The sequence below is a fragment of the Levyella massiliensis genome (assembly GCF_000308275.2).
Taxonomy (GTDB): Bacteria; Bacillota; Clostridia; order Tissierellales; family Peptoniphilaceae; genus Murdochiella; species Murdochiella massiliensis_A.
This window is the reverse complement of sequence record NZ_HG529490.1, coordinates 230,687-288,357: the sequence shown is the minus strand read 5'-3', so window position 1 is coordinate 288,357 and position 57,671 is coordinate 230,687. Positions and strand designations below refer to the sequence as shown.

At 49.5% G+C, this 57,671-nt stretch carries 57 protein-coding genes, 2 tRNA genes and 1 pseudogene (2 of these 60 running past the window's edge); 3 read left to right on the top strand and 57 right to left on the bottom strand.

Going from position 1 to position 57,671, the window contains the following annotated elements; all coding sequences use genetic code 11:
- The 22 genes from BN98_RS01335 to BN98_RS01235 form a co-directional block, all read right to left on the bottom strand.
- Positions 1-194, bottom strand: the beginning of a protein-coding gene (locus tag BN98_RS01335) for a penicillin-binding transpeptidase domain-containing protein (RefSeq protein ID WP_019190123.1). It extends 3,181 nt beyond the left edge of the window; 194 of the gene's 3,375 nt are visible here — the first part of the coding sequence; its start codon is at positions 192-194; its stop codon lies off the left edge, out of view.
- Positions 195-222: 28 nt separating this feature from the next.
- Positions 223-723 carry a rod shape-determining protein MreD gene (gene mreD, locus BN98_RS01330; protein ID WP_019190124.1) on the bottom strand — a complete coding sequence of 167 codons (501 nt, stop codon included), beginning with the start codon at positions 721-723 and terminating at the stop codon, positions 223-225.
- Positions 716-1,621: a rod shape-determining protein MreC gene (mreC, locus tag BN98_RS01325; RefSeq protein ID WP_019190125.1), complete on the bottom strand. Its 906-nt coding sequence runs from the start codon at positions 1,619-1,621 to the stop codon at positions 716-718. Before mreC ends, mreD begins: the two co-directional genes overlap by 8 nt.
- A complete protein-coding gene (mreB, locus tag BN98_RS01320; RefSeq protein WP_019190126.1) occupies positions 1,599-2,636 on the bottom strand; it encodes a rod shape-determining protein in 1,038 nt (345 codons plus the stop codon). Before mreB ends, mreC begins: the two co-directional genes overlap by 23 nt.
- 91 nt (positions 2,637-2,727) lie before the next feature.
- On the bottom strand, positions 2,728-3,522 hold the full coding sequence (gene radC, locus BN98_RS01315) for a RadC family protein (RefSeq protein ID WP_019190127.1): 795 nt from the start codon (positions 3,520-3,522) through the stop codon (positions 2,728-2,730).
- Positions 3,491-4,057 carry a Gx transporter family protein gene (locus tag BN98_RS01310; RefSeq protein WP_195891107.1) on the bottom strand — a complete coding sequence of 189 codons (567 nt, stop codon included), beginning with the start codon at positions 4,055-4,057 and terminating at the stop codon, positions 3,491-3,493. The genes radC and BN98_RS01310 overlap by 32 nt, the downstream gene beginning before the upstream one ends.
- A 2-nt stretch (positions 4,058-4,059) precedes the next feature.
- Entirely contained in the window at positions 4,060-4,455 is a 396-nt protein-coding gene (locus BN98_RS01305) for a NusG domain II-containing protein (protein WP_019190129.1), read from the bottom strand.
- Between the two features lie 209 nt (positions 4,456-4,664).
- Complete coding sequence (locus tag BN98_RS01300; protein WP_019190130.1) at positions 4,665-4,955, bottom strand: hypothetical protein; 291 nt, start codon at positions 4,953-4,955, stop codon at positions 4,665-4,667.
- Between the two features lie 174 nt (positions 4,956-5,129).
- On the bottom strand, positions 5,130-6,338 hold the full coding sequence (locus BN98_RS01295) for a galactokinase (RefSeq protein ID WP_019190131.1): 1,209 nt from the start codon (positions 6,336-6,338) through the stop codon (positions 5,130-5,132).
- 12 nt (positions 6,339-6,350) lie between these two features.
- The gene (locus BN98_RS01290) at positions 6,351-7,211 is read right to left on the bottom strand and encodes an RnfABCDGE type electron transport complex subunit B (protein WP_019190132.1); all 861 of its coding nucleotides are present in this window, start codon (positions 7,209-7,211) and stop codon (positions 6,351-6,353) included.
- A 16-nt stretch (positions 7,212-7,227) separates the two neighbouring features.
- Positions 7,228-7,803 carry an electron transport complex protein RnfA gene (locus tag BN98_RS01285; RefSeq protein ID WP_019190133.1) on the bottom strand — a complete coding sequence of 192 codons (576 nt, stop codon included), beginning with the start codon at positions 7,801-7,803 and terminating at the stop codon, positions 7,228-7,230.
- A 74-nt stretch (positions 7,804-7,877) separates the two neighbouring features.
- Positions 7,878-8,459 carry an electron transport complex subunit RsxE gene (gene rsxE, locus BN98_RS07780; protein WP_242826668.1) on the bottom strand — a complete coding sequence of 194 codons (582 nt, stop codon included), beginning with the start codon at positions 8,457-8,459 and terminating at the stop codon, positions 7,878-7,880.
- A 10-nt stretch (positions 8,460-8,469) separates the two neighbouring features.
- A complete protein-coding gene (locus BN98_RS01275; RefSeq protein WP_019190135.1) occupies positions 8,470-9,063 on the bottom strand; it encodes an RnfABCDGE type electron transport complex subunit G in 594 nt (197 codons plus the stop codon).
- Entirely contained in the window at positions 9,060-10,037 is a 978-nt protein-coding gene (locus BN98_RS01270; RefSeq protein ID WP_019190136.1) for an RnfABCDGE type electron transport complex subunit D, read from the bottom strand. The genes BN98_RS01275 and BN98_RS01270 overlap by 4 nt, the downstream gene beginning before the upstream one ends.
- 8 nt (positions 10,038-10,045) lie before the next feature.
- Entirely contained in the window at positions 10,046-11,368 is a 1,323-nt protein-coding gene (gene rsxC, locus BN98_RS01265) for an electron transport complex subunit RsxC (protein ID WP_019190137.1), read from the bottom strand.
- 269 nt (positions 11,369-11,637) lie between these two features.
- Positions 11,638-11,722 (bottom strand) — tRNA-Leu (locus BN98_RS01260).
- Positions 11,723-11,760: 38 nt separating this feature from the next.
- Positions 11,761-12,432 carry a lytic transglycosylase domain-containing protein gene (locus BN98_RS07775; RefSeq protein WP_019190138.1) on the bottom strand — a complete coding sequence of 224 codons (672 nt, stop codon included), beginning with the start codon at positions 12,430-12,432 and terminating at the stop codon, positions 11,761-11,763.
- Complete coding sequence (gene coaE, locus BN98_RS01250; protein WP_052332287.1) at positions 12,425-12,967, bottom strand: dephospho-CoA kinase; 543 nt, start codon at positions 12,965-12,967, stop codon at positions 12,425-12,427. The genes BN98_RS07775 and coaE overlap by 8 nt, the downstream gene beginning before the upstream one ends.
- The gene (locus tag BN98_RS08645) at positions 12,957-13,079 is read right to left on the bottom strand and encodes a dephospho-CoA kinase (protein WP_084765220.1); all 123 of its coding nucleotides are present in this window, start codon (positions 13,077-13,079) and stop codon (positions 12,957-12,959) included. The genes coaE and BN98_RS08645 overlap by 11 nt, the downstream gene beginning before the upstream one ends.
- Positions 13,080-13,147: 68 nt before the next feature.
- Complete coding sequence (gene polA / locus BN98_RS01245) at positions 13,148-15,796, bottom strand: DNA polymerase I (protein ID WP_019190140.1); 2,649 nt, start codon at positions 15,794-15,796, stop codon at positions 13,148-13,150.
- 73 nt (positions 15,797-15,869) lie between these two features.
- Entirely contained in the window at positions 15,870-17,105 is a 1,236-nt protein-coding gene (locus BN98_RS01240) for an MFS transporter (protein WP_040942583.1), read from the bottom strand.
- A 57-nt stretch (positions 17,106-17,162) separates the two neighbouring features.
- Positions 17,163-17,245: transfer RNA gene (locus BN98_RS01235), tRNA-Leu, on the bottom strand.
- A gap of 197 nt (positions 17,246-17,442) precedes the next feature.
- Here BN98_RS01235 and BN98_RS01230 point away from each other — a divergent pair.
- Positions 17,443-19,323 carry an ATP-dependent helicase gene (locus BN98_RS01230; RefSeq protein WP_019190141.1) on the top strand — a complete coding sequence of 627 codons (1,881 nt, stop codon included), beginning with the start codon at positions 17,443-17,445 and terminating at the stop codon, positions 19,321-19,323.
- A gap of 6 nt (positions 19,324-19,329) precedes the next feature.
- On the opposite strand, the gene BN98_RS01225 is transcribed toward BN98_RS01230, so the two are convergent.
- From BN98_RS01225 to BN98_RS08715, 15 genes and pseudogenes are all read right to left on the bottom strand, one after another.
- A complete protein-coding gene (locus BN98_RS01225; protein WP_019190142.1) occupies positions 19,330-19,890 on the bottom strand; it encodes a hypothetical protein in 561 nt (186 codons plus the stop codon).
- A 13-nt stretch (positions 19,891-19,903) separates the two neighbouring features.
- On the bottom strand, positions 19,904-20,632 hold the full coding sequence (locus BN98_RS01220) for a pseudouridine synthase (RefSeq protein ID WP_019190143.1): 729 nt from the start codon (positions 20,630-20,632) through the stop codon (positions 19,904-19,906).
- Positions 20,633-20,634: 2 nt separating this feature from the next.
- The gene (locus tag BN98_RS01215; RefSeq protein WP_019190144.1) at positions 20,635-21,381 is read right to left on the bottom strand and encodes a response regulator transcription factor; all 747 of its coding nucleotides are present in this window, start codon (positions 21,379-21,381) and stop codon (positions 20,635-20,637) included.
- A 72-nt stretch (positions 21,382-21,453) separates the two neighbouring features.
- On the bottom strand, positions 21,454-21,981 hold the full coding sequence (locus tag BN98_RS01210; protein WP_019190145.1) for a hypothetical protein: 528 nt from the start codon (positions 21,979-21,981) through the stop codon (positions 21,454-21,456).
- 274 nt (positions 21,982-22,255) lie between these two features.
- Complete coding sequence (gene groL / locus BN98_RS01205) at positions 22,256-23,881, bottom strand: chaperonin GroEL (RefSeq protein WP_019190146.1); 1,626 nt, start codon at positions 23,879-23,881, stop codon at positions 22,256-22,258.
- Between the two features lie 49 nt (positions 23,882-23,930).
- The gene (locus BN98_RS01200; protein WP_019190147.1) at positions 23,931-24,215 is read right to left on the bottom strand and encodes a co-chaperone GroES; all 285 of its coding nucleotides are present in this window, start codon (positions 24,213-24,215) and stop codon (positions 23,931-23,933) included.
- 225 nt (positions 24,216-24,440) lie between these two features.
- On the bottom strand, positions 24,441-25,328 hold the full coding sequence (locus tag BN98_RS01195; RefSeq protein WP_019190148.1) for a class B sortase: 888 nt from the start codon (positions 25,326-25,328) through the stop codon (positions 24,441-24,443).
- Between the two features lie 21 nt (positions 25,329-25,349).
- Positions 25,350-26,192, bottom strand: a complete 843-nt coding sequence (locus tag BN98_RS01190) for a class B sortase (RefSeq protein ID WP_019190149.1) — start codon at positions 26,190-26,192, stop codon at positions 25,350-25,352.
- 15 nt (positions 26,193-26,207) lie between these two features.
- Positions 26,208-27,374, bottom strand: coding sequence for an NAD(P)/FAD-dependent oxidoreductase (locus BN98_RS01185; RefSeq protein ID WP_019190150.1), 1,167 nt, complete (start codon positions 27,372-27,374; stop codon positions 26,208-26,210).
- 20 nt (positions 27,375-27,394) lie between these two features.
- Complete coding sequence (gene pepF / locus BN98_RS01180; protein ID WP_019190151.1) at positions 27,395-29,161, bottom strand: oligoendopeptidase F; 1,767 nt, start codon at positions 29,159-29,161, stop codon at positions 27,395-27,397.
- 116 nt (positions 29,162-29,277) lie between these two features.
- Entirely contained in the window at positions 29,278-30,381 is a 1,104-nt protein-coding gene (gene mutY, locus BN98_RS01175; RefSeq protein WP_019190152.1) for an A/G-specific adenine glycosylase, read from the bottom strand.
- Between the two features lie 127 nt (positions 30,382-30,508).
- Positions 30,509-31,861, bottom strand: coding sequence for an FHA domain-containing protein (locus BN98_RS01170; protein ID WP_040942497.1), 1,353 nt, complete (start codon positions 31,859-31,861; stop codon positions 30,509-30,511).
- Complete coding sequence (locus tag BN98_RS01165) at positions 31,843-32,916, bottom strand: CpaE/TadZ family protein (RefSeq protein WP_019190154.1); 1,074 nt, start codon at positions 32,914-32,916, stop codon at positions 31,843-31,845. Before BN98_RS01165 ends, BN98_RS01170 begins: the two co-directional genes overlap by 19 nt.
- 150 nt (positions 32,917-33,066) lie before the next feature.
- The gene (gene gltA / locus BN98_RS08720; RefSeq protein WP_242826678.1) at positions 33,067-34,500 is read right to left on the bottom strand and encodes an NADPH-dependent glutamate synthase; all 1,434 of its coding nucleotides are present in this window, start codon (positions 34,498-34,500) and stop codon (positions 33,067-33,069) included.
- A 39-nt stretch (positions 34,501-34,539) separates the two neighbouring features.
- A pseudogene (locus tag BN98_RS08715) lies at positions 34,540-35,370 on the bottom strand (sulfide/dihydroorotate dehydrogenase-like FAD/NAD-binding protein); the annotation flags it as partial.
- A gap of 108 nt (positions 35,371-35,478) precedes the next feature.
- On the opposite strand from BN98_RS08715, the gene msrB reads away from it, so the two are divergent.
- A complete protein-coding gene (msrB, locus tag BN98_RS01155; protein ID WP_019190156.1) occupies positions 35,479-36,462 on the top strand; it encodes a peptide-methionine (R)-S-oxide reductase MsrB in 984 nt (327 codons plus the stop codon).
- 84 nt (positions 36,463-36,546) lie between these two features.
- Here msrB and BN98_RS01150 read toward each other — a convergent pair whose 3' ends face one another.
- The 15 genes from BN98_RS01150 to BN98_RS01080 all read right to left on the bottom strand — a co-directional run bounded on the left by BN98_RS01150 (position 36,547) and on the right by BN98_RS01080 (position 51,493).
- Positions 36,547-36,975 carry a GtrA family protein gene (locus BN98_RS01150; protein WP_019190157.1) on the bottom strand — a complete coding sequence of 143 codons (429 nt, stop codon included), beginning with the start codon at positions 36,973-36,975 and terminating at the stop codon, positions 36,547-36,549.
- Positions 36,972-37,436 (bottom strand): SsrA-binding protein SmpB, encoded by a 465-nt coding sequence (gene smpB, locus BN98_RS01145; protein ID WP_476703311.1) that lies wholly within the window; start codon positions 37,434-37,436, stop codon positions 36,972-36,974. The genes BN98_RS01150 and smpB overlap by 4 nt, the downstream gene beginning before the upstream one ends.
- A gap of 54 nt (positions 37,437-37,490) precedes the next feature.
- Positions 37,491-40,052, bottom strand: coding sequence for a ribonuclease R (rnr, locus tag BN98_RS01140; RefSeq protein ID WP_019190159.1), 2,562 nt, complete (start codon positions 40,050-40,052; stop codon positions 37,491-37,493).
- 110 nt (positions 40,053-40,162) lie between these two features.
- The gene (secG, locus tag BN98_RS01135) at positions 40,163-40,396 is read right to left on the bottom strand and encodes a preprotein translocase subunit SecG (protein ID WP_019190160.1); all 234 of its coding nucleotides are present in this window, start codon (positions 40,394-40,396) and stop codon (positions 40,163-40,165) included.
- Positions 40,397-40,476: 80 nt separating this feature from the next.
- Positions 40,477-41,181 carry a helix-hairpin-helix domain-containing protein gene (locus tag BN98_RS01130; protein WP_019190161.1) on the bottom strand — a complete coding sequence of 235 codons (705 nt, stop codon included), beginning with the start codon at positions 41,179-41,181 and terminating at the stop codon, positions 40,477-40,479.
- A 2-nt stretch (positions 41,182-41,183) separates the two neighbouring features.
- Positions 41,184-41,528: a ribosome silencing factor gene (gene rsfS / locus BN98_RS01125; RefSeq protein ID WP_052332286.1), complete on the bottom strand. Its 345-nt coding sequence runs from the start codon at positions 41,526-41,528 to the stop codon at positions 41,184-41,186.
- Positions 41,529-41,554: 26 nt separating this feature from the next.
- Positions 41,555-42,808: a nicotinate (nicotinamide) nucleotide adenylyltransferase gene (gene nadD / locus BN98_RS07770; protein ID WP_084765214.1), complete on the bottom strand. Its 1,254-nt coding sequence runs from the start codon at positions 42,806-42,808 to the stop codon at positions 41,555-41,557.
- A 49-nt stretch (positions 42,809-42,857) separates the two neighbouring features.
- Complete coding sequence (locus BN98_RS01115; protein WP_019190164.1) at positions 42,858-43,805, bottom strand: hypothetical protein; 948 nt, start codon at positions 43,803-43,805, stop codon at positions 42,858-42,860.
- Entirely contained in the window at positions 43,780-44,859 is a 1,080-nt protein-coding gene (locus BN98_RS01110) for a hypothetical protein (RefSeq protein ID WP_019190165.1), read from the bottom strand. Before BN98_RS01110 ends, BN98_RS01115 begins: the two co-directional genes overlap by 26 nt.
- Positions 44,856-47,897, bottom strand: coding sequence for a DUF5702 domain-containing protein (locus BN98_RS01105; RefSeq protein WP_019190166.1), 3,042 nt, complete (start codon positions 47,895-47,897; stop codon positions 44,856-44,858). Before BN98_RS01105 ends, BN98_RS01110 begins: the two co-directional genes overlap by 4 nt.
- A gap of 12 nt (positions 47,898-47,909) precedes the next feature.
- Positions 47,910-48,359, bottom strand: a complete 450-nt coding sequence (locus BN98_RS01100; protein WP_019190167.1) for a hypothetical protein — start codon at positions 48,357-48,359, stop codon at positions 47,910-47,912.
- Positions 48,356-48,565, bottom strand: a complete 210-nt coding sequence (locus BN98_RS01095; RefSeq protein WP_019190168.1) for a Flp1 family type IVb pilin — start codon at positions 48,563-48,565, stop codon at positions 48,356-48,358. Before BN98_RS01095 ends, BN98_RS01100 begins: the two co-directional genes overlap by 4 nt.
- Before the next feature lie 11 nt (positions 48,566-48,576).
- Positions 48,577-49,428, bottom strand: a complete 852-nt coding sequence (locus BN98_RS01090) for a type II secretion system F family protein (RefSeq protein ID WP_019190169.1) — start codon at positions 49,426-49,428, stop codon at positions 48,577-48,579.
- Positions 49,425-50,165 carry a type II secretion system F family protein gene (locus BN98_RS01085; RefSeq protein ID WP_019190170.1) on the bottom strand — a complete coding sequence of 247 codons (741 nt, stop codon included), beginning with the start codon at positions 50,163-50,165 and terminating at the stop codon, positions 49,425-49,427. The genes BN98_RS01090 and BN98_RS01085 overlap by 4 nt, the downstream gene beginning before the upstream one ends.
- Positions 50,162-51,493 (bottom strand): TadA family conjugal transfer-associated ATPase, encoded by a 1,332-nt coding sequence (locus tag BN98_RS01080; protein WP_019190171.1) that lies wholly within the window; start codon positions 51,491-51,493, stop codon positions 50,162-50,164. The genes BN98_RS01085 and BN98_RS01080 overlap by 4 nt, the downstream gene beginning before the upstream one ends.
- A gap of 328 nt (positions 51,494-51,821) precedes the next feature.
- Here BN98_RS01080 and BN98_RS01075 point away from each other — a divergent pair, with 328 nt between their 5' ends.
- Entirely contained in the window at positions 51,822-52,199 is a 378-nt protein-coding gene (locus tag BN98_RS01075; protein ID WP_019190172.1) for a helix-turn-helix transcriptional regulator, read from the top strand.
- Between the two features lie 180 nt (positions 52,200-52,379).
- Here BN98_RS01075 and BN98_RS01070 read toward each other — a convergent pair whose 3' ends face one another.
- The 5 genes from BN98_RS01070 to BN98_RS08290 form a co-directional block, all read right to left on the bottom strand.
- Positions 52,380-53,123 (bottom strand): hypothetical protein, encoded by a 744-nt coding sequence (locus BN98_RS01070; RefSeq protein ID WP_019190173.1) that lies wholly within the window; start codon positions 53,121-53,123, stop codon positions 52,380-52,382.
- Between the two features lie 31 nt (positions 53,124-53,154).
- Positions 53,155-53,808 carry an ATP-binding cassette domain-containing protein gene (locus BN98_RS07765; RefSeq protein WP_154654937.1) on the bottom strand — a complete coding sequence of 218 codons (654 nt, stop codon included), beginning with the start codon at positions 53,806-53,808 and terminating at the stop codon, positions 53,155-53,157.
- A complete protein-coding gene (locus tag BN98_RS07760) occupies positions 53,702-54,073 on the bottom strand; it encodes an ATP-binding cassette domain-containing protein (RefSeq protein ID WP_052332284.1) in 372 nt (123 codons plus the stop codon). The genes BN98_RS07765 and BN98_RS07760 overlap by 107 nt, the downstream gene beginning before the upstream one ends.
- 23 nt (positions 54,074-54,096) lie before the next feature.
- On the bottom strand, positions 54,097-54,462 hold the full coding sequence (locus BN98_RS01060; RefSeq protein WP_019190175.1) for a GntR family transcriptional regulator: 366 nt from the start codon (positions 54,460-54,462) through the stop codon (positions 54,097-54,099).
- A gap of 269 nt (positions 54,463-54,731) precedes the next feature.
- Positions 54,732-57,671 carry the 3' portion of a hypothetical protein gene (locus BN98_RS08290; RefSeq protein WP_019190176.1) on the bottom strand. It continues 198 nt past the right edge of the window, so only the last 2,940 of its 3,138 coding nucleotides appear in the window; the start codon falls outside the window, past its right edge; the stop codon is at positions 54,732-54,734.

Below are 57,671 nucleotides of genomic sequence, written 5' to 3'. Positions count from 1 at the left end.
ATGCCGTTACGATCATAGATATTGCCACGCGGTGCCGCAATTTGTATTTCCTTCGTACGCCGCGTTTGCGCCAATTGGCGATAATGATCCCCCTGCAGGATCGTCAGATCATACAGGCGCCACAAAAGCACACCGATGAGTGTGAGCATCACCGCAACAATCATGCCCCACCGCAGCAGAGACTGCTTTTTCATCTTGCTCTCTTTCTAATCGTTCGCACGGCTAAAACGTGCCAAAACGTCGTACGTTCTCCGGTTTTATCCATCGCTGCATGAGCCACATGACCGGAGTAAACAGTACTGCGTTCAAAATTGCATAGACCAACATGGGTCCTCCTAACATATAGGTGCCGGGCAATGGCATGCGTAATAAAAAGAATATCAACCATTGTCCCACCAATACGAATACGGAGAACAACGCCGTTGCCAGCGTGCCCGTCGCATAATTGCGATCGTTATGATACAAGGCATGTCCGAGCACCGTCGCACCGACAAAGAAGAGCAATGCCCGTACACCGAGCACGTCGGAAAAGATGATGTCCTGTAAAAGGCCCAAACCAAGACCCGTATAGCCGCCCCACATGGGACCGTACAAAAGCGTCAACCCCACCACATAGAGCAACGTCAGTGCAGGCGCCACGCCAAAAACAGTCCAGTTTGAAACCACCGCATTTTGCAAGACGATGACAAGGCATAGACTTAAAATATAGCGAGATTTATTCACCGGATGCCTCCTTCTGTGATTGAGAAGATGTCTGGTCAGAAGATGCGTTGGCGTCTTTTTGCACTTGGGGTACGATCAGCACACGATAGAGCTTCGAAAAATCCACCGCCGGCGTAATGCTGACTGTCTTCGTCAGCCCGTCCTGTGCCAGAGTAACCTCGCTCACGCTACCGATGTAAAGGCCACGCGGATACCGACCGCCCACACCGCTGGTGACGATTTCTTCGCCCACCGGTACATCCGTTTGCGCATCTAGTAAATAACCGTAGAAACGTTCTGCATCGCGGTTATTGATCACACCGTACTTTTTACTGGAGGGAAACAAGATCGATATATTATGCGACTGATCCAGAATCGTGGAAACTTTCGAATAATTGAATCCGACCTCCGTCACTTGTCCAATAAGGCCCGATACCACGGATTGATCCGCATTTTTCACGCCCTGCACAACGATGTCGCCCTTGCTCACGCCGTCCTTGGATCCCTTATTAATGGTAAAACGAACAAAGGTGGGCGACGGATCGGACATGGTAATTTCCGCAGAAATTAAGGCATGCCCGGCCACGTGCTGCATGGCATACTCATCCTTTAAATAGGGCGCATCACCAACGACACCCTTTAACGTACGCACTTCATCTTTCAGTGCTTGATTTTCCAACGTCAGACGATCCACTTCCGCTTGTGTGGCTTTTTTCCCAAATACATGATCGTAAAGATCCTGCAAGGAACGCGATGCCGAATAAAAGAGACGATTCACGGGAGAAACAGCCATGTTGAGGACATTGGATGGCAAACGACTGGTTTCCGGGTTGCGATGCGAGAATAAGATCAGAAGCACCAGAATCAGCACCGTAAGTAAGAAAGCTTTGCGCCCCTTAGTCTTTTTGGTCCGAATCATGCCGAGCCCCTTTCCCCGTCCATTCCTGAATATGTTCCATAATATAGCCGCATCCCAAGAGCGTATCCTGTGCCGGATGAGCGGATAAGGAAGCATGAATGTGCAATTCGCGCGTGATATATTCGCATAAGCCGTCAATTTGAGCGCCGCCGCCCGTGAGAATCACACCTTTTTCCATAATATCGCGTGAAAGCTCCGGCGGTGTTTTTTCCAATGTCAAACGCAGGCGATCCAGCAATTCACGAATATAGGGCAACATGGCTTCCGTTACATCGGAAGCATAGATATCAATGCTCTTCGGCATACCGCTCAAAATATCGCGGCCCCCGACTTCCATCGCATCGTTTTGTCGATCGTCACGCAACGAGCCAATCGTAATCTTAATCTTTTCGGCGGTATTTTCGCCGACCATCAGATTGTATTTGTCCCGAATGAGCTGAAGAATGGCCTGGTCCAAATACTGTCCGCCGCGTTTCATCGTTTCTGCGGTAATGACGCCATAGCTGTTGACAACGGCTACTTCTGTCGTGCCGGCACCGATATTGAGCATGAGTGCACCACGCGTTGCCGAACGAATCTGACGCGCCCCATAAGCGGCAGCCAAGGATTCTTCGACCAAAAACGCCTCTCGCACGCCGGATTGGAGGCAGGCATCCTGCAAAGCCCGCTGCTCTACGTCCGTCGCACCGGATGGTACCGCTATCGTCAGACGCGGTGCTAACAGTGTCACCCCCGGTATCAAGCGACGAATATAATGTTCCAACAAAGCTCTGGTTAAGTCGTAGTCCGAAATCACGCCATGCTGCAACGGGCGAATGGCCACAATATTTTCCGGTGCCTTTCCGAGCAACGCTTTGGCTTCTTCACCAACGGCAACAATTTGCATTTTTTTATAATCTAAAGCCACAACACTCGGCTCTTCCACCGCTTTATGATTGTCCATGCGCATGGCCCGCGTCTGCGCGGAACCGATATCTATGGCCAAATCCGGTGCTTGTATACGAAAATAATCCACCACATTCTCCTGTGTTAACGGTCAAAAAACAGTCTGTCACTTTCGTTATTCTATCACGAGTCGACCGCCTGTCACAAAGAAATGAAGCTTTTCAAAGCAATCCTTGTTCACGCATGCTTACATACCGTCCCTTGCCGACAATTACATGATCATAGACCTCAATACCCAGCAATTCACCGCATTCCACCAATCGCTTCGTAATGGCAATGTCCTGCGGGCTGGGTTCGGGATCGCCGCTGGGATGATTGTGGGAAAGCAGAATGCCCGCACAGCCGGTGCGTATGGCCGGTTGAAACACTTCCCGCGGATGCACGCGTGCTTGCGTCAGTGTTCCGATCGAAATAAGAACGGTTCGAATGGGTTTTAGTTTAGCGTTCACCAAAATAATACAAAAATGTTCGCGCTGGACATGCGCATAATACGTCTCAAAATAATTGGCCACGGACTTGGGATTGGATAGCGATATGGAAAAAAACGCCTGCTCTTCATTCAGTCGTTTTCCAAGCTGCACTCCTGCCAAAATACGGCAGGCTTTGGTCATGCCAATGCCATCCAGTTGCATGAGTTCTTCCGGCTCCGCTTGCAGCAAGCGGGCACGCGGCAAATCCCTGCGTAATAGCAGCGACGCTAATTCCAACGCGCTCTTTTTCCGTGTCCCCGAGCCAATCAGAATCGCACACAGTTCCTCATCCGACAGAGCAGCCACGCCACAGCGCAGCATTTTCTCCATGGGTCGATCTTCTTTAGGCATATCCTTAATGCCGAAAAAGAAAGAATCTTCTTTTTGCTCCATTGCTTTTTCAGCAATGGGCTGGTTTATCTCCGCATTTAGCGGTCTGATCTCCCTTTTTGTGTTACTGTTTTTCTCTTGGATTTGTGTTTTCATAAAGTCTCCCTTCGCGAAATGCACCGGAAGCCTTTCGAAGTGGCGGAACCAATCCGTTCGCGGATAGGCCCACAAAAAATCCTGTAAATAACCCCACTAAAGTAAGAATCGGTAAATAGACAAAGATCGCACGATTCTGCAATACGATACAAGCTATACAAAGCTGCCCGATATTATGGGCCAAGGCGCCCAGCTCGCTCACACCGATCAAGCTGAAAAGCGGCATAAAATGACGAACGGCTACGCTCATGACGACAGAAGAGAAAAGAGCGCCGCAAACGGAATACCAAAAGCCGGTCACGGAGCCAGTGCACAGTAGCAATAGCACGGATTTCAGGATGGAGACCAAGATGCCTTCCCGCCCGCCATAGACCACAATGGTGACCAAGATCACCAGATTGGACAAACCTAATTTGGCGCCGGGCACACCGACGGGCAAAGGCATGGAATGTTCCACTAACGAAATCACTAAGGCAATAGCAGTAAGGACGGATAGAAACACCATTTTATTGGGACGAATCTCAAATCGTTTCATTTTCAATGCAGATAGACGTCCACTTCGGACGACTGCTCTGCCCCTCCTACCATTTCCACTAAAAAGCGATTCGGCAAACAAACCAAAATTTGTCCGGGTTGCGATATCTTTCCCTGTTTGATGCAGAGTTTGTCCGGGCAATCCGCCTCTGCCACCGACACCTTGCCGTCTTTCACACGCACGACATTCAAACCAAAATCGGTTTCGTAGCGAATGGACCTTCCTTCCGCCTCTTTCAGCGAAAAGCGATCAATTTCTTTTCCATCCACCTGCACGCTCACTTCAAGCGTTTGCGCTACACTTTGACTATGCCAAAAAAGCAATACCAAAGCCATTACACTTGTCAGTGCCAGAAAGACAATCAAAAGGCGATCGGCTCGTGTCGTCAATCGTTTCATGCTGTCATCCCCCTTACCTCTTGTTAGTGTACCATACGAGAAAAGAGGAAAAGTACAAAAAAGATTGGAAACTGTACCAAGGCGTTCCAAAGTTGCTTCAACTCTTTTCGACCGTGCCTTTGTTGAAACTCCGCCATTCTCAGTGAATATCTGTTCTGTTATTCCGATTGTGTATCACGTTAATATTTCGTTGCTATTTCCCGCTCTCTTTACCATTTTTTACGGAACGCAATGCCTAAGCCCAATAAAACCCATCCTACGACTAGAAGTAAATATTGGACCGACCACCCACTTAGAAGAAGTTCTTCTGTGGTGCGCCAATTATTGACTAACGGTAAGATTAACGCCAACACCAGTCGTACTGCGGCAAGCAAAGCAAATGCATACAGCGCCCATAGTCCCCAGCGAAAAAGGCGAAATGATAAATTTTTCTTCGTATAGGGATGTTTAATCTCCTGATAAACTTTTTCCATTTCAAGCATTTTTTCTTCGGTAAACATTAATGAATCCTCACTTTTGTATTGCGTTCAATAATGGCTTTGTTCGCTCAAAAGACCTGCTAACGTTTTCTTTTCGTAAATTATACCCCCCCCAAAAAACACTTGCGTCAACAAAATATAACTAAACTGAAAAAGCCTGCTACAAACATTTTGTAGCAGGCTTTTCGAAATAGATTAAAGCATTTCGATTTCTCCGGCTCCGTCGCCGGCTGAAGACACAATCAGCTCCGGGTGAAGGCCCGTTTTTTCATAGTAAGCTTTTTCAACGGCTTTCGAAAAGGCTTCAATGGCCTCTTTCTTTACTAGAGCAATAGCACAGCCGCCGAAGCCTGCGCCCGTCATCCGTGCCCCGTAACAGCCGGGAGCAGCAATGGCTGCATCCACGATGGCGTCCAGATGCGGACCGCTTGCTTCATAATCATCGCGCATGGAAGCATGGCCTTCTTTAAGCAGTCGACCCACCTCGTCCAACCGGCCATCTTGTAAAGCAGCGACGGTCTCCTTGACGCGTGCATTTTCCGTAATCACATGACGCACACGGCGACGCAACGTATCCGAATCCAAAGCGTCAAGAAGCGGTAAATCCGTGAGATCAAAATCGCACAGATGCTCTTTGGGCTTCTCCCCCTGCTCAGCTAATAAGGTATTTAACTGTTCCAAGGCTTTCTCGCATTCCTCGCGACGCTCATTGTATTTTGAGTCCTTGAGTTCTCGGCGATGCTTGGTGTTGAGCACCATGAAGATGGCGCCCTGCTCGTCCATCGCCAGAGGGACTTGCTTATGGCGTTTATGCGCAGTATCCAATACCATGGCACAACCAGCTTTTCCGAATCCGATCACATACTGATCCATGATGCCGGTGTGCAAGCCGAAATATTCATTCTCGCACCATACGCCGGCTTCGACCAGTTCAAGCGTTGTGGGTTTGTCCTTTTCACCCCAAAACGCTCGAGCGATAACGCCGAACAGTAATTCCACACTGGCAGAAGAGCTGAGGCCTGCGCCGTTAGGAATATTGCCATAAACAACGCAGTCCAAGCCTGCTGTGGATAAGCCACCTTGTTGCAACGCTAAATACACGCCTGCCGCATAGTTCCCCCAATCGTGTGCCGGATCGTACGCGGGCAGCGGATAGGCAATATCTTGGCGATTGTCAAGATTCATGGAATACAAACGCAAGATGCCCCGGTCATTCGGTCTGGCCAGGGCATACGTACCAATGGTAAGGGCGCAGGGAAATACTGCGCCCCCATTGTAATCAATATGTTCGCCGATAATATTGATACGACTGGGAGAAAAGAAGAAGCGTACGCCCTTCGCATCACCAAATTGACGAACAAATTCTTTCTGCAAGCGTGCACGCACGCTTTCCATTTCCTTCATAGGATCTCCTTGTTATTGAACAGCCGCCTCTTTTTCCTCACTCGGCAACGGTTTTGCATTCACATCGCCTTCGGCATTGATGACAATGCACTTGGACGGGCACTTCGCCGCTGCTGCCTGTGCCTTCTCCATATCAAAGGCATCGTGATAGGTTGCGTGCGCCAATTTGCCATCCAAGTTGAATTCTTCCGGCGCTAATCTGTGGCAAATGCCGCAACCGATACAACCGATGGTGCAGGCCGTCTTGACATCCTTGCCAAATTCCGGATTATGGCATTTGACCTGTGCCGGCGCATGATACGGCACGAGCTCGATAATATGCTTCGGGCAAATATTGATGCACTGCATGCATTGCGTGCATTTTTCTTCGTTGATGACGGCTACGCCATTGACCATTTGAATTGCGCCAAAGTTGCAGACAGACTGGCACGTCCCACAACCCAAACAACCGTATAGGCAAGACTTGTTGCCGCCACGCTGTTTGGCCATAATACGGCAATCCTGAATGCCGTGATACGCAAAAAGTTTTTGCGTGTGCTCACAGTCGCCCTGGCATTTTACACTGGCCACATAGCGCTGGCCGATTTCCGCACTGCCGCCCATAATGTCGGCAATTTTTTCCGTCGAAGCGGCACCGCCTACCACGCAGGCACTAATCGGAGCCTCTCCCTTGGCAATGGCCACAGCGCAGCCATCGCACCCCGGATAACCGCAGGCGCCACAGTTTGCCCCCGGAAGAGCTTCACGAATCTGAATCACACGCGGGTCAACATCAATGTGCGTTAACTGGCTGACCACACCGATGAGCAATGCAAAGGCACCGCCCAAAATCGACATGATCACAACCGGTATAAAAATCTCTGTAGAAAACATGACACCCTTCTTTCCGTTACTGGAACATACCGGCAAAGCCGGCAAACGCCATGGACATCAGACCCAGCGTAAACAAGGCACTGGGAACGCCGCGCATGCAGGCGGGAATGTTATCCAAGCGATCAAACGATTCACGAATAGCGGCCAACAAAATCAGGGCTAAAGCAAATCCCAAGGAAGCACCCAATGCACTGGCCACGGTCTGCAGAAGCGTGTAATTGCTCTGTACGTTCAGAATGGCTACGCCCAAAACGACACAGTTGGTTGTAATTAACGGCAGATAAATGCCCAAGGCGTTGTACAGGGCAGGTGCCGATTTCTTAAGGAACATTTCAACGATTTGTACCAGCGCAGCAATGACCAAGATAAAAGCCACCGTGCGCAAATAGACCAGATTCGGCTGCAAAATGAGGCGATCCAAAGCCCAGGTAATGACTGACGCCAACGTGATAACAAACGTAACGGCCGCGCTCATGCCCATGGACGTTTCCACTTTGCTGGAAACACCAATACTCGGGCAGATACCGAGGAATTGCGCAAGCACGTAGTTGTTCACAAAAATCGTCAGAAAGATAATTTGAAAAAATCCCATATTCTCCTCCTTATTCCGCTATCGCTTGCGATTCGGCCGGCGCTACCATTTGGGCCTCTTTTTCTTTCGCTTTCTTAGCCTGCATGAGCTTGATCTGATTCATGACCGCTAAGAAGATGCCCAGCAGGATGAAAGAGGACGCCGGTTGCAGTAAGAATGGAATGGTAGCGGCTTCCGGTAAAATGCGCACGCCCAATAACGTGCCCCGCACCGATCAATTCACGCACAATCGCTACGGTGATGACCACGAAGCCGTAACCCAGTCCGTTGACCAAACCATCAATAGCGGAGGCCACTACGCCGTTTTTCGAAGCAAACGCTTCGGCACGGCCGAGAATAATGCAGTTCACAACAATCAGGGGCAGGAAAATGCCGAGCAGATTGTAGATTTCTTCAAAATACGCTTGTAAGCACATCTGCAGGATCGTCACAAAGCTGGCTATAACCACGATGAACGCTGGAATACGAATTTCATTCGGAATGAAATTGCGCAGCAGTGAAATAACGATATTGGACAGAATCAACACGAACATAAAGGAGAGGGACATGCCCACCGCTCCCAACACCGTGGAAGAAACCGCCAGGACCGAGCAAAATCCGATCAATTGGACCAGGACCGGATTGTTGGAAAACATACCTTCTTTTAACTTATCCATAAAATCCTCCCTATTTTGTCTCGGATGCGTTCGACTGGCCGGCACCGCCGGTTAATTTTGCCTGCGCTTCCACCACCATGTTCATGGCTTTTAACATTGCCGTCGATGTACGGGTCGCACCGGAAATGGCCGGCATTACGTCCGGTTTTCCGCCGGCGCCTTCCATCTTCAAGGCTTGATTCAATGTGACGCCCTGCATGCCGGCCGCATATTCCGGCTTGGCCACGCTAGCGCCAAAGCCTGTGGTTTCCGTTTGGTTGATGATTTTCAGTCCCGTTACCGTACCATCGGTTTTCGCCCCGACGACAAAGCTGATCGGTCCGTCATATCCTACCGGAGAATTGACGGAATAAAGATAGCCTTCTGTTTTTCCTCCGACAATGGCTTCATTGACAGAAACGATATTGTCATTCAGAACACTTTTATCGGCAACCGGCTTCGTCTCTTCCAAACCCGGAAAAACTTCGGTAAAGGCCTTTAATTCTTTTTGTTTCTGTGCTTCTTCAATGACCGGTGCCGTTGCATTGTTGGTAAAAGCCAAAACGAGCGTGGCAATGGCGCAAATCACGAATAATTTCACAGCATATTCGACAGATTTTTTCATTTTGACACACCTCCAAACGGCTTGTTCTTTACGTACTTATCAATCAGCGGTGTGGCAACATTCATCAGCAAAATCGCATAGGAAACGCCTTCCGGCAGCGTGCCGAAATGACGAATCAAAGCCGTAATAAAGCCTGCACCGATGGCAAAGATCAGTTGTCCGCGGGCCGTCATTGGCGTCGTAGCATAGTCCGTCGCCATAAAGAAGGCGCCCAGCACCAAGCCACCGCTGAGGACTTCGGTCGGCAACTGTGCCGGCTGAAATTGTCCCGTTACGATGCCAAAGAGCGAGGTAAATACGACGAAAGAACCGATCATACCGGCAGGGATGCGAATGCGAATCACGCCGCGCCATAACAGATAGGCAGCGCCGATAAGAATGGCTAAAGCACTCACTTCACCCAGCATACCGGGCATATTGCCGACGAACATATCCCAAAGTCCCGGGGTCGGGCCGCCGGATAAGGGCGTCGCCGCGGTCACGGCATCCGTGCCGGCCGGTTTTACGCCGAACGGAAACGGGGTGTTTGCAAAATCTTTTGCCCAAGCCGACATCAAAAAGGCACGACCGGCCAGAGCGGGGTTCACAAAGTTACTGCCCAATCCGCCGAAAAATTGCTTAGCAATCACGATGGCAAACACAGCGCCAAGCGCGGCTTTCCAAATGGGATACGTCGAGGGCAGGTTAAAGGCCAACAATACGCCGGTGATCATGGCCGATCCGTCTTTGATCGTCACCGGCTGTTTCCGAATGGTTTGAAAAATTGCTTCTGCTGCAACAGCAGACACGACACAGGCCGCAATCAAAACAATGGCCTGCAATCCGAACACAACCCCCGCCACAACAACGGAAGGAATTAATGCGATCAATACATCAAACATCATGCGCTGCATCGTTTCGCTCGTTGTGACATGGGGCGAAGCGGCAACATGAAGAAGTTTATTCTCCACCTGAATATTAGAAGTAGTTTCCATATGCCCTCCTACTTTCTGTCCATTTTCGCGATTTCCGCTTTACCGAAACGAATCCACTGCAACAGCGGTCGATGCGACGGACACACATAGGCGCACGTGCCGCATTCAATGCATTGCTTAATATAAAATTCTCGAGCGCGATCAAACGCACCGATACGAGAATCATTCGCCAGCATCAGCGGTTCGAGATGCATCGGGCATCCATCCACACAGCGACCGCAGCGAATGCACGGATCCACCGGTTTGGGGAGACTTTCTTCTTCTGTCATAACGAGAACGCCATTGTTTCGCTTATCCAAAGGTACGACATCCGAATACATGGCAACCCCCATCATCGGGCCGCCACAGATGATCTTTCCCGGCTGCGAAGCATAGCCGCCGCTGAATTCTACAGCATCATGAATGGACGTGCCAAAACGCAATAAAATATTTTTCGGCGCATTCACGGCATGTCCCGTAATGGTCACGATGCGCTCATAAAGCGGTTTACCGTAGTACACCGCATCCACAACCGCACAGGTCGTCGCCGCGTTGGAGACCACGCAACCCACACTAGCCGGAAGCTGTCCGGCTGGAATATGCAAGCCCGTAACCGCAGCAATGAGATTCTTTTCATCGCCCTGCGGATATTTCGTCTGCATGGTGGCCACGGCAAGATTTTCCTCTTCGCCCAAAGCAGCTGCTACCGCCTCAATGGCCTTCGGCTTATTTTGTTCGATGGCTATGTAACCTTTTTTGGCACCGGTGGCTTTGATAATTAATTTCAAGCCGGCAACCACCTTCTCCGGATGCGTACGCATGAGCAAGTCATCGCTGGTCAGATACGGCTCACATTCGGCACCATTGATAATGATCGTGTCGATGGTCATATCCTTTGGCGGCATGTACTTGACATGCGTCGGAAAGCCCGCGCCGCCCATACCGACAATGCCGGCTTCTTTCACATAATCAATAATCTGTTCCGGCGTCAGATCATCGTGACTTCTGTCCACCGGCGTATAGCCCAAGGTGTCCTGATGGTCATTCTCAATCACGATAGCCGGAACCTTGGAGCCATCCGTTTTGACGAAGTCCACAATGCCCTTTACTTCGCCAGAAACACTTGCGTGTATCGCCGCTGAAACAAATCCACCCGGCTCCGCAATCTTTTGTCCTACATCTACATGGTCGCCTTTCTTCACGATGGGCTTTGCCGGTGCGCCAATATGCTGCGCCATCGGTAAAGTGATCACATCGGGAGCAGGCATGACCTGAAGTTCTGCTCCGTTGGAAAGCGATTTATAATCTTCGAAATGCACGCCACCCCGGAACGTCAGGTTGTTTAATTGCATAAACTACTCCTCTCAAGAATTTATGACTGTTATCAGGAATCGTTACCACACTCCACCAAACGTGGAAACGATCGAGCCTTAAACACTCCTATTTTAGCACACCTGCCTTTCTTGTTACAGAGTTCACAAAGAAACATGGAGACTTTGTGTAGAAAATACGTTCATTGTAAATAAAAAAAACAGCAGCGCTTCCGTGCTTTCGCTACCAGAAGCGCCGCCGTTTCGGTCTTTCGACCACCGAATCTTAGGGACAATATCCATCCCGAAAATGCAGAAGATGGGATTCGAACCCACACAAGCGTAATGCTCACCACCCCCTCAAAGTGGCGTGTCTGCCTATTCCACCACTTCTGCAAGTGACCCTATCATTATAGGGGCACGATTTATAATTGTCAATAACGCTGCCAGATGCCGGTTATGGTACGTTTCATATTCTGCAGCGTCAAAAGAAACGGATTTTCGTTTGAAGAATCCGACGGCAGACCATCCTTATACATCGTGGCATAGACCGAATGCGCCTGTTCGACGCGCCGTACATACCGACGAGGGATCTCGGCCGGGATGTTGTCCATCGTATCGGAATCCCATGTGATCGTACCATCCTTAAGCCATTTATCGACATTGCTCAGCCCCGTATTGTACGCCACAATAGCCAGATGCTCGCTTTGATAGCGACTCAGCAGATAGGCAAGGTAATGTGTGCCGATCATCAAGTTCGTTTTTGGATCTTTGATATTCAGTGTCGTTTTATCCAGGTTTAAGCGATCCGCAACCCAATCGACGGCTTCCGGCATGAGTTGCATCAGCCCCACACCCCCGTCATCGGCAACAACGTCCGCTTTGAAATTACTCTCCGATTTCACGACGCCTGCCACCAGAAAAGGACTGAGCCCTTCTTTCTCTGCAGCAGCCGTGATCTCTGCGCCATAGCGCACCGAATAGTTGGTTGTACCGCGATAAAACAAAAAGCCTGCCACCAAAAATGCCAAAATAAAAAGCACAAGCACAATCAGCAACAAATTGCGTAGAATGTGCCCCAATGTTTTCATCGCATTCTTAAACATGACGGTATTCTCCCTCAATACATTCTTCTATTCTTTTTGCCAGCTGTTGCCGATTTCCGTCGTTATTGATCAGGACATCCGCCAACGCTTGCTTTTCGGCCAACGGCATCTGCGAGGCGATACGTCGTTTTGCCTCCTCTGCCGAAAAAAGATTGCGCGCCATGAGTCGCTCGATTTGTACTTCCGGTGAAGTATGCACGAGCCAGATGTGATCCAAGTGAAGAACCGTTGCATCCTCATGGGTTTCAAGCAGCAATGGCACATCAAAAAACAGCAATTCACTACGATTCGTCGAAGTCGTGTTCGCACGCTGCATCTCTTCCCACGTTGCGGCCTGTCGTGCCATCTCTTGATACACGGCAGGATGGGTGAGCGCATCCAGTGCTTTTCGCGCAACAGGATCGGAAAAGACACGCTCTGCTAAATAGCTGCGATGTAATGTACCGTCCGCCGTGAGAGCCTGCGGTCCAAACCGTCCTGCAATCTGTTGCAATAACGGACTTCCCTTGGCTGTCAGCGTTTCGTCAGATCGCATCGGCGTCCCACACCGGATACCCATGTGTCTTCAGCCACGTCGTCACGGTGGATTTTCCGCTGGCAATACCACCGGTAATGCCAATGCGGCGAAATACATTCTTTTCTTTCATGGTTTCTCCCGCTATTGTAACATGATCGCACCGAAAAAAGCGGACTTCCTGCCGCAACGGCTGCTCTCTTATTTTGCTTCCAGCCAGCTCTTCCCCATATTCATATCGGCAATAATGGGCACGTCAAAATCGCTGATTTCCTGCATCCACTCTACGACCCGTTTTCCCACTTCCTCTGCCTCGTCTTTCGGGCATTCGATGATCAGCTCGTCGTGGATCTGCAGGACTAATCGGGAGCGATATCCGCCTTCCCGCAAACCGCGATCCACGCGGATCATCGCCATTTTGATCATATCTGCCGCAGTGCCCTGAATCGGCGTATTTAACGCAATACGTTCCCCAAAGCCGCGCACGTTGAAGTTGCGGCTTTTCAACTCCGGAATTTCCCTACGACGGCCATAATACGTGTCCACATAGCCGTCCTTCTTGGCTTTTTCGACGATTTCTTTCATGTAGTCGCGAATGCGCGGATAGGTGTCTTTATAGGTTTCAATATAGTCCTTGGCCTCCTTGCGGGAAATGGATAAATCACGCGATAGGCCGTAATCGCTGATGCCGTAGATGATGCCAAAATTGACTGCCTTGGCGTAAGATCGCTGCAGAGGCGTCACCTCATCCGGAGAAATATGATTGACTTCCGCTGCGGTTTTGCGATGAATATCAACGCCATGGCGAAACGCATCCTTCATGGTTTCATCACCACTGAGCGAAGCCAGAATTCGCAACTCGATTTGGGAATAATCGGCATCCACCAGCAAATTGCCTTCTTCGGCAACAAACACCGCACGCAATTTACGTCCTTCCTCCGTACGCACCGGAATGTTCTGTAAATTCGGTTCAGTCGAAGAAATTCGACCGGTGGCCGCCACATTCTGACGGAACGTGGAATGAATGCGACCATCTTCTCCGATGTGCGGACGAAGCCCGTCCACATACGTGGATTTCAATTTGGAGAGCTTACGAACTTCCAGAATGGCGGGAATAATCGGATCGACATCTTGCAGCTTCTCCAACACCTCCGCATTAGTAGAGTAGCCGGTTTTTGTTTTTTTTCCATGAGGAAGCTGCATTTTTTCAAAGAGAATCTCCCCCAGCTGTTTTGGCGAATTCAGATTAAATTCTTGACCGGCCGCCGCGTACACCTGCTGTTCGCATCGCGCAAGAGCTGCGCTAAATTCCTGATCCAACGAATCAAGTACCCCTACATCCACAGCCACGCCGGCAATTTCCATGCGCGCCAGCACCGCTGCCAGCGGATTTTCAATGTCCTGATAGAGATGATGCATTTCTAAGCGATCCATCTCCTTTTGTAACAAGGGTCTTGCCTCCGTGATAGTTTTTAATGCTGCGCCTATATAGGAGGAAAGAACGGAAGGCTCTACCGCCGAAAGTGTCTTCTTATTCTTGCCCTTGCCCAGAAGATCGGAACGACTGGGCAACTGCAGATGCAAAAGGCGTCCGGCCAGTTGATCCACGGTGTAATTGGCACGATTGGGATCTTGCAAATATTCCATGAGCATGACGTCGTCATAAGACCCTTCCAATGTAATGCCGAGTCGTTGGAGCAATACCATGCTTTCTTTCATATCGTAGGCAATGAAATGCGTGTTTTCCGTAAATAAAGGGTGAAACACTTCGGCAAAATGCGCTTCTTCACCGATAAGTCGCAGCACCAGACTCTTGCCATCGCCGGTGCGAAATGCCGCAAACGCCGGTGCATCATGTATATAGCTTTCTCCGTCCGCCAACAATGCAAACGTCAGTTCTTCTTCCTTTGCCAAAGAATCGGCCAACGATGCCCAGTCCTCGGGTTTGACCCAGGTTGCCTCTTCAGCCTGCGGAACGGCTTCTTTTCGCACGGCAAAGCGATCCGCCAAGGAATGAAACTCCAGGCGTTCAAAGCGATCCGCCAATTTTTCTTGATTCACCGGTTTAGGAATGAAATCTTCTAAGGTCTGTTCCAAAGGAACCTCACGGAAAATCGTCCCCAGACGACGGCTCAAGTACGCCTGCGTGCGTCCCTCTTCGAGATTTTCCTTCATTTTCCCTTTCAAATCGTCGATATGTTCGTAGACACCGTCAATGGTATGATATTCGCGAATGAGCTTCAGCGCTGTTTTTTCGCCAATGCCGGCAACACCCGGAATGTTATCCGATGTATCGCCCTGCAAGCCTTTCACTTCAATCAGTGCCGACGGTTCCAGATCATATTTCTCGCGAATCCATGCGGGGTCGACTTCTTCCAGTTCACTGATGCCTTTTTTCGTAAAAAGCACCGTCGTATTCTCGTCGACCAATTGAAAATAATCGCGATCTCCCGTTAAAAGTACACTTTGAATGCCTGCTTCGGAGGCCATCTTAGATACCGTGCCTACGATGTCATCTGCCTCATAGCCTTCCACATCGATATGACAAATGCCCAAGGCATCCAATACGTCTTTGGTCATTCCAAATTGCGCGCTCAATTCTGACGGCGTTTCCTGGCGTGTGCCTTTGTATGCTTCATAGTCTTCAGCGCGAAAGGTTTTTCCCCCACGATCAAAAGCAACCAACACATAATCAGGCTTTACCTGATCCCGTGCACTCAGATACATATTTAAAAAGCCATAAACGCCATTGGTAAAAATACCGTCTCGTGTCGTCAAATGTCGAATCGCATAGAACGCACGAAACAATAAACTGGATCCATCGATCATTAAAAACTTTTTCCGTTCCATCGTATCTCCCGTCTGTCTTTTTGGCGTGTGTTTTCTCTATTATACCGAAAATCCGACAAGTCTTTTTTCTTCGTCATTGCTTTGCGTGTGGTATGCCGACATTTTCTTTTTGACGCTTTTTCAGGCAAACCGCGTAAAAGAAGATGGCCATCAGCTGTGCGCTCACAGAAACCGCCACTAATAGCGTCGGATTGTGGTCGTACAAAGCGCCTAACAGCCAACTTCCCAAGAACCACGCAATGCCAAAGCCCGTCTCAAATATGCCAAACCCGGTGCTGCGCATGGACTTGGGCATCATGGTGCTGACCGCTGCTTTCATGACGCTTTCTTGCGCGCCCATGCCGATGCCCCACAATAAAACGCCCGCAATGAGTAAAGGTGCGCTGTCGGCCAAAAATACAAGCGCGGCAAAGAAGGCGCTCAGCAAGGTGGAAAAAATCAGAGAGCGAATGCCAATACGATCAAAGAGCCAGCCGAAAAAGAGTGCAGCAACCGCATCCATAATCATGGCCGCCGCATAGAGCAAACTGAAGGTTTCAGGAGGCAAAAGAGCGGTGCGTGAGACGTGCAACGTGATGAGCGTAAAATCAGCAAACCCGAAAGCAAAAAGGCATATTGCTATCATGTAAAAAATAAAGGATGGCTCAAAATGAAAAGTGCTCGGCCCCTCTTCCGCCGTTTCAAATCCTTCGGGATGCGGATATTTAATTTTTGAAAGCACAAGCGCCATGACGGTCAAAAGCGCCGGAATGCCGAGCACGGCAAAGCAAACCCGATAGGTGGCCATGCGATTGCTCGTGCCTTTGACGAGGCTGATGAAGAAAAGCATGACGGGGCCTAAAAAAGCGCCCAACTGGTCCAGAAATTCCTGGTAGGCAAAGCCTTTGCCGGCCCCGATCTCACTGGCGGCAAAGCTCACCAGTGTATTTTTTGCCGGCTTCTTAATTGCCTTGCCGATGCGCTCCAGCACAACCAGACCGCAGGCAACCTGCCAGGCGTTATCCGGTACTAGGGCAAGTGCCGGAATGGCAAGCACCTGCAAACCATAGCCTGCAAGAACCAGCGTCCAATACTTTTTCGTTTTATCGGCCACATAGCCGGAGGCAATGCGCAGAGAATAGCCAAACAGTTCGCCCACCCCGGAGACAAAACCGATGGTGGCGCCGTCCGCTCCGGTTAAATGCAGAAAGTCGCCCAGCACACTGCGCGCCCCTTCATGCGTCATATCCGAAAACATGGCCACAACACCCATGATCACGATAAATGCCATGGCAGCCGTTTGTTTCTTCTGTAGCCCTTCCTTTTTCATGCTCCCCTGCTTTCCCACGATAACAAAAAAAGAGCAACCGCAGCCGCTCTTTTGCAGTGCTGGTGGTGGGACTTGAACCCACACGCTATTGCTAGCAACAGATTTTGAGTCTGCCTCGTCTGCCATTCCGACACACCAGCTTATGAACTTGACCCGCATATTCTATCACAGGACAGGGTCGGGGTGCAAGCGCTTCAGTGCAATTGCCTGCGGTAATCGCCATTTCAGTGAATACATACCCTTCCGACAACCATTTCCTTCTGTCTCTTTGCGTTCCAAAGACAAGGCTATCGTGAAAGCACGGCGCAATTTGGATACAATAAAGAGGGAGGCGAACATGGAATTTACAACGATACAACAAGAAGCCATCGCACACCGTGAAGGGCCTTGTCTGGTGCTGGCTGTGCCGGGCGCTGGAAAAACGACCATTTTATTGGAACGACTGCGTCAGTTGATCGCTTCGGGCGTGCCGGCAGAGCGCATTGCCTCCATCACCTTCTCCCGCCAACAGTCAGAGGATATGCAAGCTCGTTATAAGAAACAGGAGGCATCCGATCAACCTGTTTTTTCAACCATTCATGCTTTTTGCTATCGTATCCTGCGGGACTACGCTCGGGAAAGTCATCAAAGCTTGACCTTATTGGAAGCCTCCGCTTCCTATAACAAATATCGCATTCTGGACGCCCTCTATCGCCAACGGCATGGGCGCGGTATCACGGAAGAAGACGCTGCTGACTTTTTCCGTATCAACAGTTATTTGAAAAACGCCTTGCGTCATGCCGAAGAGATGCGCAACAGCATCGCCATGGGTCTAAAAGAATTTCAAGCTTTACAGAAAGCGTATCAGGACTTTAAGGCCGCACACCATATGATCGATTTTGACGATATGCTGTGGAGCGCCTTGCAGCTGTTGGATCAAAACAAAGACGTCCGGCGGCGTTGGCAAGAAAAGTTTCTGTATTATCAGGTGGATGAAGCGCAAGACACATCGCTCGTACAGTGGCGTATTCTTTCCTTGCTGGCGGCGCCGAAAAACAATCTATTTATTGTGGCCGACGATGATCAGGCGATCTACAGCTTTCGCGGTGCTGATCCGCAAATTTTGTTACACCTGGAAGATTTGTTTCCCCATACGCGCGTACTCTATATGCAGGATAATTATCGTTCTACGACCAACATCGTAAAGCTTGCCGCAGGACTGATCCGAAAGAATGTCGCTCGCTACGGTAAGACGGCCGTAGGACAACATACAAGTGATGAAAAAACACAAGTAATTCTGACTCGATCGATGCAAGCACAAACCGATCGCCTGATGGAAGATCTTCCTGCCGATATTAGGCGCGGCTCGACGGCCATTCTCTTTCGCAACAATTTGTCTGCGCTGCCACTGTTGGATGCCCTGGATCGAAGTGGTATCCCCTTTCAGTTGCGCTCGGAGGCAAAACGCTATTTTCATCATCCCGTGGTCGTGGATATTCTGGATTTTTTGCACCTATCTCTAAATCCGGCAGACGCCGCCTGCTTTTCGCGTATCTATTACAAGATGAATCAATACCTCAAAAAATCGTTTCTGTCTGCCCTGCAGGGTATGGGGCCGGAAGAAACGGTATGGGAACGTCTCTTATCCGTGGAAGAGGCGCAAACCCCGTTTTATGAAGAGCGCCTGCTCTTTCTGGAGCATGCGTTTGAACGCGTCGCACGCCTTTCCCCACAGCAAGCCCTCTCTTTAATCTATAACGAAATCGGTTATAAGCAATTTTTGAAGGAGCGCGCCCGTCGCAATCGAGAGGCTGTTTCCATCGATGAACGCATCTTGGAATGGTTGGACTTCGTTGCGGCAAGGTGCAAAACCCATCATGCTTTTATCGATCGGCTTCATGCCTTGGAGAATCTCGCGGCACGCCCAAACGAACCGTCGGAAGAAGGTTCCGGTCCGGTTCTCTCCACGGTGCACGGTTCAAAGGGCTTGGAATTTGATACCGTCTGGATGATTGATCTGATTCAAACGGAATTTCCGTCCCTTCTGGCGCTGGAATCGGACGCTTCCGGTAACGAGGCTTTTTTAGAGGAAGAACGTCGTCTCTTCTATGTAGGCATGACGCGTGCAAAGAAAAAGCTCCGCGTGATGGGACGCGAAGCCGTTTTAGGACGTAAAGTCGCTTATTCACAATTTATTGATGAACTGGCCGGAAAAAAACGTCGAAGCCGTGCCAAATGACGCCGATTATACGGCGCCTTGCGGCCGCTCGGAGCGAAAGCAATCCCTTTTATTAATTGCCACCAATTCATCAAATGTACGGGGGCAAAAGCCTACGACATCGGCGCCACAATTCAGCGCTTTCGGCAGCGCCTTAATGCGTTCCTGCGTAAGAGACGGATGGTTGTGAATATGGCCGTACAGATGCCAGGTGCCATAGTAAAAACCGTCCCATTCCAAAATCGGATAGTGGAACAGCACTAAGCGATGATGCTGATCATGAACGACTGCGTAGTTTGTAATCTCGTCAAAATAGTGATGCAACGCTGGATTTTCCAGCAAGCATCGATCATGATTACCTACAATCAGATGAAGATGGCCGTTGAGTCGTTCCAAGTATTTTTCCGGAGCGGTGCAGCGATGAATCAGATCCCCAACGATATAAACTTCGTCGGAAATTTTAACCGTCCGGTTCCAGCGTTCGATCATTACCTCGTCCATTTCCTCGACCGTTGCGAAGGGGCGATGACTGAACGAAATCACCTGCTCATCACCGAAATGACAATCGGCGATATAATACCTCATCATGTTCTTCTGCTTCCTAATCCCCTGCGGGGCTTTGGCCGGCTGCGTCTTGCAGCGCTTCCACTTCTTTCTGCGTCAGAGAGCGATACATGCCCTCCCGCAAGCTTTCATCCAGTACCAGTGGCCCTACGCGGTGGCGATGCAGCGCCAACACGTTGCGCCCACCTGCGGCAAACATGCGCTTAATCTGATGGTACTTGCCTTCAGTAATCACCACGCGGCAGCGCCCGTCTTCCAACACAGAAAGTTGTGCCGGACGTGTCACGATATGCTCCGGTTCCAGCAGAATGCCTTCACGAAAGCGCTCCACAAGCGCCGTATCCACCGGTCCGTCCAATGTAGCAAAATACTCTTTTTCAATATGATGGCGCGGCGACAGTATCGCATGCGCCAACGGACCGTCGTCCGTTAAAAGAACCAATCCCGTCGTATCACGATCCAAACGTCCTGCCGGAAAAATAGGACGCACCCGATCCTCCGGGCGCAGCAGATCCAGTACCGTCTCGCGTTTGTCACGCGTCGCGGAAAGAACGCCCGCCGGTTTATGTAACAAAAAATACACGTATTCTCGATAAGGAATATCTTGTGTATCCAATTGCACACAGGCGCCGGTGAACACTTTCGTCTTGGGCACGGTTACTACCTGCCCGTCCACCCGAACACGGCCGGAACGAATGAGCAGATTGACCTCCCGGCGGGATCCGTATCCTTGATTGGACAACCACTTGTCGAGGCGTACCTGCATGCCTACTCCTTTTCCTGCAACGGCGCAAAAGCCGAATGCGTAAAATCAGGCGTTTGCCAGTAAAGCTGTTGAGCGGTACGAAAGGCATAGCCTTCTCCCCACCGTGTTTCAATGAGCTCTCCCAGGCCGAGTGTACTGAGTTTATCGCGTATCCGTCGCACATAAACGTCGACATTGCGTTCGTGTTGCTCGCCTTCTGTCCACAAGTCTCTTGCCAGCTCCGCACGCGAATGCACCTGCCCCTTGTCACGGATTAACACAAGCAGCACTTCAAATTCCTTACTCGTCAGTTGCACACTTTTGGCATCGTGATAAATGCGACGATGAATGAGATCAATGCGCATACCAAACAATTCCATGGAGAAATCGTTATCTGTACAACTAAGCGAAGTATCTTTTTGACGCAACAACGTGCGCACCCTTGCTTTTAATTCCAAAAGTTCCACGGGATAGCGCAGCACCTCCTGATAGCCGTATTCCAGTAGGAGGACAATGCGTTTTGTGGATTCGGAACGCGTCAAAACCAAGGCAGGCAGTGCGTGCTGTTTTTCCAATACAGAAAAAAAGTCCAATGCATTACCATCGTCCTCTTCATCGACCAATATGGTCATGTCCGGCGTTTGATGCATTAAGATTTCCTCTGCCCTTTTCAGTGTGGAGGCGCGAAACACTTCATATCCGTCATAAACAAAAGCCGAAGCCATATCTTCCAACTTTGTCTCATTCGGATGGATTATTAACAGTCGCACGACTCCCTCCTTCCACTCTCCTCTAGAATAGCAAGGAATGGAAAAAATGAAAAGGTGTCTGGTTATGTGCCCTTAGGAAATTTTTTTACTGTCATTGCTCGCCTCGTTCGAAAGCGCCGGAGAATGACAACGTGTATACAGTGAATGATAATACAATACGAGATGATCAATCGTCTCATCATGTTTGCGATAAAATGTACTCCGTGAAAAAAACATCACAGAACATACCTTTGAAATCGTAAAGCCCTTATAATAGCGATAATTTAACAGGCAAGCTTCGTCGTTAGGAATATGTAGCAACAGCAAACGCACCAGCTGCACTTCGATTTTCAGTCTCTCCAACGTTGTTAAAAACTCTGTCTTTTCCAGTTCCAGGACAAGAGAAAGCGGAGGCAAATCCGTAATCTCATCCCATTCGGAAAGACTCGTGACAAGGTCCGCTTCCGACGTATCGGTTTGCAGCACAGGCTGCCATTCCTGAATCAACTCCTCATCCCGATAGCGTTCCAACTTCTCACAATTGGCCTTATAACGGGACAAAAGATCAATTATGTGCGCACGGATGTCTGAATCACCGCCAGTCCATGCAGATGTCAGCATAGCTTTCTCCTTTCCTTATTCATTGTTGAATGCGTAATTCGATTTCCTTCTTCATCCATTCTGTCCGTCCCCGTCTGTCATCCATGCACCGCGATCATTCTACCAGAGTAACTTCTTTTTTTAATGTCTCCGCCCATCCCAATATGTCCCATCATTAAGACAACGTTGCAATAACTCCATTAGCTGTAGAATTTTTATCCTCTTTTCTTTGAAATAAAAAAATCCTGTTGCGTGCATGCACGCAACAGGATTGACAGTTCTCGTTTTGGTCGGCTTAGTAAGCGCCGTACCCTGCACCCGGATTCATGGCGGGTTCTTTCTTTTCTTCCGGCTTAGTGACCACAGCAGCTTCTGTCGTTAAGAACATGGAAGCGATGGATACAGCATTCTGCAGCGCAGAACGGGTTACCTTCGTCGGGTCTACGATGCCCGCTTCGAACATGTTCACATACTGTTCGTTTGCCGCATCAAAGCCTTCGCCGATTGCCGACGCTTTAACCTTCTCGACGACGACAGACGGTTCCAGTCCCGCATTGGCAACGATCTGGCGCAGCGGCTCTTCCAGAGAGCGTACGATGATCTGACCGCCGACTTTTTCATCGCCAACCAAGTCACCAACGAATTTTTCCGCGTCTGCAATGACATCCACCATAGCGGTACCACCGCCGGCTACAATGCCTTCCTCGACAGCCGCGCGCGTAGCCGAAAGGGCATCTTCGATGCGCAGCTTCTTATCCTTCATCTCGGTCTCGGTAGCCGCGCCCACGCGCAATACGGCAACACCGCCGCCCAATTTTGCCAGGCGCTCTTTCAATTTTTCTTTGTCGTATTCCGATTCCGTGTTTTCGATCTGCTTTTTGATCTGTTCCACACGCTGTGCAATGGCATCCTTATCGCCATGGCCGCTGACAATCACCGTCTTCTCTTTGTCGATGTTAACCTTGGCAGCGCGTCCCAGCATATCGATGGTTGCCGTTTTCAGATCAAGTCCCAAATCTTCGGTGATCACACGGCCACCCGTCAAAACAGCAATGTCTTGCAACATTTCTTTACGACGATCGCCATAGCCCGGTGCCTTAATCGCAACAGCATTGAAGGTGCCGCGAATTTTATTGAGAACCAGCGTAGCCAGGGCTTCGCCTTCCACGTCTTCAGCGATAATGAGCAGGGTCTTACCGGATTGTACGATCTGCTCCAAGAGCGGCAAAATATCCTGAATGTTACCGATCTTCTTATCCGTGATCAGGATATACGGATCTTCCAATTCGGCGACCATTTTTTCTGTATCCGTTACCATGTACGGCGAGAGATAGCCGCGGTCAAATTGCATACCTTCAACCACTTCCAAGGCGTTTTCCATCGTCTTGGAATCTTCTACGGTAATAACGCCGTCCTTGCCCACCTTTTCCATGGCTTCGGCAATCATCTTACCGATGGCTTCTTCACCGGCTGAAATCGTACCGACGTTCGCGATGGCATCCATGGTATCCACTTCTTTGGCATTCGCCTGAATCTTCTGAATCACGACGTCCGTAACTTTTTTCATGCCGCGTTTTAATCCCATCGGATTGGCGCCGGCTGCAATATTACGTAAACCTTCACGTACCAATGCCTGAGCCAACAGCGTAGCCGTTGTGGTACCGTCACCGGCAACATCGTTTGTCTTAGTAGCTACTTCTTTTACCAACTGTGCGCCCAAATTCTCAAAGGCATCTTCAAGATCAATTTCCTTGGCGATGGTGACACCATCGTTTGTAATCAGCGGTGCGCCAAAGCTTTTTTCCAAAACCACATTACGACCTTTGGGTCCCAGCGTTACCTTGACGGTATCTGCCAATTTATTGACGCCCTCCTGAATTTTCTGGCGGGCTTCAGTATTATAACTAATCAATTTTGCCATTGACTTTCCTCCTGTCTCAACACTTTTCTATTACTCGTCTTTGACGTTCTCAGTCGCGAACAACGGCTAATACGTCTTCGATTTTGATGACAATATATTCTTCGCCGTCCAGCTTAACATCCGTGCCGGCGTATTTGGAGTAAATCACGCGATCTCCGATTTTTACCGCGTCCTTATAGTCCTCCTGATTCGAAATCTTATCGCTGATGGCAACGACTTCTGCATACTGCGGCTGTTCCTGTGCCGAAGACGGTAAGACGATACCCGAAGCAGTGGTTTCTTCTTTTTCTAATTTATGAATGACAATGCGTTCTCCAATTGGGCTCAGTTGCATATTATCCTCCTTGCTTTATTATCACTCTTCTTTAATGAGTGCCAACATGTTTAATATAACGCATGAATGAACTTTTTTCAAGTCTTTTTTCTTTCTTTTTGCGAATTTGTATCGGAAAAGTCGACACAACACTTTTCTTTCCCCGTTCAAGCCGGCGAAGCGTACAGCATAAAAAAGGAGCCGACCCGTAATCGACTCCTTTCTTTATTTTCGTCCCCATCGGACTTATTGTTCCGAGGCTTCTGTTTCCGTCGGCGTTTTCAGTGCTTTGCTCCAATCGCCTTGTGCCGCATCCTTTAGGACTTCTTGCCGCGTTACGGTACGCTCTTTCGTGTCGACCTGTACCAGGACGCCCACAACCACAACACGTTTGGTGTCATCCTGATTTGTCGTACAGGTGGAAAGGGTTACAATGCGATCCTTTGCGGTTAAGGAACCTTTCCATTGCATGTTAACTTCTGAATTCTTTAGATCATCTTGCAAGTTTGCAGCAAATTTCTTCTCTTCCAGATTCGGATAGCGATAGGGATCCGTGGCCAATTTCTGCCGAATCGCAAAAATACGATAGGTATAAATCCCGTTCTGATTGAGTAGTGAGAAGAGTTTTTCGCTCTTATCCGCATAGCCTTGATCGAGGAAATGCTTCAAGATACCGAACATTTCATCCCCGTAATACATCATATGGCCGTAGATGATGGTGTTTTGATCGGAGAGATCCGGATTATTCTGATAATCCATGAAAGGGATCCCTTGAATACTGTATTTTTTATCAATGCCTCGACGCAGATAAAAATCATTATCTTTGGATTGTAAAACCGGATAGCGATTCTCCGAGCCACGAATTGAAATATAGGCCACCGTATCGCCATTCATGGCCAGCAATCGCTTCATTAGCGCGGTGTAATCGACGTGCTCCACATCAATCGCCTCGTCGGCGCTATGAGTGGAAGCGTCGGCGCTGATTTGGATCAAATCTTCCAATTCCCGGTTCACACCATTCAGCTGTGAATTCGAATGTTGTCGCTGCCAAAGATACGTGCCGATTTCCACCACACTGAACGCCATAATCATCAGCAAGATTCCCTGTAACAGACGACGTAACCATTTCTTCATAAGCTCTTCTTCTCCAAACCCTTACTCCGCAGAAATTTCTGCCGGTGCGCTTTCTGCCCCCTCGGAAAATACTGTCTTAAACGCTTCAAACGCTTCCTTCGTGACTTCCGCTTTCTCCAATACGCCGGCAATCACCAAACGCTCGTCCTCAATTTTATTCGGCGTGCAGGTGGACAGCGTCAAAATGCGGTCCTTTGTCGTGATCGGCGTATGATAGTCAAAATCAATCTTCGACCCCTCCACCGTTTTCTTAATGAGAGCGGCATAGACCGCTTCTTCCATATTAGCATCGCGATACGGTGCATCTTCAGAAACGTTACGAATGGAAAAGAGACGATAGGTATAGATACCGTGCTCCGTCGTAATCGTGACCGTCTTGGGCGACTTGTCTGTGTACTTCTGGTCCAAGTAAAAACGCAGAGCGCCAAATTGCTGTACATCGTTGCCGTAGGTCATATGGCCGTATATGACAGTATTCTGATCCGTCAGCATTGCTGTGTTTTCCATATCCAAGAACGGAATCCCATAGACGTCATATTTTTTATTGATGTTACGACGCAGATAGTATTCATTGTCTTCCGCTTGCAACAACGGATAGGCGCTGTCCGTTCCATCCAAAGAAATCCAACCGACCACATCGGTATTTTTCTTTTTGAGCTCTTTAATCTTCTCATCAAAGCCAGGCTTTACCAACGTAATACGCCCATCATACAGGCTTGTTATTTCTTTGCTCGTCTCTTCCTGAACGCTGGACTCTTCCGTCACCTCGGCGCTGCTTGATTCTTCCTGTTTATTGCCACAACTGGCCAAAAACAGGGAGAGCGCAACGACTCCCAGCACAGCCCCCACTTTTTTCAATGTCATAAAACTTCCCCTTAGTTAATCCTGCAATGCTTTTTCAATATCCGCTTTTGCCGCATGCTCTCGGATCCATGTCTTTGCCTTGCCCATCAATGCCGTGTTTTTATACAAAATAGATCCTACCAGCTTATCATCGGCATCGTAGAAGAATTTTGCAAAAGCGCCGTCTTCGCCTTCTTTTTTCACCATGGCGCCGTCATGCGATCCGGCGGAGAATAACTTGACACCGCCGATTTGCAGGCTTGTAAAGAGCAGCGGAGCATCGTAGGCAGCTTCTTTTCCCGTCATGGTGTTACCGGCAACTTTGCCCATTTCCATAGAAGCCGTCCAAAGTCCCATGGTACGGCCGTTTAATTCCGCAACATCACCGGCAGCCCAAACATTAGGATCCGCAGTGTGCATGCCTTCATCCACCACAATCCCGCGATTCACTTCCAACGCTCCGCCAGCCAGTTTCGTATTGGAACGAATGCCCACAGAGAATACGACCGCATCGCAATCCATTTCTTGGCCGTTGGTAAGCGTAACGGAGGTAACTTTACCATCGCCATGCACCGCCTTAAGTGAAGCGCCGACATGAATGTGCAAGCCCTCCTCTTTTTCAAGTCGCTCCTGCACCAAATTACCGGTTTCTTCATCCAATTGACGAATCAAAAGCTGCTCGGCGAATTCGCACACATGTACTTCAAAGTCATGGGCGCGCAAGGCATAGGCGGCTTCCAACCCCAGCAAACCACCACCGATGACGAACACGCGATGCATTTTCGGGAAATAGCTGCGCAGGGCTTCCAGATCCTCTACCGTACGAATGGAGAAAATGCCGTCGAGTTTGCCGCCTTCATATGGCGGGATAAACGGATTGGAACCCGTAGCCAGTAATAATTTATCATAGGGCACACGGCTGTTATCCGACAAAACCACTTCCTGTTTTTCATAATCCACCGACGCTACTTGAACCGACAAACGAAGATCGATCTTGTTGTCTTCATAGTATTCCGGCTTTTTAATCTGCAGATCTGCCACGGATTCGCCGGTGCGAATCGCTTCGGTCAAATTAATGCGATAATACGGTGCTACACTTTCCGCAGAGAGAATCGTAATCTCCGCCTCGGCATCATTTTTACGAATTTGCTGTGCTGCAAAAAATCCGGCAGCACCACTTCCTACGATTACAACCTTCGTCATATTGTTTTCTCCTTTTTGCATTAAAGTTCTTTAATGGCTTCGAGTTCATCGACGAGTTTACCGAATACCTCGAGTGCAGAATCTACTGTCTTCGGATCCGACATATCGCAGCCCGCCATCTTCAACTGTTCGATCGGGAAGTGATGGCATCCGTCTTTCAAAAAGCTGAAATAGGCCTCCACGTCTTTTGGCCCGCCGTTCAACACTTTCTGTGAAAGCACGGTCGAAGCGGTAAAACCGGTGGCGTATTTATAGACATAGAAGTTGGAATAGAAGTGCGGGATACGCATCCATTCGTGAGTAATCCCCTCATCCGTAATCATCGCATCCCCGAAATACCGGCGATTCAGATCGCCATAAATGGCGTCAAAATCTTCACAGGCAAGGCTTTCCCCTTTTTCGATGCGATCGTGCACAATCTTTTCAAATTCCGCAAACATCGTTTGGCGATAGAGCGTCGATTTGAAGCTATCCAGATGATGATCCAATAATTCCAGTTTTTCCTCCGGTGTCTTTGCCTGCTTTCTCAGATAATCCAAGAGCAGAAGTTCATTAAACGTGGAAGCGACTTCGGCCACAAAGATCGTGTAGTTATAATAGAGCGAATCATTCTCATGTTTGGCAAAATAGCTGTGCATGGAATGGCCCATCTCATGCGCTAAGGTAAAGACGGAGTCCAAGGTGCCGTTAAAATTCAGTAAAATATACGGACGGCTTTCATACGATCCGGAAGAATAGGCGCCGCCAGCCTTGCCCTCACGCGGATACACGTCCATCCAGCGCTCATCAAAAGCTTTGCGATAAATATCCTGATATTCCTTGCCCAAAGGTGCCACCGAAGCAATGCAAAGGTCACGCGCTTCCTCAAAGGTGTACCGACGTGCCGTCCCCTTTAACAGCGGCAGATACACATCGTACATATGCTGCTCTTTGAGCCCGAGCAATTCCTTTTTCTTAGCATAATAGCGGTGCAGATAACTGAAGTGACGATGCACGCTGTCCAGAAGCGAATCATACACAGCAACGGGCACGTTATCCGCAAATAATTCCATTTCGATGGCGGAATTGTAGTGGCGCAATTTTGCCTGCGTCGTCAGAGCCTTCACGTTATTGGTATAGGACGTAGAAATCGTATTGCCGAAGGAACGGAACGTCTCGTACAGCGATTCGAACGCTTCTTTACGCACAGCCACATCCGGATTCTTTTCATGCGTCGTAAAGTTTTCTGCTGTCAGCTCTGCCCCATCCAAACTCTTCAGCTTGGGAAATTTCATATCGGCGTTGGTCAGGAAATAGTAAATATCCGAAGGCGCTTCCGAAAGGAACTGCATCTTAGCCAACAAAGCTTCTTCCTCTGCGGAAAGTGTGTGTTCTTTATACCGAAAAATGCGCGCAAACATTTCGTGATACAGCGCAAGCTCCGGATCTTCCATCAGTACCTTTTGCTCTTCTTCCGAAAGAGAAAGCAGATAGGGCTCAAAAAATGCAAAGGCGGCGTCATAGTCCTGCAATAGGCGGGATGCCTGCTGATATTTGCGCTGCGCATCACTGTTTCTCGAATCCTCATCTTGCTTCATATGGGTATAGACGATCAAGTTTTCCGCCACCGTATTGGTCGCATGATAGAGCGCTAAAATCGCCTTCAGATTTTTCTTGGGATCTTCTGCTAAAGTGCTGAGCTCCGCCGTTTTCTGCTTCAGAATTTCTTCGTCTTTTTTGATAGCGGCTTCATCGGGATACATTTCATCGATCGCCCAGCGATATTGCAATGCTTCTTTGTCTGCCATGTTTTCTCCTTTCCCGGAAAGACTCGGTCTCTTGAGAAATCTTTCATCTTTCCCTAGTTACCCCAAAATTAAGCAGAGACACGTGTTTGCTATTTCTTCATTCGTAATCTCTGAGGTTACGATTCAATCAAATACATCTGATGTGCGCTGGGTATCGCATAGCGTTCTGCGATCTCTTCCGGTGCTGCCCAGACAAAGGCTGCAGCATCGTAATCCTTATCGGATTCAAAAACACACCAGGGCTCCGGCATTTTCGATGCCGCTTCTGCTTTTCCATCCAGCACAAGGCGATAGCCTGTCATATGCCATTCGATATGCGAAAAGATGTGTTTGGCACTGCCGAGAGGCTGCAAATCGCTTGCGACAAAATTCGAAAAGCCATGCTCCCCTAAAGCCGCCGTTACGGCCTCAGGCGATTTCTTGCCTTCCAACATGGGAAAAAGCCACATGCCTGCGAGCAGGCCCTTTGCCGGCTGCCTTTTCAACAAAACGTGACCGTTACTTTCCAACAGCAGAACCGTCTTCTCCTCAAGGCGTCGACTTTTCTTCGGACGGCGATGCGGATAGGCTTCGGCCACATCGTTTTGACCTGCCTCACATTCGGAAAAAAGCGGACATTGTTCACAAAGCGGTTTTCCGTGCGCCAGACAGATCAGAGAACCCAGATCCATCAGCGCCTGATTAAAGGCGCCGGGGCGTTTCTGATCCAATGCTTCGCGCATTGCTGATTCCAACCTCTTTTTAGTATTTCCGTCTTCTATAAATCCTTCTTCCCGTGTCAAGCGGGCAAAGATACGATAGGCATTCCCATCCGGCGCAATTTCGGGCTTTCCGAAAGCAATGGAACTGATGGCGCCAGCGGTATAGAGACCGATGCCCGGCAATTTCTGCAATGCCTCTGCCGTTTGTGGCAAGACTCCCCCATACTGTTCACACACAATACGGGCAGCTTCCTGCAAATGACGGGCACGAGAATAATAGCCCAATCCTTGCCACAGTTTCAATAAAAAATCCGGATCCGCCTCCGCTAACGTGCGAATATCCGGCAAGTAGTGCAAGAAGCGATCATAATACTCTCGCACGGCTTCGACGCGGGTTTGCTGTAGCATAATTTCTGAAACCCAGACATGATAAGGTGTAGGATCCTCTCTCCACGGAAGAATCCTACGATTTCGGTCATACCACATAAGGAGTTGTTTTGTAAGATTTAGCGCTACCATACCGTCCTCCTATTCCATTATAGAGGACAGCGCAAGAAAAAAAATGTACACTTCCTGAGGATAAAACAGCTGTCTTTCCGTTAGTCCGCTAGGTAAGTTGAACTAGCTCCTTATAGCATAAGAAAAGTTATAGCAGAAAAAGCGCCTCTTCTGTACCGAAACGCAGACGATCCCCTTGCGTGATCGGACAAGTCTTTGAGGGCTGAAGGCGTCGGTTGTTTACAAAAGTACCATTGGTGGATTGGCAATCCGTTATCATATAGCGGCCGTTTTCATAGGACAGGCGCGCGTGTTGAGCGCTGATATGGCGATTATGTCGGACAATTTGGGCCGTATCGCTGCGGCCTATAACAAGCGGTAAGGAATCGCAAAAAACCTCTTCCTGATCCGCGAAGCGCAGACGAGGATGCTTCCTTCCGGGAACGCGTAGCATTTGAATATTCCCGTTCTCCTCCCACAAGAGCGGTGTTTCTTCTGTATCATTCTTGTCCGCGTGATGAAAGCTATTGTCAGCGTGTGCCGGCTTTTGGAACGTCGTATTAGAAGCCGTTTTTTCACGCTGCTCGCGATAGCGTTTCCAGTTTTCCATACTGAAGTGCATGAGAAGATCCAGAAAACTTTGTGGCACTGCCTTTTCTTCTTTTTTCTTTTCTATCGGTGCCTTAGCACCGACATTTTCATAAGCGATTTTCTCTGTCTTGGCGAGGGGGCGGGTCTCAAGAGGATCATGCACCGCTTCCGCCATGGCTTGTAAGGATTCGAGCGACGGATAGGGGGCTTTGTAAGAGGCGGCAGCTTCTGCCACCGTCTCATTCGTCGCCGGGCAGGTCTTTTTTTCTGCGGTTGCATTTGATGGAAGAACAGTCCCGGAAGGAACGATACGGTCGCTTTCTTTTTTGAGCCGTCTTACCAATACAGCGATCAGGTTTTCTTCGGATTCCGGTAAACGCAACAGGTTCAACAGATCGGCAACATAGCCGGCGCCGGCTTCGACCCCGCGCAAAAGCAGTGTTTCTAAGCAAAACGAGGGAAGCGTGTAACCTTGCGTCAATGCCGTATTCTCCCCGGCAAAGGGCAAAAGCAAAAACGTATAATGCACCTCTTCACAGGTGACAAAGGCCGGATGCCACAGAAACCAGTGCGGATTCAACAACAGATCTTCTGCCTCTTGCCTTGCGTTCTGCAACGCTTCAAAAAAAGCGATGAGTTCCTGGCGATGCCACGGTGTGTCCAATTGTGCCAAGGGCGTACCCGGCAGAGAGAACGCCGATTCCTCCCCTTCTTCAAGTGATGCCAGATGGCAAGGCGTATTTTCCGTCAACATACGACACGCCAAGGGATCCGTAAGCGTCTTGGCAGGCTTAGGAAGAAAAAGCTTTTGGCCCGTCCTCTCCGTTTCCCATCGCCATGTTTCAAGCCCGATCGCCTTTAATACGCCTTCCATGTCTTTTGTTTCCGTTCTTAAGAGTGTAGTAACCACGAAACCACCTCCTTTAAGCTCTCTTGCTCTTGCATCACTTGTACGACCCTTTCCCATGAGGCGTGCTCATTTTCGGCAACGAAAGGCAACCAAAAATGTGTATCGTCCGTCAAGGGTGAAGCCCCACCCGACAGCGGTGTCGAAGCTGGTGTCCGTTTTTTGCGGTCCAATAAGGCATCTTTTCCGTCCTGCCAAGAATACGGCAGCGCTTCCAAAAAGAGACGTACTGCCTGATCACTCTCGCCATGACGAATCACCAGCATCCGATCCGCGACGGAAAGCAGCGCCGGGAAACGCCAAAGCCAACCGACAGGGCAGTCCAAAAGCACCCACTCTTCTCGCTCTTTAAGCGTTTCAAACAGGCGTACCCACTCCTCCTCACGAATTTCAAAAAAGTCCGCCGCTCGCTTTGGCGCTGCAATACTATCCACGCCATGGCGGCTCACCGTGCACGAGGCAAGACGCATATTGACATCGCTTAATGGCATGCGCATGGACAAAACGACATCGGAAAGTGTATAGGTTTCTTGTGCTGTCGGAACCGATGCTATGGCGCATTCCGGCAACGAAAACGGCTGCATCGCGTGGATAAAAATATTCTTATCCGGCAGATGATTCTTCAACGTAAAGGCCAGCGCCTGCACGATTGCGGATAGTCCCACGCCTCCGCTCAAAGCGGTACAGAATAAGAGCTTTCCGCCACGAGTCACGGTCGGCTCATGCGACGGCAATGCCGAGAGGCGGTGTAAGATCTCTTGTCGAATACGACTGACCGGTTGATATTTTTCCATATCCCCTGCGTCATTTCCCTCATGCCAATACCATAGAATAGGCGGTGGCAAAATCGCCTGGATCACGCTTTCCAGAGCATCGCCCGCAAGGTGCGGACTGACCAGAATGGCATCCACACGCCTGGTCCGGCAAACCTCGGCCAATGCCTCCGGCGTATCATACCAGTTGAGACCCACTCCCTCCTTGGGGTAGGTTTTCCATTGTTTTAAAAAGCGATCGCGATACGAACTATCGGGATCCAACACAGCAATCATCCATTTCATAGGCTTACCTCCCTAGCTATATCCTATCGAATGCTGTGTCTCACGGTGTCCCACTATTATGACAATATAGTCATAAATTAAAGAAAAGCCGGCAAAGCCGACTTTTCCTTTCATCCTTTATTCAATTGAAGTCCGAGGGCTGCCTACCGACTACAGGGATGTGCGCACGCCCCGTTTTTCTTTCAGATACGTATCTATGCCCTGCGCCGCTTTACGTCCGGCACCCATGGCCAAAATCACTGTGGCAGAACCGGTTACCGCATCGCCGCCGGCAAAAACGCCGGGGATATTGGTCGCACCGGTTTCTTCATCCGTAATAATGCCATTCCATTGATTGAGACCCAGTCCATCCAAGCCTTTAGCGGCACGGGGATTGGCATTCGTTCCCAACGCCATAATAACCGTATCGCAGGCAATGACAAATTCCGATCCGGGAATTTCCACCGGTCGGCGACGTCCCGAACTGTCCGGTTCGCCCAATTCCATGCGAATGCATTTTATCGCCGACACCCAACCGGTATCATCGCCTAAAATTTCCACCGGATTGCGAAGGAAATTAAAGATGACGCCTTCCTCTTTCGCGTGTTCAATCTCCTCCAGACGCGCCGGCAATTCTTTTTCACTACGGCGATACACAAGACGGCTTTCTGCTCCCAAACGCAAAGCCATACGCGCTGCGTCCATTGCTACATTGCCGCCGCCCACGGTCACAACGCGTTTGCCACGTTCCATTTTCGTATCGTAGCGCGCATCAAAGGCATGCATCAGATTATTGCGCGTCAGATATTCATTGGCAGACATCACACCGTTTAAGGATTCGCCGGGAATATTCATAAAACGCGGTAAGCCGGCGCCGGAGCCAATAAAGACCGCTTCAAAGCCTTCTTGTTCCATCAATTCAGGAATGGTCGTACTTTGGCCGACAAACACATCGGTTTCAATTTTAACGCCCAAGCGTCGTACATTCTCCACTTCGTAGGCCACGACTTCATTTTTCGGCAAACGAAACTCCGGAATCCCGTATTGCAGTACGCCGCCTGCTTCATGGAGCGATTCGAAAATCGTAACGTCGTAGCCGAGCTTGGCCAGATCGCCCGCACAGGCAAGGCCTGACGGCCCTGAACCGATGATGGCTACTTTTTGTCCCGTCTTCATCACCTGCGGCGCTTGTGGACGAATGCCTTCCTCCCGTGCCCAGTCCGCCACGTAGCGTTCCAGTTTTCCGATGGATACCGGCTCTCCCTTAATGCCGCGAATGCAGGCGCCTTCACATTGCTCCTCCTGCGGGCAGACGCGTCCGCACACAGCGGGTAATGACGTAGATTGGCTCAGTACGTCAAAGGCCGCCGACAACTGATTCGTTTTGATCTCGCGGATAAAGCCCGGAATATCAATGGCTACCGGACACGCGCCCACACAACGCGGTTTTTTGCACTCTAAACAACGCGATGCTTCCAGCGCCGCACCACGCGCATCATAGCCCAACGACACTTCCTCAAAATTTTCCGAACGTTTTAACGGATCCTGTTCCGCCACGGGCACGCGTTTTAAGATATCAAAATACTGCGTTTCTCCGTTTTTCACGACCGCCTGCGGCGCCGATGTGCCTTCGGTTCGAATCTTTTCGCGTCCTTCTTTCGTGCGATACATCTTTTGTCGCCGTATGGCCTCGTCAAAATCAATATCTCTCGCATCAAATTCCGGGCCGTCCACACAGGCAAAGCGCACCTTGTCCCCGACGTGCACGCGACAAGCCCCGCACATGCCCGTGCCATCCACCATGATGGGGTTCATCGATACAATCGTAGGGATGTCCAGCCCGTCCGCTGCCGTCAGCTTAGCTAAAAATTTCATCATGATCATCGGGCCGATGCAAACGCATTGATCATAGTGCTTGCCCTCTTTGGTAACCAACTCTTCCAAGCACTGCGTGACCAATCCGTGTCTGCCGTAGCTGCCGTCATCAGTCGTAACATAGACTTGATCGGCAACCGCCCGCATACGATCTTCCCAGAACACCAACGCCTTATTCCGAGCGCCCATAATTACATCCACCGAAACGCCATGTTCCGATAACCAGCGCACTTGCGGATACACCGGGGCAGCCCCCAGCCCGCCGGCAATGAAAATATAGCGACGCTTTTGCACCGCTTCCAACGGTTCTTGAATAAACGCAGACGGATGCCCCAACGGTCCCAAAACATCACGCAAAACATCTCCCACGGCAAAGTCAGCAATTTTCTGCGTTGATTTTCCGATAGTTTGAATGGCTACGGTAACGGTTTCCTCCTCGCGATTATAATCCGCAATCGTCAGAGGGATTCGCTCTGCAACCTCGTCGGCTTTGATAATTAAAAATTGTCCCGGTTCACACGTTTGTGCCACACGCGGTGCCTTCACCACTAAGGAAACAATATTATCCGCCAGCCATTCTTTCCCCACGATTTCAAACATGGCCTTCCTCCTTCTCCACGCTTCTTGCACTTATATTCAGTATACATTAATCTGAAGAAACGAGGAATGCACAAGACGAATCGCATTCTCTCTTACAAAGGAGGGACCATGGACCATCAACCCATCGCCACCATTTACCTCGCCGGAGGTTGTTTTTGGGGCGTACAAGGATATTTTCGTCAATTAAACGGCGTCCTTAAAACGGAGGTCGGCTATGCCAATGGAAACACAACCGAAACGAACTATAAGAAAGTGAAACTAACCGATCATGCGGAAACTGTAAAAATTACGTATGCGCCGCATCGTATATCCCTGGAGGAACTATTGGATCATTACTATCGCATTGTGGACCCGCTGTCGGTTAATCGCCAAGGAAACGATGTGGGACGCCAATATCGCACGGGCATCTATGTACCACAGGATGCGGTTTTCGGCACCCTCGAAAAAATTAAAAACGTGCTGGCATCATGGTCCAAAAAGCTTGGAAAGCCCGTAGCTATTGAGGCGGCTCCTCTTAAAAATTGGGTCAAAGCCGAAGACTACCATCAGGATTATTTGGAGAAAAATCCCAACGGCTATTGTCATTTGGATCTGACGTTGGCCACGAAGCCACTATCCGACGGCTTTGAAGAATTTAAGAAGCCCGATCCGGAAACCTTGCGTCAAACGTTGACGCCGGCGCAATACCACATTACGCAGGAGCAGGGTACCGATGTACCGCATGCGCATCCCTATGATCAGAAATTTGAGCCCGGTCTGTATGTAGACATCGTCTCCGGGGAGCCTCTCTTCAGTTCTCGCGATAAATTTGACGCCGGCTGCGGATGGCCTTCCTTTAGTAAGCCCATACGGACGGACCAATTAAGCGAACATCGCGACACTTCAATTCCCGGCAGAGCGCGCGTTGAAGTGCGTTCCCGCCATGCCGACAGCCATTTGGGACATGTCTTCGAAGACGGTCCCCTCGCGTTGGGCGGCCTGCGCTATTGCATTGACGGTTCTGCCTTACGCTTTATCCCGTTGGAAAAGATGGAAGAAGAGGGCTATGGCGCCTGGATCCGCTATGTAGAGAAAACCGATCTCGAAAACTAACCGTTATATCACCCGAACGATCCGACAAACCATTTGAGAAAGCAGCTTGTTTCCGCCATAAAACTTGCACGATAAAGAGACGCCTCAGGATTGAGGCGTCTCTTTTTTAAACACGAAAAATTTACTCAGAAAATAATTAGAAACCACTACGCCAACCTGCGCCACCGTCTTGACGGCCCAGTCATACCGGAGCAGCTTCAAGCCTTCGATACCGAGGAACATGATGAGCGCTTCCAATAACAGAGAAAGCACCCGGCCACCAATAAAGCGCAACAATTCAGCACCCACGGCTACTTTGCCCTTCGCATCGGACGCAAAGACAAAGCGACGGTTCGTGACAAAGGCAAACAGCACCGCGACCACCCAGGAAAGCCCCGTTGCCACCATATAATGCAGCCCTGCTCCACGTGTCGCCAAGAAATATACGATGTAGTTAACCACGGTCGTTAGGACACCGAAAAAAAGGTAGCAAATCGGTTCCTGCCATCGTAGCCATAATTCTTTTATCTTCATCCCCAGTCCTTCAACGTGCGTTCAATACGACGCTTATCGTCTGCTTCACGTAAGCTTTCGCGCTTATCATAGAGCTTTTTGCCCTTCGCCAACGCAATATCTACTTTAATATGACGACCGCGTAAATTTACGCTGAGCGGGATAACCGTATAGCCGTCCCGCTGAATCGCCTGTGCCAGCTGACGAATCTCTTTTTTATGCAAAAGCAGACGTCGATCGCGCACTGGATCCGTATTATAGCGATTGCCCTGCTCATACGGGCTGATGTGCATCCCTTTAATCCAGGCCTCCCCCTCATAAATATCAACGTAGGATTCCTGAATGGATACATGCCCCTGGCGCACGCTCTTGACCTCTGTACCTTTCAGGGCAATGCCCGCTTCCAAAATTTTTTCAATGAAATATTCGTGCTTGGCGCGTCGATTGTTTGCCAACACTTTTGTTCCTTCGTTTTGCATGATTATTCCTCTCTGCTCTCCGGATCCGGCCCCTCGGGGCTGATGCCGGACGCAGCATCAGCCCTTACGTCGTGCTCGATTGGAGAGTTGATTGCGATGGCGACTGGCGCCCTTCTTACGCGGCTGATTAGCACGGGACGTTCTTCCGCCCTTAAAATTTTTGGGGCGTTCCTGCGTGCGACGTTGAAATGCCACGCCTCCACGGGCGCCATGACGATGGCCATTACGTTCTTTATTCTCATGTCTTTCGTTCTTGTCGAGCTGACGTGTGAATTCCGGCAGATGAAAGTCCACCTCTCTGAGCAACGGATTGGCCGCCGCCACCAAAACGCGTACCGAATCTCCATAGTGCAACTCACGGTGTAGGCGTTCTCCACGCACCACCATGCGTTCCTCATCATAAGAATAATAGTCGTCGGTCATATCCCGGAAATGAGCTAAGCCTTCCACCGTATTTTCCAAGCGGACGAAAACGCCAAAATTGGTGAGTGAAGTAACCTGTCCCACAAATTCTTCTCCCACATAGCGTTGCATGTATTCCGCGCACTTCATGTCCACCACGTCGCGTTCCGCTTCCTCTGCTTTTTGCTCGGTCAGAGAAATATGCTCACATTGCGTGAATAGTTCTTTTTTCAGTCCCTCGTCATTTCGCGCTTCGCCCATAAGCCACGCTTTCAGCAGTCGATGCGCAATGAGATCGGCATAACGACGAATCGGCGAAGTGAAGTGCGAATAGTGTTCCTCCGCCAAGCCATAGTGCATGGTCGGCTTCGGACTGTATACGGCCTTGGACATGCTCTGCAAAATGAGCATGTTTAGGATGCCTTCTTCTTTTTCGCCTGCTGCCTTTTCCAGAATCTCACGCATGCGTGCCGGTTCCGGATTCTGGGCAATCGGCTCATAATGGAATGCTGCCAGCGCACGATTTAAGCGCTCAATATCTTCCGCCTTCGGTTCTGCGTGCACGCGATAGACAAAGGGCAGTTTTTTCTCGTAGAATGTCGTGCCTACCACCACATTGTTGAGGATCATAAACTCTTCAATGACGCGATTGGCAGTCCGTCTTTCCGCTAACTTCACCTCTACAGCAGCGCCATTTTCATCCAGACGAATATCGGTCTCCGGAAAATCAAAATCCAGCGTACCACGCTCTACGCGTTTCTTAGCCAGCAAACGATACAATTCCGCCATAATATCCAACTGATCAAAAAGCACTTCGTCTTCATCAAACACCGTGCCATTTTCGATGTAATCCGACACATCGTCATACACCAAGCGATGGTTGGAGCGGATTACGCTCGGATAAAACTGGTGATCCACCACATTGCCTTCCAGATCCAACGTCATCTGCGTAGTCATGGCCATGCGATCCACATCGGGATTCAGTGAGCACAACCCGTTGGAGAGCTTCTCGGGCAACATAGGAATAACGCGGTCCAGTAAGTACACAGAATTGCCGCGTTCGTACGCATCACGATCAATGGCCGATCCGGGCTTCACGTAGTGTGAAACATCCGCAATATGCACATAGAGATTGTAATATCTTCCCCGTTTTTCCACAGAGATCGCATCGTCAAAGTCTTTCGCATCGGCACCGTCTATCGTGACCGTAAACTTGTTTCGCAAGTCTCGTCTGCCACGGTAATCCGCTTTATCCACTTCTTCCGGCAAGGCTTCTGCTTCTTTTAATGTGTCTTCGGAGAACTCATAAGGCAGTTGAAATTCACGTGCGACCGAGGTGATATCTACGCCTTTTGCACCGGCAGGTCCGAGCACTTCCAAAATCCGTCCGGAAGGATTGCCCTCATTGTCATCGGCGCCAAACAGTTCAACGATAACTTTGTCGCCATCGTCTGCTTCCATCGCATCGGCATCCGCAATGTAAATATCGCAAGTATAATTCTTTTTATCCGGTAAAACGAAACCGTAGCCGTTTTTCTTTTCATAGAGGCCGACGATCGGATCCGTGTTGCGAGAAAGAATCTGTACCACACGGCCGTTTGCATTTCTTCCCACTTCGGGATCAGGGGCTTGCGTAATTTCGATGCGTACCCGATCACCATGCAGAGCCCCGTTTAAATCATCCGGCGCAATAAAGACATCCGGCTGCTCTTCGCGTTCCGAGAGGAAAAAGGCAAAGCCCTTGGCATTACCACTCAAACGTCCCACCAGAGGATCGGTCGTATTTTCCTCGGCTACTGCGCCATCCTTCGCGCTTTTTTCCGCCGGCTGTGGTTTTTCCGTTACCGCTTTCGTCTTTTTCAGCGTCTCATGGCTTACTTTTTTCGCCGCAATGCTCTTTTTCTTGCCGTGATGCAGCTTTTCTTTTTCTTTTCCCTGAAGCGGCATAAAACTCACATCAAAATCCGGCGCACGCTTTGTCAGCTCTTCGGAGGCACTCTCGACATCCTCTTCCTCGCCTCCCGCAATCGGATAAGCTTTAATGCGGCCGCGTTTACTCATTTTGATCATTTCTTTTTCCAGCATGCTGTCAATCGCGTCGTAAAAATCGATGCGAGTCTTTCCCTCCAAGCCGAATAAATCGGCTAATTCCTTTGTGCGCATCGGTTCATACTGTTCACTGGTAAAGTAGGACAACAAAAAATCTTTCAAATCCATAGTGACTTCCTCCTCTCGGATGAGACCATGTCCAAGATTATTGTACCCATCCCTCAGATTCATATGGTAAAAAAGAAAAAGCCGAGGATATCCTCGGCTTCAAAAAGGTCTCATTTTATAGCGAGCAAAGCAATCAAACTGATAACAAAAATGACACCGCAAACGATCGTTACTTTGTTCAGCATATCATCTTTCGGACGATGTACTGAGGTTCCGTATACATTGGACTCCTGTCCAAACAATGCTCCGGCCTTGGTTTTGGGCTCCATCATCAGCGTTGCCGCAATAATCACGATGCTGGCCAAAACAAGAATTGCAATAATAACTGGTTTCAATGAATTCACCCCTTGCTTCTCGATATGGTAGTTACAGTACTATAAATTTTACCAAATTCCTTGACAGGTTTCAATGGTTTCATGATACCTTATCGTACGATGATACGATCGCGAATCTTCTCGAACACTTTTTTCCCGATGCCGGAAACTTGCATAATTTCTTCTGCCGACTGAAACGGCTTCTTTTGGCGATATGCCACAATGGCTTCCGCCTTGGCTTTTCCAATCGACGGCAAGGTCTGCAGTTCTTCTATCGTGGCTGTATTGATATTGATTCTCTTTGCATGGATCGTCGACTTATTTTCCGTTGCTTTGGCTCCGGTTGACGGTACACTTACCGGATCGGGAGTGACGCTCTGCGTCGTCGTTGCCTCTTTTTCGGCCGGCACCACAATTTTCATTTCGTCTTCCAAATGTTGCGCCGGGTTAATGGCTGCCAACGCGCCATCTTTCGTAAGACCGCCGGCCATCTCCAGTGCATCCTGCACGCGTTTCTCTGCGGAAAGTGTGTAAAGGCCCGGCTTTTGTACCGCGCCACCCACATAAACCGTTACGTTTTCAGCAACGGAGGTAGACTCTGTACTTGTCTTCCCCTTTTCCGACGCTACGACGCCTGCTACAGAGGCGCTATCTTTCTCTCCCTCCGATATTTCGGAAACAAGGCTGTCCTTTTGTGATGGTGCATCATCATTCGAAGGCGTGGACGCCTCGCCCACAAATAAACGCCATCCTCCGATAATGACCACACCGATAAAGAGTACCGCAAATAAAATCTTTTCGATGCGCTTGGACACGCTCAGTCGCTCCAAAGTTCATCAAGATCATAAAATTCGCGTTCCGACTGCGTGAAGATGTGGACAATGGTCTCATCGCAATCCAGTAAAATCCAACTGCCTTCACGCATCCCTTCCGTCCTTCTCGGCTCCATGCCCTGTTCGGCCAACTTCTGCGTAATCGCATCTGCAATGGCCTGCGTGTGATTCTTATTTCTTCCCGTCATGACAATAAAGGAATCACAAATACCCGCCTCTTCGCGAATCGGTAAAATGCTGATATCCCTTGCCAATTTATCTTCGGCCGCCTGTACAATAATCGCATTGCGATCCGTCATTGCTGCCTGCTCCTTTGTATTCTCTGTCAATGAAGACTCCTTTCCTTCCTGCCGGCTCATTGGCCGTTACAGGAATGTTGCTGTTCTAAAAACGCATTACGTGCTGTAATGGAGCTTAGTTCGATACGACTGCCGCTATGCAGAAGGAACACCAGAGAAGCATTCATGCCTGCTAGTACGGCTTCATCCAAATTTTCCAAACTTTTCTCTCTTAAATACACGACATAAGGAAAATTACGATGCGGTTCAATCTCATCGGCTAAAAAAACAATCTTTGCCAAGAGGCTCATGTGCGTGCTGCCCGTCGTATGGGAAGCGATGGCTTCGCATACTTCCGGATCTTCTACGCCATAGATGTCGCGTGACACAAATTGTCCCAGATACGCATGAAAAATAGGCGACGGTTTCCAGTCCTCCTCCCGGACAGAACCTTTTTCCAGCAATTGCGAAAAATACATTCTCTCACAGCTCTTCGCACAATCGTGCAGGAGCGCGGCAAGACGTGTCTTCTGAAGGTCGCAATGATAGCGCTTGGCCAGAAAAGAGGCGGTTTTTACCACGCGCATGACATGCCGAAAGCGATGCGGTTTAAGGGTTGCGCGTAGTCGCTTCACCATGGCGGGAAATTCTCCCTCGTCCAAAAATGCCAGCGATTCGTCTTCGACCGCCTTTAAGAACATCGCCTCTTCTTGAGAATGCGATGCACCATACAGATGGCGTGCATAAATATAGCCGCTCACGGCGTCGGGTAACAGATAACGCACTTCCCGTCCCTCTGACAGCAGCTGACGGATCTTTGTGGAGGACACATCGATACCCGGTCCTCCGGCGATCTGAATGCAATAGCCTTCGGCATTCAGCTTTTGCACCTGTTCGATCAGATCTCCCGGCACTTCTGCGCGTGCACAAACAATCACGGAGATCATGGAAAGCAAGCTTTCCCATTGATACCAGGTACGAATGCTCATCAAACTGTCTTCGCCCATGATAAAAAACAGGGCCGCATCCGGAAATTCTTTTCGAAAGGACGCGACAGTTTCGTAGGAATATTGCTTCTCCTTCGCCTCCATTTCGCGGCGGTCCACGATAAAAGCCGGATTGGCTTGTAACGCCGCCTCCAACATGGCCAAGCGATCTTCCGCATTATCTTCCTTGTCCTTTTTGTGCGGCGGTGCATACGCCGGCACAAATCGTACTTCATCCAGTGCACAGGTTTCCATAGCATTTACTGCCATCTGTAAATGCCCGAAGTGTACCGGATCGAACGTTCCTCCTAGAATGCCTATACGCCTTTGCCTTCCGGTAGTCACGTTTCCCCTCTTTCCGTTTCAACGGCATGTGCCGTTTTCGAGCGATCGGTTACGGTTCTATTCTATTGAAAGAAATGCCTTCCCGCAACGCGCGAAAACGAATTCGATAGGTTTTGCCCTCGGAAAGAGCATAAGCTGTCCCATGTGAAGAAACTGAGCTTGCTTTTTCATACAGGGCTTTTGTCACCGGCTCTCCGTGATAAGCGTAACCCCACAGATTGCCTTCCTGATACGGTTGAAGCGGATATTTTGCATCCGGCGACAGCGTTTTTTCTTTTGCAGGCGCCGCAGCGGTTCCCGCAAAACGGCCATTGCTATCCAGTCGTACCCATAAATTTCTGCGTCTTGCCACAAAGCCCGATTCGACCGGAAGAATCTCTTCATAGCGCTCGGCATCAATCGCCTCGCCTTCAGCATCCGTCAAATAGCAACCTTCCTCATCCTTGAGAATGGCAAAAGCGTCGTGATACCAGCCGCTCTGAAACTGATCCGCAATCGGCGTTTCCCGAACATCCTCTAACAAGGTTATCGCCCACTGCTTACGCAAACTGGCATCTGCATCCGACAGTTCCGTGGCGAGCACTTTCCACGCTTGCTGCGATCGGTCGGCTTCCGCGAGCGTGGAGAGCAACAACAACGCATTCTCCTTCTTATGAGGAAACGGCTCCGTTTTAAGCATCGCCGACGCATAGACAAAATCATGTTTTTTGAGCGATACCTGAAAAAGCATCTGCTGTACCTTCTCCGGCAGAGGACGCGGCAACTTTTTTAAAATATCCTGTGCTTCCGCGTAGAAACCGGCTTCGATGAGCGTTTCAGCCTGCTTCACGCCTTCTGCCTGACGAAGCTTAAAACGATGGTTTTCCCAACCTTGAAACAGGATGATGCCAAGCATTAACAGGATGATGAGCCCGCTATAGGCAAAGCGCACCGCACGTTCGGAAAACGCGAAAAATACAAAAGCGGTTTTCTTAGTGGTTTTCGCTTGAACCGGCATGCTCCCCTCCTGTCTCGTTTTGTGGCACCAGCGCCTTTTCTTCAAACGCCCAGACGAGTTCTACCCCTTCCGTATAGCGTATTTTTTCGGCCATCGCTTGAAGTTGTCCCGAAAAATGCTGCGCTTCCAGCGGCAATATCACGCGCAACCGACATTGTTTGGGCTGCCACGAAAAGTTGCTGCCCGTTTCGTCCGTCCACATCTGCCGTTCGTGCACCGCTTTTTTCAGGCGAGAGGCTTGCGAAGCCAGCGCACGAAATAATCCCTCCTCTTTTAACTGATAGTGTTCCGGCGCATTCCCGTTTCCTGAGGCATAGGTAGCAGAAAACAGGTTTAGCGAAAAAATCGCTTCTGCCGTCCCGTCTGCATAGCGCAAATCTACGATTTGACCTCGTTGAAGTTGCTGCGCTCCCGATTTTTTACGCATGCGATCCACCAAAATACGCCCACGCGTAAGCGGAGGCTTTTGCCAAATACTCTCCTCTCCCTTTTCCTTCTTCTCTTTTTCGGTATTACTGCCAAACACAGGATCATCGGTCAACAGCCACAGACCCGAAGTAGTGTGCTGGTGCACAGGAATCGGTCCTAACGGCTTCAACAAACCCGGTAAATCCAAGCGATACGAAACATCTGCCTCGAGCAGATCTGCCTCGTCCGCAACACGTATGGAAAAGGATGGCGAATGCATGGCCGTGGCATAACCGGCGCCTCGTCCGAAAAACGCTTGAAATTCTCGCGAGAGATCTGTCTCAAGCGCCTTTGTACCAGCAACCTCCCGCAATAGCGAAGGCAGAGGGATGGATAGCGTCTTTGCCCCCATCGCTTTCACAAAGGATCGAATCCCGCTTTCCTTTGCGCTTAGCGTATGTGTAAGAGAAATCTTATCCGCCAGGGAAAGGCATGCCTGGTCTAAGGCGTGCTGTGTCATGGATTGAATTTGCAAGACAAAAAGAAGTAGCGTCCAGGAGACCATGGCAATCACAAAGAAGCTCAAAACGAAAGCGGCTTCTACGGTCAAAGAGCCGGTCGCGTCCTTTCCTAGCGATGCTTTCATGGGATAACCTCCGTTTTTTGCGCCACGCCATACCCCTCCTTCCACGAGGCCGATATTGGCACGCCGGCTTCTCCATGCGTCAATGTCGTAGCAGAGAACTGCGGTAAGAATAGCACGGAAAGGGTGCTTCCCATCGTCCAATCCAGCGAAGTAGGCGCAACAGTAAAATCTGTTTCACCCGTCTCCGCCTGAATCAGACGCGCCGTGCGCGAAAGGAGAGCCGTATGACCGGCGCGGGTACTATCGGTGATCAACAACAGAAACACCATGTAGTCTCCGTAGCCCATCGTAAGTCCCGCATTGGAAGACATAGCGGCGCCGTCACCCATGCCGGTATCCTCTTTAAAAACTGCTAAGGCCTGTTGCATTTTCTCGTCTTTATCCCCGCCATTTTCCGAAGCAATGGCATGTAGTTTGTCGCTCAAATGCTCCACTTGCTGTTCTGCCATTCCTGCCAATTTCTCACAAGCGCCCTTCACCATCACTTCTGTACGCGCCTGAAGGGAACGAATGACTGCGTCTGTCACTTCTCCCGCCTTTTTTTTCTCGGCAAAAGCCTTATCCAAGATGTCTGAAAGCATATCTGTCTGTCCGGACAAGCTTTGGAATGCCCCCGATACGGCAGCGCCCATGGAGCCGTTTTGCCCATGTGAAGCCAAGGCCTGCAGCATGTCGGTTAATTTTGCTTTTCTTTGTTCTGCTGTTAAATTTTCTGTTTGCAACAGCATCTTTTCCATTACACTCAGCAATGGTCGACGCAGCGCATCCTGAACTTTTTCTTGCAGTGAACTTGAGATACGTTTTGCCGTTTCTTTCGCCATGTCTGCACCCGCCTCCACGCCGGCTATCGCCTCAATCTCCACCGTATCAAATACGTCACGTACGGCTTTCTTTGCCATTTCTTTCACGCCGGAAAGAGAAAATTGCCACGTCTCCGGCGATTTCATCACGCTCACGCGTTCGCCTGCCGTCAAGGCATCCATGTCCAAGCTCGTCTCACCTACGGCTAAAACCATGAGCAGAGCGGATTGGACAAGTGGCACGGCAAAGCCGGTCCATCCCGCCAAAGCAAGGGCCAGCTGCGTTGTTTCTGCATAAAGTTCTGAAGACGTAAACGCATAGAGCAAATTGCAAAAAAGGCGCATGGCCGCCACGCGGTATTCGGTCTGCTTTATGCACTCAAGCCACGTCGGACGCCCCTGTAACAAGTACTCTATTTCTCCGCCAAAAATCGGGCGCTCTGATAACGGATAGCCGGTCAGCGAAAGCAGCGGTTTTCCTTGCTCTTTTTCCTGTAGCGGACTGGTACGATGGCTGAACATGCAGGACCAATACGTAAGATCACACACCATGGCAGCAAGATCCGCAGGCGCTGTGGCTTGCAGCTCCGTGGTCAGCTTCTCCAGTTCTAAGAGGCCGTGATCCAACATCTGCACTTCATTGCCGCCCGAAAAAGCGCTCCGGGCCCCCGCGGGAGTTGCTGCCGCATCCGCCTCATATCGTGCGAGCACATCGGAAGACAAGTGGTCCGTGATACCGCCGCTTAGTGTCGGCAATCCCAGACGTTTGGCCTGTCGCGCATTTGCGATGGCTTTGCGTTTGGTATTCCACGCACGAAGAAATTCAAAAATGCCGGAGCGATCCTTTGCCGCCTGAGCCGCAAGATTACTCTGTGTTTGCAAGGCCTTCTCACTAAACGCCTTGCCATCGTCCCATCCGGCAACGCTCGCCGTTTGTATGCTCGAAGAGGGCAATTGAAAGCGATTCTGCGGCAACTTACGAATGGATGCCAGTTTGACCTTCGACCATTCGTCGAAGTTGATCTCGAGTAAAGGCTTGCCGTTCCATTGCATGCTTTTCCACGCATCGGCAAGGGCTCCCGCCTGCTTGCCCATCGTGTCCCATTCCTTTTGAAAATCAGCCAAGGCTTTTGTGTCCATCGCACTTGTTGTGGCTAAATAATCGCCCCACAAATTTTGTGAAAAGGTGCCCGCGCCCACTGAACCCAACGTACCTTCCCAATTTTTCTTTGAGGCCTCCAAGCCGTCCATTTTCTGCGTCGTTTTCCCCATTTCCGTTTTGGCTTTTCCGTTTAAATCGGCAACTTTCCCAAACCAATCGCTCGTTGTGCGCGCCTGCCCCACAAGCGATACAAAAGCACTTTTTAACGCATTGCGATCGCTTAAGGTAAGCAGATTTCCCCAGTTTCTCGGATCAGCAGGCACCGTTTCTGCTTTTGCCAGTGCCTTTTCCAAATGCTTTAACAGCAGGGTATCGAGTCTCTCGGACTTTTGCTGCAATTCGTTTACAAGGGGCTTCGAGGCAGGGAGACCTGTAAAAATTTTCTCTTGATGCGTCTTGTCCCCAGATGAAAAAGAAGCCGGCAGGGCAGGCATGCGAGCGCCTTCGGGTGGCGAGAGCTTTGCCATGCTTTCCATCGATCCGGACCAGCCATTTAAGGCATCTTGTACGCCTTGCAGCTGTTTTTCGTAATCCACTTTTGCTTTAAACACCGCAATGGATGGCGCCATGTTTTGAAACAATTCCAGTTGTTCCATGGCCTTCCCCAGAATCTTACTCGGGATCTGCCATTCCATAAATTGATGGATCTGCCGATCCATCTCTTCCGGACGACTCAACCGTGCAAGGTCCGTCGGCGTTACCGTAAGTGTCAGCGCCTCCGGACGTATGCTTTGAAAGTTTTCTTCTTTGGGATAACGCGCCTTCAGCAAAGCATTCGCGCGTTCTGAAAGACTTTTTTCATCCTTCACCGCAAAAACGCCAAACTCGCGTGCCGCTTTTTTATCAAAGCCCGATAAGGCCGCATGCGATAGCATGCGCAATGCTGAACGCGTATCCGCCTTTGCCGTTTCTACGCGAGCATAGTCCATGAGAATGGCACTTGATAGACTCATGAGTAAAAGCACACCACAAAGAAAGATAGAAATCACGCCGCGCTGTGATGCCAATTTTCTCTTCCACCACGCTATGTTGAGAAAGCAAGGACGACGCTTTTCCGTATCCATTAAGGGGCGCATGAAACCTCCTTTCTAGGGCTTCTTCTTTCCACTTTGCCCAGCAGCACTGGCCGCAAAGCCGTTAATAGCTTCATAGCGCCATAAATTCGTGGCGGATGAGGACCATACGCCGCTTCTCTTGAAGTGAATGGGATAGGAAGACAGCTTAAAAAAATGAAACGGCGTGCCACCGTCTTCACTTTCCTGCTGTTCCAGCTGCAAACGGACTAAGAATAACCCCTCCTTCGTGAAGCGCCCCGGTGTCCGCAAGGATTGCGCCAAAAGGCTGTCTTCCGGCTTCAAAAACGCTGCCTCAGTGGTCGGCTGCGCTAGGATGCGACGCAAGCGTCCTTCACGAAAGGTCTGCAAAAACAGGAAAAGTGAAAAAAACAGCATCAAAAACAGAATCAAAAAACAGATGGGAAAAAGAATGGAACCCTCGACGATCGGAATCGCTCCTTTTTCGTCTGCCCATCGATTCATATTTTCATCGCCTCGCTTTCAATCTTCTTAAACAAGCTATCTAATAAAGCGGTCAGGTTGTCTCGAAATATAGCGATGAGCGCTATAACGACCAAAATGATGAGAACAATCGCAACCATATTGATTTCACCGTCCTCTTTTTTCAGATGATCTTTCCATAGCTGCAGACAATGAAACCATGGATGAATGAAATCGCAGTAACGCATAAAACTCCTTTCTACATCCCGCGTAGCATAGGAACCAATACCAGCAGGAGAATGCCGACAAATAACAATAAACTCGGAAAAAGCATTTGCTGTGAACAACGTTCGGCCTGCATAGCGTATTGCCTCTTCTGTTCCTGATAAAGGGAGGAACGCATCCGCTCAAGCGCGACAGCCAAATCCGCGCCGCCCACTTCAACCGTCTGTGAAAATAGCGCTGCCACATCATGCAGACTTTTCATCGGTACATGGCGTCCAAAAGCCGCTGTAGCACTGCGCATGCCTTCACCTCCCTCAATCGCGTGTAGAACACGGCACATTTCCTGATACAACGCCCCATGGCCCTTTTCGGCTGTCGTCTTCCACGCTGCAAACGGCAAGCTACCGGCACGCAACGAAAGAACTATCTGTGTAAGCATATCCGGCAATGCCTGCTCCATTTGCGCAACAACACGACGTGCTTCACTCTGCAGCGCATACGTGCGGCTATAGATATAGGCCGCCAAGGCAATGAGAAATCCCGCGCCCGCCACAGGATGAAGCAAAAATGCCGGCGCCGCTAAAGCGGACCATGCACCCACATCGCTCATGGTTTCCAAGTCCTTTGTCAATAAAACCTCTTCCACATGATAGGGATCGACGAGCACGCGCAATGCTTCTCGGCGTTTTTCGGTAAAACCGGAACGATGTTGCCAGCCAGACATTTCCAGGCACTTCCAGCCAATCGGGGCAAACGCGCGTCGCCACAAGGTAAGGGCCGCCGCTTTCTCATGCACTGCTTGCGGCGCTTGCTTCCATTGATGAACGGAAACATAAAAAGCGACAAACCAAGTGAGGCATAGGACAACGCCGATGAACGTGTTCAAGTTTCCTCCTTTCTGTTTTGTAAGCCACTGTCTGCCAAAATGGCATTCGTCCATCGCCATGCACCATAAAACAGCGCTCCGCAAACAAGGCGTACCAAGTAATCCATCAAGCCATAGCGAGTCGTACTCAATCCGGTAGCGTATAGTACGATGAGCAATACCATGGGCATGGCAAAGAGCAATCCCTGTTCCCGCTTGGAACCGGCTAATTTGACTTCACGATCTTTTCGTAACGCTTCTTGCTCGGTTAATAACCGCAAAAAGGATTTGGCCAGTTCTGCTAAATTCGCACCCTGCCCCCTGCCTACAGCAAAATTTTCTAAGAAGGATCGTATTAACGGATCCTCACTCTCTTCAATCCAGTGCTCCAGGCTTTCACGCAAGCTGATGCCGCCGGAGAGACTATCCAAACAGTGGCGAAGCGACAGTAAAAAGCCGGGCTCCGTCGGGTCCATTCGATAGGTGCGGGACAGTTCTCCCAAGGCACGCAATAATGCCTGCGGGACATTGCTTCCGGCCTCCAAACGTGAGGAAAAAATTTCCAAAAAAGCGGCAAATTGTTCGCGCTGTAGTAAGTTGTGTTGTCGCTTTGTATGCGCCTTCCAGTATTTTTTCCCGAGGCGCCATCCGACGATACACGAAAGGAGCGTAAACCAGGGACGACATAAGAAAATCGTGCCACAAAAGGCAGCGGCTCCCGCTCCGCCTAACGTCCATAGCCATTGTTCTCGATTCATCCGACCCCCTTTCCGGCAGCAACCATCGCTTGCCGTTTTTGCGAAAACCATCCGCCTGCCTCATCCTGTAACGATGCCGACCTTGAAGAATCCGCCTGTGACGATCTCTCTTTTGGCGATGCCCGCAAACGAATGCCTGCGCGTAGAAATTTCTCTTGTCGCAGCATCTCCTCTCCGGTTTCCACCAAAGGGCCGATGGTCGCCTCGTTCACGGTGCGCTGAAACAAGGCATGATACCTAAGGGATCCGTCCTTCCAATAGGGCTCTTCAATACTCATGACGTAGCGACGATGATCGCGCAAACGGGAAACATGCACGAAAAGATCAATGGCGGATCCAAGCTGCTGACGAATGGCAGTTAACGGCAAACCATCGTGTCCGCTTAAGATCATGGTTTCCAAGCGCAGTTGCATATCGGCAACGGAGTTCGCATGCCCCGTGCTGAAGGAGCCGTCATGACCGGTATTCATGGCTTGAATGGCATCCAGTGCCTCGGGTCCGCGCACTTCACCGACGATAATGCGATCCGGACGCATACGCAAAGAAGCGCGAATTAAATCGCGAATGGTGATGCCTCCTTCACCGTCAGCATTGGGTTTACGTGCCTCCATCGCCACCCAGTTTTCCATGTTTTCGAAGTTCAGTTCCCTGGCATCTTCAATCGTAATAAGGCGCTCTCGCGGATCAATCTCATTGGCCAAAGCATTGAGCAAGGTCGTTTTTCCTGATCCCGTGCCTCCGGAAATAAATATGTTGCATTTAGCACGCACGCTCTTACGCAAGAAATCCGCCGCCGAAGCGGATAAGGTGTAATTTTCGACTAGCTCTTGCAACGAAAAAATATGATTGCGAAATCGGCGTATGGTTAAAGCTGCCCCACTACCGGCAATGGGATCCAGCACCACGTTGACACGGGAACCGTCCTTCATGCGGCAATCCACAATGGGCGAACGCTGATGCACCTCCTTTCCCGCATCATTGACGATTTTTTGGATCATATCGTTATAGTTTTCTTCGGACTCAAAGCCCATGCCCGTGTTCTCCAAAATGCCATCGCGTTCAATATAAATATGGTCGTAGCGATTCACCATAATCTCCGTCACACGCGGGTCGGCAAAAAAGGCATCTAAAACGCCGTAGCCACGAATGGAGGCATACATACCATTGAGAATATCGGAACGCTCTTTAAGCGATAGCGCATTCCATTCCACATCCGCACGAAGAAAAGTCTCAACCGTCCGCAGCAATGGCGCATCTTGAAGGCGCGTCACATCGGTTTGCGCACGTAAACGGGTTAAATATTTTTTCATTCGCTCGGGCGACTGCATAAAATCTCCTTTCGAAGCAGATGGAACGCGTCTGCTTCGGTTCAGCCGGTCTCCGGCTCGTCCCGCCGGATCGTAATCTTTACGAATCAGATGTGTGTGCACAGGTAAGGTGGCATGGCACCAAGTAGCTTGGGGGTTATGAACACATCGAAAGGCTGCTTTAATAGTAACCTCATCGAATGTGTCATGGTGTCCCGAATTTCGGGTGTTTTGTCTCATTCGCAAATAGAAGCTCATACAATTTCTTGAATTTAACCAATTTCTTGAATATGGATTACAAATTTAATATAATTAAACCGATGAATTTCAAAAGAAGGGATTGTGAACCATGAATGAGTTACTTTACGCTAACAAAAAAGTGATTGGACAGAGTCTCGCACACCTGCGAAAAGAGGAACATATGACGCAGGCTGAATTGGCTGATGCGCTTAACGAGCGCTTAGGCACCCGCTATCAGGGTAGTGCCATTTCCGCTTGGGAAAATGCCACCAATTCCATCAATGCCGACTTTATGCCCGTGTTAGCGGATATCCTGAATGTAACTTTGGAAAAACTGTATGGACAGAGCATGCATGGTACACAAGTCATCCATGACGTCTGCGAAACCGTAGAACGTCATCTGACGGATGAAGAAACACAAGAGGTTTCACAATTTATTTCGTTCCTGCTCTATCGCCGAAATCATGAATTAATGCCGTCGCATTAAAAACTCCCCGCTAAACGTAGCGAGGAATCTCTTTTTTCATCTTGAATTTCTACCGCGTACTTTCCAGGTACGCGGTTTTTATATTACAAATAAAAGAAAAGCGTGGCCGAAGCCACGCTTTTCTTTCGGCTTTGAAATTACTCAATAACCTTAGAAACAACACCGGAAGCAATCGTACGGCTACCGCTTACGCAGTTGCAAACGGTACAGTCCGACCCAGCTAAAGAAACTCAGCACGGTAAAGATCCCGGCCTCGAAAAGAAGCAGATGACTTTTTTTCTCGGCCAGCCACGGTATGAGACGGCGGAAAACGTCAACAATATAGCGCACCAACGCATTCTCCGAACCGTTTCCTCCTAGGACGGTTAGGACGGATTGAAAGAGCAACGTTGTAACAATATACACGATGATCCCAAACAAGGCGATTTGAAAGGGTTTCATGCGATAGTATAAGAGGCCTAACAGCATCGTTACCGTCGCCATAAGAAGATAGAGCATCAAAAGGACCGAAACCATTCCCCACTTTACGCCATTTTGATAGAGAGAAAACGCCATAATGTCTTTCGTGGTTCCGCCAAAAGCTTTCAATGCGATCGTGAAAACAGGAACCAGAAGCAGCATCAGAACAAATGCGCCAAGGGCAAATGCAATATAACCCAGGTAGACGCCCCACGCTCTTGCCGAGGCGGAAAGACTGTTCTGGAAGGTAAAGTCCATTTTTCGGTTAAATGTAAACTGACTTACCGCCATAAACATAAGCAAAATCGTTATATCCAGACCGGAAAAACTGGGTTGAAGGTTGTTGTTGAAAAAGCCGGCGAATAGGGAAATAAAAACCCCTATGCCGAACAGACCCAACACCACATAAAGCAGTGTCTTGCAATTTTCCCAAACAATATATTTTCCTGTCGCTTGCAGTCTCATGCTATTTACCCCCTACTTATCGCTTCTCATCTTAGTTGGCCCGACCCAAAAAGGATCGCTTTTGGCTTGTATTCTTCGCTGCGGCATCCGGTTGCTCTTTCGTCAAGGCAATAAATAGGCGCTGCAAATCCAAGTTTTGCACCGGTATTCCGAGAGAAGCCGTGCTAAGCGCCTCCCACGCATCGCTTTCCACCACCCACTGCGCCATCGCGCCCACTTCTTGCTTTTGGACGACCGTCATCTCCGGATGAGCCTGCACAAGGTTTTGTACTTGCTCGATGGATCCCGAAAGGAGTCGATACTTCTCCATCAAGGCGTCCAACTCTTCCTGAATGAGAATCTTACCCTTCTGAATAAAAATGACCTCCTGAAGAAGCGGTGCCAATTCCGAAATCAGATGCGACGAGAGGACGATGCAGCTCTGTGTCTCGGAAAATACAGACAGCACATTCTCATAAAACATCTCGCGATTGACCGCATCATGCCCTAACGTAGGCTCATCTAAAAAGAGATATTCCGCTCCGCTACGTAACGCCACCACGGACTTAAAAAGAGAACTATTTCCGGTAGAGAGTTTATCAAAGCGACTGTCCGGAGAAAGGCCGAAGCGATCCAGATCCGCCAGTGCCTCGTTCAGGGCAAAACCAGGATAGAAAGTGGCCGTAATTTTTAGAATGTCCTTCAATTTTTTTGTCCGGGAAGAGATTGTCCGGCCCCACCATGTAGATTTTTCGCAACGCTTGATCATTGCCCGGATTCTCGCCATCAATCGTAAAGGTCCCCTCTGTCTGGCGCATGCGCCCATTCAAAATATTTAACAGCGTGGATTTCCCCGCTCCGTTTCGGCCCAAAAGACCGTAGATTTTCCCTTTTTCCAAATGTACATTGACGTGATCCAGCGCCGTCAGTTTTCCAAAACGCTTTGATAACCCGGTTACTTCTAAACTCATCGTCGTATTCCTCCTATTCGTCGTCATTCGTTATCATTATGTAGCCAGGCAATCACCTCTTCGGTGGAGATGCCAAGCCGTTTTGCTTCCTTTTGCAAGGGGCGAACAAAATGGTCACGAAATTCGTCCAATCGCTTTTGCCGAATCCGATCCACGCCGCCCTCGGCAACAAACACGCCCAGTCCTCTCTTTTTATAAAGAATGCCTTCCTCAACCAGAAGATTCACTCCCTTTAATGCTGTCGCCGGATTGATGCGATACCCGACGCTTAATTCCGTCGTCGACGGAATTTGATCGCCTTCTTTGTATGCCCCGGTCAAGATGGCATTTTCCAATCCCTCACTGATTTGTTGAAACAGGGGAACGCCATTGGTTTCGTCAAGGTGCATCGACTCCTCCTTTCTTTGCTCCATGAGACGTCTACCTTGTCGATTTTCGACTTGTTGATTAGTTTATTAGTTAGTTACTCTAGTAACTAACTATGTATCTAATATACTGCTACATACTCACGCTGTCAAGAGAATATTGTGTACCGACCCCCAAAAGTTAGACCAAAATCTAACGATTGGGAGGTCGGTTTTTTTATGGCGCAAAAAAAGACGGTAACGAAGGGTTCTTCGTTACCGTCTCTGTGGTTTGTGCCGTAAGATTTTATTTATTATTCTTCGTGTTTGCGTTTTCCGCGTTTTACCTTCGATGCAGCATAGCCGAAGGACGAAAGCAGGAATGCGCCTCCGCAAAGGAGCATAGATGCGATATCACCCGTTTTCGGCGCGGTTGGCGTCTTCGCCGACGGCTTTGACGGCGTCGGCTCTACCGGCTTCGGTTTATTCGGTTCTACCGGTGTCGGCGGATTCGGTGTCGGCGGATTTGGCGTCGGCGGATTCGGTGTCGGCGGATTCGGTGTCGGCGGATTTGGCGTCGGCGGATTCGGTGTCGGCGGATTCGGTGTCGGCGGATTTGGCGTCGGCGGATTTGGCGTCGGCGGATTCGGTGTCGGCGGATTCGGCGTCGGCGGTGTAGGCGGCGTCCAAGGTGACGACTTCTTCCACTTCAAGCTAAAGGAGATGTTCTCACTGTTCGGATACAAGTAATCTGCGCCATCCTTGCACTGTTTTGCGTTCCAGGTGAAAGCGAAAGTCAACGAAGTACCACTCGTCTTATGCGTTGCCTTTGCTTTCAGCTCTCCGTTCATGGTGCCATAGACGGTATACGGTGTGTTGGCTTTCGCCTGGCTGTTGAATTTCGCACCGTCTACAACCACTTCAAGGGCATTTCCCATATTATCCACGGCGTCTTTTAGATCCGCGAACGTCGTCACATCCGCTTTAACCGTCATCTTCACGGTGATGGTTTTGCCACTGACCTTCGATTCAATGATTTTATACTTGTCGTTATCGTTTTTAAGCGAAACACTCGGCGTTCCTACAAAATCCATCTCTGTTGGCAATGTCAGCGTTGCGGTAAAGAGCGAGGAATACTCCGAAAGAGCAATAGCTTTGGGATCAATTTTCTTCTTGTTATCCTGCTCTCCATGCTGCTCTCCATACTGCTCTTCAATTTTCTTTAATTGCGCCTTAACCGGCGTAACGTCCAATTTCCCTGTAAAGGGAACGGTCGCATCGTGGTCGGCTACATAAACGGCATCGTGTTCGGTGTCCCTGTTGACCAAAATGTCACCACAAAGAGCCACAGATTGAGAGAAGTCGGCGGTCGTCAAGGTGAGCTTAATGTCTTTGGTAGTCGGGTCCGTCGAGTCTTCTCCACCTTTTTGCTGAATGCCGTTCCAAGTGTAGTTAAACTGGATGGTCTTTCCTGAGCTCTTGCTTGTTGCCGAGGCGGAAAAATCACCTTTAACGGTGCCATGAATGGTGTACTGGGTACTCGACTTTGCTTTCGTCGAATCAACCGTGATACCCGGAACATTCACTTTTAGTTCATCTTTCACACCTTGAACCGTATCACTGATCTCTTCAAACGGGCGAGTCAGTTTCGTCAGATCCAGTGTCGGTACCATCGTAACGGTTATCGTTTGGCCATTGACTTCAGCGCTTTCAATTTTGAATTTACCATTTGCTCCGTCTAACGTAGCTTTCGTAGCAGCATCTGCCGGGAATTTTAATTCGTTCGGCAACGTCATGGTAGCGGTAAACGAGGTCTTTATATTCGATACATCAATATCCTTATCCGCAACGCTTTGTGGATGAGCTGCCTTCAGTTTCGAAAGCTCGTCTTTGATGGGTTTAACATTAAGCAGTCCCGTCATCGTGAACGGCGTATCCATTCCCGTCAAATACACATCAGTATGCTGCGTATCGCCGTTAATGAGAAGGTCACCGTCAAGTGTTCCTGTAGGTCCCGTGCACTTCACCACAAGTTTGATTTGGTTTTGCTCGTTATTATAGGCGCCCGCTGCGGATTGCTTGCCATCCCACTTCAAGTCAAAGTTGAGGGCTTGTTTGTTATACGTAGCCGTAGCTTTCATACCACCGTTGACCGTACCAATGACCGGATATTCGGCGTCTGCTTTTGAGGAGGCATCAAATTCCACCGCATTGAAGGTGATTGTTAATAGATCATCGACCTTATTGATGGCGTCTTTCAAAGCCTTATAAGTGGTAATATTTGCTGTATCCTGAAGCGTGAATTCCACCGTCACGGTGTTTCCGGTCACTTTCGTTTTTGTGACCTCAAAAATACCGTTTCCGCCTTTAAACGTTGCCGACGTTGAATTTGTAAACCGTAAACCCGTCGGAATCGTTAGCGTTGCCGTAAAGGAGCTGGAAAGATTGGACAGTGCAATTTGATCCAACTCAGCACCCTTGTGCGCATTTTCAATTTCGTTCATTTGCTTCTTTATTGGTTTTACGTCAAGCGTGCCCGTAAAGGCCATCTTTGCCGTATTTTCCTGCTCGATAACATCGTTACCGGTATTCGTGCCCAGAAGCAGGTCGGCGTCTAAGACATTGTTTGTTTTCACTGTGGGAGGTGTGGATGGATTGGTTGGATCCTTCGGATCCGGGGTCTGCGGATTCGGATTACCACCCGACGCATTCGTAAAGCAGTCAGCATTCGAGAAGCCGGGGGCGAGAGAACGCACACTTTGGTCCGTATTCGTAACGTTCATGCCTTTCGGCCAAGAAGATCCACTTAGACATGTGGAAAAATCACCTTGCGCAGTAATATTCATCTTTTCCGCTTTAGCGGCTTCTCCTTTACTCGTTGCCTTTACCGTGTAGGGAATGGAGAAGTTAATGGTTTTTGTTGGTTTGTCAACAACATCCTTTTGATAGAGCTCATAAATAACTTTCCAGTTCTGATCCTGAAGCGGGAATTTAAACGTAACGGCATTGTTGGAAATTTTAGGTTTTCTAGGTTGGCTAAACATACTAGTGTTATTTGAAGCCAAAATATGATTTTCATCAATAGCCACGCCCTTAGGAAAGGTGACCGTATATTCCACATACGCAATCGTGGATGCACCATCTTTACCATGGGGATAAGGATAACGTCCGAGGAACCCCTTCGCCAGAGTACTCATTTCACTTTCCATCGCTGCCATGATTTTACACATCGGCACGCTGGCTTCCCACGTTCC

Bases quoted from the DNA above. Each gene is read 5' to 3' on its own strand.
- mreC (WP_019190125.1), bottom strand. From the start codon at position 1,621: ATGATTCGGACCAAAAAGACTAAGGGGCGCAAAGCTTTCTTACTTACG.
- radC (WP_019190127.1), bottom strand. From the start codon at position 3,522: ATGAAAACACAAATCCAAGAGAAAAACAGTAACACAAAAAGGGAGATC.
- BN98_RS01310 (WP_195891107.1), bottom strand. From the start codon at position 4,057: ATGAAACGATTTGAGATTCGTCCCAATAAAATGGTGTTTCTATCCGTC.
- BN98_RS01305 (WP_019190129.1), bottom strand. From the start codon at position 4,455: ATGAAACGATTGACGACACGAGCCGATCGCCTTTTGATTGTCTTTCTG.
- BN98_RS01300 (WP_019190130.1), bottom strand. From the start codon at position 4,955: ATGTTTACCGAAGAAAAAATGCTTGAAATGGAAAAAGTTTATCAGGAG.
- BN98_RS01295 (WP_019190131.1), bottom strand. From the start codon at position 6,338: ATGAAGGAAATGGAAAGCGTGCGTGCACGCTTGCAGAAAGAATTTGTT.
- BN98_RS01290 (WP_019190132.1), bottom strand. From the start codon at position 7,211: ATGTTTTCTACAGAGATTTTTATACCGGTTGTGATCATGTCGATTTTG.
- BN98_RS01285 (WP_019190133.1), bottom strand. From the start codon at position 7,803: ATGGGATTTTTTCAAATTATCTTTCTGACGATTTTTGTGAACAACTAC.
- rsxE (WP_242826668.1), bottom strand. From the start codon at position 8,459: ATGGATAAGTTAAAAGAAGGTATGTTTTCCAACAATCCGGTCCTGGTC.
- BN98_RS01275 (WP_019190135.1), bottom strand. From the start codon at position 9,063: ATGAAAAAATCTGTCGAATATGCTGTGAAATTATTCGTGATTTGCGCC.
- BN98_RS01270 (WP_019190136.1), bottom strand. From the start codon at position 10,037: ATGGAAACTACTTCTAATATTCAGGTGGAGAATAAACTTCTTCATGTT.
- rsxC (WP_019190137.1), bottom strand. From the start codon at position 11,368: ATGCAATTAAACAACCTGACGTTCCGGGGTGGCGTGCATTTCGAAGAT.
- BN98_RS07775 (WP_019190138.1), bottom strand. From the start codon at position 12,432: ATGTTTAAGAATGCGATGAAAACATTGGGGCACATTCTACGCAATTTG.
- coaE (WP_052332287.1), bottom strand. From the start codon at position 12,967: ATGCGATCTGACGAAACGCTGACAGCCAAGGGAAGTCCGTTATTGCAA.
- BN98_RS08645 (WP_084765220.1), bottom strand. From the start codon at position 13,079: ATGAAAGAAAAGAATGTATTTCGCCGCATTGGCATTACCGGTGGTATT.
- polA (WP_019190140.1), bottom strand. From the start codon at position 15,796: ATGGAACGGAAAAAGTTTTTAATGATCGATGGATCCAGTTTATTGTTT.
- BN98_RS01240 (WP_040942583.1), bottom strand. From the start codon at position 17,105: ATGAAAAAGGAAGGGCTACAGAAGAAACAAACGGCTGCCATGGCATTT.
- BN98_RS01230 (WP_019190141.1), top strand. From the start codon at position 17,443: ATGGAATTTACAACGATACAACAAGAAGCCATCGCACACCGTGAAGGG.
- BN98_RS01225 (WP_019190142.1), bottom strand. From the start codon at position 19,890: ATGATGAGGTATTATATCGCCGATTGTCATTTCGGTGATGAGCAGGTG.
- BN98_RS01220 (WP_019190143.1), bottom strand. From the start codon at position 20,632: ATGCAGGTACGCCTCGACAAGTGGTTGTCCAATCAAGGATACGGATCC.
- BN98_RS01210 (WP_019190145.1), bottom strand. From the start codon at position 21,981: ATGCTGACATCTGCATGGACTGGCGGTGATTCAGACATCCGTGCGCAC.
- groL (WP_019190146.1), bottom strand. From the start codon at position 23,881: ATGGCAAAATTGATTAGTTATAATACTGAAGCCCGCCAGAAAATTCAG.
- BN98_RS01200 (WP_019190147.1), bottom strand. From the start codon at position 24,215: ATGCAACTGAGCCCAATTGGAGAACGCATTGTCATTCATAAATTAGAA.
- BN98_RS01195 (WP_019190148.1), bottom strand. From the start codon at position 25,328: ATGAAGAAATGGTTACGTCGTCTGTTACAGGGAATCTTGCTGATGATT.
- BN98_RS01190 (WP_019190149.1), bottom strand. From the start codon at position 26,192: ATGACATTGAAAAAAGTGGGGGCTGTGCTGGGAGTCGTTGCGCTCTCC.
- BN98_RS01185 (WP_019190150.1), bottom strand. From the start codon at position 27,374: ATGACGAAGGTTGTAATCGTAGGAAGTGGTGCTGCCGGATTTTTTGCA.
- pepF (WP_019190151.1), bottom strand. From the start codon at position 29,161: ATGGCAGACAAAGAAGCATTGCAATATCGCTGGGCGATCGATGAAATG.
- mutY (WP_019190152.1), bottom strand. From the start codon at position 30,381: ATGGTAGCGCTAAATCTTACAAAACAACTCCTTATGTGGTATGACCGA.
- BN98_RS01165 (WP_019190154.1), bottom strand. From the start codon at position 32,916: ATGAAATGGATGATTGCTGTGTTGGATCCCGATAGTTCGTATCGCGAT.
- msrB (WP_019190156.1), top strand. From the start codon at position 35,479: ATGGACCATCAACCCATCGCCACCATTTACCTCGCCGGAGGTTGTTTT.
- BN98_RS01150 (WP_019190157.1), bottom strand. From the start codon at position 36,975: ATGAAGATAAAAGAATTATGGCTACGATGGCAGGAACCGATTTGCTAC.
- rnr (WP_019190159.1), bottom strand. From the start codon at position 40,052: ATGGATTTGAAAGATTTTTTGTTGTCCTACTTTACCAGTGAACAGTAT.
- BN98_RS01115 (WP_019190164.1), bottom strand. From the start codon at position 43,805: ATGCCGGTTCAAGCGAAAACCACTAAGAAAACCGCTTTTGTATTTTTC.
- BN98_RS01110 (WP_019190165.1), bottom strand. From the start codon at position 44,859: ATGAAAGCATCGCTAGGAAAGGACGCGACCGGCTCTTTGACCGTAGAA.
- BN98_RS01105 (WP_019190166.1), bottom strand. From the start codon at position 47,897: ATGCGCCCCTTAATGGATACGGAAAAGCGTCGTCCTTGCTTTCTCAAC.
- BN98_RS01100 (WP_019190167.1), bottom strand. From the start codon at position 48,359: ATGAATCGATGGGCAGACGAAAAAGGAGCGATTCCGATCGTCGAGGGT.
- BN98_RS01095 (WP_019190168.1), bottom strand. From the start codon at position 48,565: ATGCGTTACTGCGATTTCATTCATCCATGGTTTCATTGTCTGCAGCTA.
- BN98_RS01085 (WP_019190170.1), bottom strand. From the start codon at position 50,165: ATGAATCGAGAACAATGGCTATGGACGTTAGGCGGAGCGGGAGCCGCT.
- BN98_RS01080 (WP_019190171.1), bottom strand. From the start codon at position 51,493: ATGCAGTCGCCCGAGCGAATGAAAAAATATTTAACCCGTTTACGTGCG.
- BN98_RS01075 (WP_019190172.1), top strand. From the start codon at position 51,822: ATGAATGAGTTACTTTACGCTAACAAAAAAGTGATTGGACAGAGTCTC.
- BN98_RS01070 (WP_019190173.1), bottom strand. From the start codon at position 53,123: ATGAGACTGCAAGCGACAGGAAAATATATTGTTTGGGAAAATTGCAAG.
- BN98_RS07760 (WP_052332284.1), bottom strand. From the start codon at position 54,073: ATGAGTTTAGAAGTAACCGGGTTATCAAAGCGTTTTGGAAAACTGACG.
- BN98_RS01060 (WP_019190175.1), bottom strand. From the start codon at position 54,462: ATGCACCTTGACGAAACCAATGGCGTTCCCCTGTTTCAACAAATCAGT.